The sequence below is a fragment of the Anaerobranca gottschalkii DSM 13577 genome (assembly GCF_900111575.1).
Taxonomy (GTDB): domain Bacteria; phylum Bacillota; class Proteinivoracia; order Proteinivoracales; family Proteinivoracaceae; genus Anaerobranca; species Anaerobranca gottschalkii.
Genome location: NZ_FOIF01000002.1, coordinates 1 through 57,671, shown reverse-complemented (window position 1 = coordinate 57,671; position 57,671 = coordinate 1). Strand labels below are relative to the sequence as shown.

The 57,671-nt window shown below is 33.4% G+C and carries 63 protein-coding genes, 1 tRNA gene, 2 rRNA genes and 1 other annotated feature (1 of these 67 running past the window's edge); of the genes, 3 read left to right on the top strand and 63 right to left on the bottom strand.

The genetic code is table 11. The features are described 5' to 3' along the window. The 60 genes from minE to BMX60_RS00875 form a co-directional block, all read right to left on the bottom strand. Positions 1-191, bottom strand: the 5' portion of a protein-coding gene (gene minE, locus BMX60_RS01165) for a cell division topological specificity factor MinE (RefSeq protein ID WP_091348144.1). The gene continues 58 nt to the left of window position 1, outside the view; 191 of the gene's 249 nt are visible here — the first part of the coding sequence; it begins with the start codon at positions 189-191; its stop codon lies off the left edge, out of view. Positions 192-202: 11 nt separating this feature from the next. Further along, positions 203-1,000: a septum site-determining protein MinD gene (gene minD, locus BMX60_RS01160; protein WP_091348141.1), complete on the bottom strand. Its 798-nt coding sequence runs from the start codon at positions 998-1,000 to the stop codon at positions 203-205. A gap of 2 nt (positions 1,001-1,002) precedes the next feature. Then, positions 1,003-1,620: a septum site-determining protein MinC gene (locus BMX60_RS01155; protein WP_091348139.1), complete on the bottom strand. Its 618-nt coding sequence runs from the start codon at positions 1,618-1,620 to the stop codon at positions 1,003-1,005. A gap of 115 nt (positions 1,621-1,735) precedes the next feature. Further along, on the bottom strand, positions 1,736-3,598 hold the full coding sequence (locus BMX60_RS01150; RefSeq protein WP_091348137.1) for a peptidoglycan D,D-transpeptidase FtsI family protein: 1,863 nt from the start codon (positions 3,596-3,598) through the stop codon (positions 1,736-1,738). A 16-nt stretch (positions 3,599-3,614) separates the two neighbouring features. Next, positions 3,615-4,106, bottom strand: a complete 492-nt coding sequence (gene mreD / locus BMX60_RS01145) for a rod shape-determining protein MreD (RefSeq protein ID WP_091348134.1) — start codon at positions 4,104-4,106, stop codon at positions 3,615-3,617. Between the two features lies 1 nt (position 4,107). Next, positions 4,108-4,965 (bottom strand): rod shape-determining protein MreC, encoded by an 858-nt coding sequence (gene mreC / locus BMX60_RS01140; RefSeq protein WP_091348131.1) that lies wholly within the window; start codon positions 4,963-4,965, stop codon positions 4,108-4,110. Positions 4,966-4,989: 24 nt separating this feature from the next. Continuing rightward, the gene (locus BMX60_RS01135; protein ID WP_091348128.1) at positions 4,990-6,030 is read right to left on the bottom strand and encodes a rod shape-determining protein; all 1,041 of its coding nucleotides are present in this window, start codon (positions 6,028-6,030) and stop codon (positions 4,990-4,992) included. A gap of 100 nt (positions 6,031-6,130) precedes the next feature. Then, positions 6,131-6,811 carry a RadC family protein gene (gene radC, locus BMX60_RS01130; protein WP_091348126.1) on the bottom strand — a complete coding sequence of 227 codons (681 nt, stop codon included), beginning with the start codon at positions 6,809-6,811 and terminating at the stop codon, positions 6,131-6,133. 9 nt (positions 6,812-6,820) lie between these two features. Further along, on the bottom strand, positions 6,821-7,393 hold the full coding sequence (locus tag BMX60_RS01125) for a Maf family protein (protein WP_091348124.1): 573 nt from the start codon (positions 7,391-7,393) through the stop codon (positions 6,821-6,823). 10 nt (positions 7,394-7,403) lie between these two features. Next, a complete protein-coding gene (locus BMX60_RS01120) occupies positions 7,404-7,649 on the bottom strand; it encodes a DUF4321 domain-containing protein (RefSeq protein ID WP_091348122.1) in 246 nt (81 codons plus the stop codon). Positions 7,650-7,714: 65 nt separating this feature from the next. Next, complete coding sequence (locus BMX60_RS01115) at positions 7,715-8,248, bottom strand: Gx transporter family protein (protein ID WP_091348119.1); 534 nt, start codon at positions 8,246-8,248, stop codon at positions 7,715-7,717. 11 nt (positions 8,249-8,259) lie between these two features. Next, positions 8,260-8,637, bottom strand: coding sequence for a NusG domain II-containing protein (locus tag BMX60_RS01110; protein WP_091348118.1), 378 nt, complete (start codon positions 8,635-8,637; stop codon positions 8,260-8,262). A gap of 13 nt (positions 8,638-8,650) precedes the next feature. After that, positions 8,651-9,673 carry an FAD:protein FMN transferase gene (locus BMX60_RS01105; protein WP_091348115.1) on the bottom strand — a complete coding sequence of 341 codons (1,023 nt, stop codon included), beginning with the start codon at positions 9,671-9,673 and terminating at the stop codon, positions 8,651-8,653. A 40-nt stretch (positions 9,674-9,713) separates the two neighbouring features. Next, positions 9,714-10,631 (bottom strand): MOSC domain-containing protein, encoded by a 918-nt coding sequence (locus BMX60_RS01100; RefSeq protein WP_091348113.1) that lies wholly within the window; start codon positions 10,629-10,631, stop codon positions 9,714-9,716. Between the two features lie 75 nt (positions 10,632-10,706). Continuing rightward, entirely contained in the window at positions 10,707-12,767 is a 2,061-nt protein-coding gene (locus BMX60_RS01095) for a complex I subunit 5 family protein (RefSeq protein WP_091348110.1), read from the bottom strand. 2 nt (positions 12,768-12,769) lie between these two features. Then, positions 12,770-14,257, bottom strand: a complete 1,488-nt coding sequence (locus BMX60_RS01090) for a complex I subunit 5 family protein (protein WP_091348109.1) — start codon at positions 14,255-14,257, stop codon at positions 12,770-12,772. A 16-nt stretch (positions 14,258-14,273) separates the two neighbouring features. Continuing rightward, complete coding sequence (locus BMX60_RS01085; protein WP_091348106.1) at positions 14,274-15,755, bottom strand: complex I subunit 5 family protein; 1,482 nt, start codon at positions 15,753-15,755, stop codon at positions 14,274-14,276. Continuing rightward, the gene (locus tag BMX60_RS01080; protein ID WP_341422604.1) at positions 15,752-16,123 is read right to left on the bottom strand and encodes a cation:proton antiporter subunit C; all 372 of its coding nucleotides are present in this window, start codon (positions 16,121-16,123) and stop codon (positions 15,752-15,754) included. The genes BMX60_RS01085 and BMX60_RS01080 overlap by 4 nt, the downstream gene beginning before the upstream one ends. Continuing rightward, the gene (locus BMX60_RS01075) at positions 16,120-16,551 is read right to left on the bottom strand and encodes an MnhB domain-containing protein (protein ID WP_091348105.1); all 432 of its coding nucleotides are present in this window, start codon (positions 16,549-16,551) and stop codon (positions 16,120-16,122) included. The genes BMX60_RS01080 and BMX60_RS01075 overlap by 4 nt, the downstream gene beginning before the upstream one ends. Next, positions 16,544-16,852, bottom strand: a complete 309-nt coding sequence (mbhE, locus tag BMX60_RS01070) for a hydrogen gas-evolving membrane-bound hydrogenase subunit E (protein ID WP_091348103.1) — start codon at positions 16,850-16,852, stop codon at positions 16,544-16,546. Before mbhE ends, BMX60_RS01075 begins: the two co-directional genes overlap by 8 nt. Continuing rightward, positions 16,849-17,091 carry a hydrogenase subunit MbhD domain-containing protein gene (locus tag BMX60_RS01065; RefSeq protein ID WP_091348100.1) on the bottom strand — a complete coding sequence of 81 codons (243 nt, stop codon included), beginning with the start codon at positions 17,089-17,091 and terminating at the stop codon, positions 16,849-16,851. The genes mbhE and BMX60_RS01065 overlap by 4 nt, the downstream gene beginning before the upstream one ends. Before the next feature lie 2 nt (positions 17,092-17,093). Beyond that, positions 17,094-17,399: a monovalent cation/H(+) antiporter subunit G gene (gene mnhG / locus BMX60_RS01060; RefSeq protein ID WP_177159646.1), complete on the bottom strand. Its 306-nt coding sequence runs from the start codon at positions 17,397-17,399 to the stop codon at positions 17,094-17,096. A 21-nt stretch (positions 17,400-17,420) separates the two neighbouring features. After that, a complete protein-coding gene (locus tag BMX60_RS01055) occupies positions 17,421-17,684 on the bottom strand; it encodes an MrpF/PhaF family protein (RefSeq protein WP_091348096.1) in 264 nt (87 codons plus the stop codon). After that, positions 17,677-18,183 (bottom strand): Na+/H+ antiporter subunit E, encoded by a 507-nt coding sequence (locus tag BMX60_RS01050; protein ID WP_177159633.1) that lies wholly within the window; start codon positions 18,181-18,183, stop codon positions 17,677-17,679. The genes BMX60_RS01055 and BMX60_RS01050 overlap by 8 nt, the downstream gene beginning before the upstream one ends. 130 nt (positions 18,184-18,313) lie before the next feature. Next, complete coding sequence (locus BMX60_RS01045) at positions 18,314-19,108, bottom strand: RnfABCDGE type electron transport complex subunit B (RefSeq protein ID WP_091348090.1); 795 nt, start codon at positions 19,106-19,108, stop codon at positions 18,314-18,316. A gap of 23 nt (positions 19,109-19,131) precedes the next feature. Beyond that, complete coding sequence (locus tag BMX60_RS01040) at positions 19,132-19,707, bottom strand: electron transport complex protein RnfA (RefSeq protein ID WP_091348087.1); 576 nt, start codon at positions 19,705-19,707, stop codon at positions 19,132-19,134. 15 nt (positions 19,708-19,722) lie between these two features. Then, a complete protein-coding gene (gene rsxE, locus BMX60_RS01035) occupies positions 19,723-20,277 on the bottom strand; it encodes an electron transport complex subunit RsxE (RefSeq protein ID WP_091348084.1) in 555 nt (184 codons plus the stop codon). A gap of 10 nt (positions 20,278-20,287) precedes the next feature. Further along, positions 20,288-21,679, bottom strand: a complete 1,392-nt coding sequence (locus tag BMX60_RS01030; protein ID WP_091348082.1) for an FMN-binding protein — start codon at positions 21,677-21,679, stop codon at positions 20,288-20,290. After that, positions 21,679-22,656, bottom strand: coding sequence for an RnfABCDGE type electron transport complex subunit D (locus BMX60_RS01025; protein ID WP_091348079.1), 978 nt, complete (start codon positions 22,654-22,656; stop codon positions 21,679-21,681). Before BMX60_RS01025 ends, BMX60_RS01030 begins: the two co-directional genes overlap by 1 nt. Before the next feature lie 18 nt (positions 22,657-22,674). Then, positions 22,675-23,964, bottom strand: coding sequence for an electron transport complex subunit RsxC (gene rsxC / locus BMX60_RS01020; RefSeq protein ID WP_091348077.1), 1,290 nt, complete (start codon positions 23,962-23,964; stop codon positions 22,675-22,677). A gap of 273 nt (positions 23,965-24,237) precedes the next feature. Then, positions 24,238-25,653, bottom strand: a complete 1,416-nt coding sequence (gene aspA, locus BMX60_RS01015) for an aspartate ammonia-lyase (RefSeq protein ID WP_091348074.1) — start codon at positions 25,651-25,653, stop codon at positions 24,238-24,240. 105 nt (positions 25,654-25,758) lie between these two features. Continuing rightward, positions 25,759-26,379: a redox-sensing transcriptional repressor Rex gene (locus BMX60_RS01010; protein WP_091348071.1), complete on the bottom strand. Its 621-nt coding sequence runs from the start codon at positions 26,377-26,379 to the stop codon at positions 25,759-25,761. A 205-nt stretch (positions 26,380-26,584) separates the two neighbouring features. Next, a complete protein-coding gene (fdhF, locus tag BMX60_RS01005) occupies positions 26,585-29,269 on the bottom strand; it encodes a formate dehydrogenase subunit alpha (RefSeq protein ID WP_091348358.1) in 2,685 nt (894 codons plus the stop codon). A gap of 26 nt (positions 29,270-29,295) precedes the next feature. Continuing rightward, on the bottom strand, positions 29,296-31,086 hold the full coding sequence (gene nuoF / locus BMX60_RS01000) for an NADH-quinone oxidoreductase subunit NuoF (protein ID WP_091348069.1): 1,791 nt from the start codon (positions 31,084-31,086) through the stop codon (positions 29,296-29,298). 13 nt (positions 31,087-31,099) lie between these two features. Further along, complete coding sequence (locus tag BMX60_RS00995; protein WP_242945678.1) at positions 31,100-31,474, bottom strand: (2Fe-2S) ferredoxin domain-containing protein; 375 nt, start codon at positions 31,472-31,474, stop codon at positions 31,100-31,102. Beyond that, positions 31,471-32,034, bottom strand: a complete 564-nt coding sequence (locus BMX60_RS00990) for an ATP-binding protein (protein ID WP_091348066.1) — start codon at positions 32,032-32,034, stop codon at positions 31,471-31,473. Before BMX60_RS00990 ends, BMX60_RS00995 begins: the two co-directional genes overlap by 4 nt. Before the next feature lies 1 nt (position 32,035). After that, positions 32,036-32,533, bottom strand: coding sequence for an NADH-quinone oxidoreductase subunit NuoE (gene nuoE / locus BMX60_RS00985; protein WP_091348063.1), 498 nt, complete (start codon positions 32,531-32,533; stop codon positions 32,036-32,038). A gap of 25 nt (positions 32,534-32,558) precedes the next feature. Then, the gene (locus BMX60_RS00980) at positions 32,559-33,293 is read right to left on the bottom strand and encodes a PHP domain-containing protein (RefSeq protein WP_091348060.1); all 735 of its coding nucleotides are present in this window, start codon (positions 33,291-33,293) and stop codon (positions 32,559-32,561) included. Beyond that, positions 33,280-33,624: a hypothetical protein gene (locus BMX60_RS00975; RefSeq protein WP_207648371.1), complete on the bottom strand. Its 345-nt coding sequence runs from the start codon at positions 33,622-33,624 to the stop codon at positions 33,280-33,282. The genes BMX60_RS00980 and BMX60_RS00975 overlap by 14 nt, the downstream gene beginning before the upstream one ends. After that, positions 33,614-34,855: a [Fe-Fe] hydrogenase large subunit C-terminal domain-containing protein gene (locus BMX60_RS00970; protein WP_091348054.1), complete on the bottom strand. Its 1,242-nt coding sequence runs from the start codon at positions 34,853-34,855 to the stop codon at positions 33,614-33,616. Before BMX60_RS00970 ends, BMX60_RS00975 begins: the two co-directional genes overlap by 11 nt. A 1-nt stretch (position 34,856) precedes the next feature. Continuing rightward, positions 34,857-35,285 carry an ATP-binding protein gene (locus BMX60_RS00965; RefSeq protein ID WP_091348051.1) on the bottom strand — a complete coding sequence of 143 codons (429 nt, stop codon included), beginning with the start codon at positions 35,283-35,285 and terminating at the stop codon, positions 34,857-34,859. A gap of 4 nt (positions 35,286-35,289) precedes the next feature. After that, entirely contained in the window at positions 35,290-35,655 is a 366-nt protein-coding gene (locus BMX60_RS00960) for a DRTGG domain-containing protein (protein ID WP_091348048.1), read from the bottom strand. A gap of 145 nt (positions 35,656-35,800) precedes the next feature. Continuing rightward, on the bottom strand, positions 35,801-36,472 hold the full coding sequence (locus tag BMX60_RS00955; RefSeq protein ID WP_091348045.1) for an SPOR domain-containing protein: 672 nt from the start codon (positions 36,470-36,472) through the stop codon (positions 35,801-35,803). A 5-nt stretch (positions 36,473-36,477) separates the two neighbouring features. Continuing rightward, positions 36,478-37,206: a polysaccharide deacetylase family protein gene (locus BMX60_RS00950; RefSeq protein ID WP_091348042.1), complete on the bottom strand. Its 729-nt coding sequence runs from the start codon at positions 37,204-37,206 to the stop codon at positions 36,478-36,480. A 414-nt stretch (positions 37,207-37,620) separates the two neighbouring features. Continuing rightward, a complete protein-coding gene (locus tag BMX60_RS00945) occupies positions 37,621-38,490 on the bottom strand; it encodes an energy-coupling factor ABC transporter ATP-binding protein (RefSeq protein WP_177159632.1) in 870 nt (289 codons plus the stop codon). Between the two features lie 14 nt (positions 38,491-38,504). Then, a complete protein-coding gene (locus tag BMX60_RS00940; protein ID WP_091348036.1) occupies positions 38,505-39,203 on the bottom strand; it encodes a CbiQ family ECF transporter T component in 699 nt (232 codons plus the stop codon). Further along, positions 39,204-39,887, bottom strand: a complete 684-nt coding sequence (locus BMX60_RS00935; RefSeq protein ID WP_091348033.1) for an energy-coupling factor ABC transporter permease — start codon at positions 39,885-39,887, stop codon at positions 39,204-39,206. Between the two features lie 194 nt (positions 39,888-40,081). Next, on the bottom strand, positions 40,082-40,555 hold the full coding sequence (locus tag BMX60_RS00930; protein WP_091348030.1) for a PRC-barrel domain-containing protein: 474 nt from the start codon (positions 40,553-40,555) through the stop codon (positions 40,082-40,084). A gap of 75 nt (positions 40,556-40,630) precedes the next feature. After that, positions 40,631-41,911 carry an MFS transporter gene (locus BMX60_RS00925; protein ID WP_091348027.1) on the bottom strand — a complete coding sequence of 427 codons (1,281 nt, stop codon included), beginning with the start codon at positions 41,909-41,911 and terminating at the stop codon, positions 40,631-40,633. Between the two features lie 106 nt (positions 41,912-42,017). Beyond that, entirely contained in the window at positions 42,018-43,673 is a 1,656-nt protein-coding gene (locus BMX60_RS00920; RefSeq protein ID WP_091348026.1) for a tetratricopeptide repeat protein, read from the bottom strand. A 420-nt stretch (positions 43,674-44,093) separates the two neighbouring features. Further along, positions 44,094-45,371 carry a bifunctional folylpolyglutamate synthase/dihydrofolate synthase gene (locus BMX60_RS00915; protein ID WP_091348023.1) on the bottom strand — a complete coding sequence of 426 codons (1,278 nt, stop codon included), beginning with the start codon at positions 45,369-45,371 and terminating at the stop codon, positions 44,094-44,096. Between the two features lie 2 nt (positions 45,372-45,373). Beyond that, the gene (locus tag BMX60_RS00910; RefSeq protein ID WP_091348022.1) at positions 45,374-48,007 is read right to left on the bottom strand and encodes a valine--tRNA ligase; all 2,634 of its coding nucleotides are present in this window, start codon (positions 48,005-48,007) and stop codon (positions 45,374-45,376) included. A gap of 41 nt (positions 48,008-48,048) precedes the next feature. Then, positions 48,049-48,264 (bottom strand) — a binding site (T-box leader). Between the two features lie 77 nt (positions 48,265-48,341). Further along, the gene (locus tag BMX60_RS00905) at positions 48,342-49,490 is read right to left on the bottom strand and encodes an NAD(P)/FAD-dependent oxidoreductase (protein ID WP_091348019.1); all 1,149 of its coding nucleotides are present in this window, start codon (positions 49,488-49,490) and stop codon (positions 48,342-48,344) included. Further along, on the bottom strand, positions 49,480-49,755 hold the full coding sequence (locus tag BMX60_RS00900) for a (2Fe-2S)-binding protein (RefSeq protein ID WP_091348018.1): 276 nt from the start codon (positions 49,753-49,755) through the stop codon (positions 49,480-49,482). Before BMX60_RS00900 ends, BMX60_RS00905 begins: the two co-directional genes overlap by 11 nt. 6 nt (positions 49,756-49,761) lie before the next feature. Further along, a complete protein-coding gene (locus BMX60_RS00895) occupies positions 49,762-50,244 on the bottom strand; it encodes a 4Fe-4S dicluster domain-containing protein (RefSeq protein WP_091348015.1) in 483 nt (160 codons plus the stop codon). Position 50,245: 1 nt separating this feature from the next. Continuing rightward, on the bottom strand, positions 50,246-51,307 hold the full coding sequence (locus tag BMX60_RS00890) for an NAD(P)/FAD-dependent oxidoreductase (RefSeq protein ID WP_207648370.1): 1,062 nt from the start codon (positions 51,305-51,307) through the stop codon (positions 50,246-50,248). Continuing rightward, positions 51,304-51,606, bottom strand: a complete 303-nt coding sequence (locus BMX60_RS12170) for a (2Fe-2S)-binding protein (RefSeq protein WP_207648369.1) — start codon at positions 51,604-51,606, stop codon at positions 51,304-51,306. Before BMX60_RS12170 ends, BMX60_RS00890 begins: the two co-directional genes overlap by 4 nt. A 154-nt stretch (positions 51,607-51,760) precedes the next feature. After that, positions 51,761-52,690, bottom strand: a complete 930-nt coding sequence (hprK, locus tag BMX60_RS00885) for an HPr(Ser) kinase/phosphatase (RefSeq protein ID WP_091348014.1) — start codon at positions 52,688-52,690, stop codon at positions 51,761-51,763. Between the two features lie 18 nt (positions 52,691-52,708). Beyond that, entirely contained in the window at positions 52,709-53,392 is a 684-nt protein-coding gene (locus BMX60_RS00880) for a hypothetical protein (RefSeq protein ID WP_143055884.1), read from the bottom strand. Positions 53,393-53,418: 26 nt separating this feature from the next. Then, positions 53,419-54,327 (bottom strand): malate dehydrogenase, encoded by a 909-nt coding sequence (locus tag BMX60_RS00875; RefSeq protein ID WP_177159631.1) that lies wholly within the window; start codon positions 54,325-54,327, stop codon positions 53,419-53,421. Between the two features lie 107 nt (positions 54,328-54,434). On the opposite strand from BMX60_RS00875, the gene BMX60_RS00870 reads away from it, so the two are divergent. The 3 genes from BMX60_RS00870 to BMX60_RS00860 all read left to right on the top strand — a co-directional run bounded on the left by BMX60_RS00870 (position 54,435) and on the right by BMX60_RS00860 (position 57,188). Then, the gene (locus BMX60_RS00870) at positions 54,435-55,436 is read left to right on the top strand and encodes an ABC transporter substrate-binding protein (RefSeq protein ID WP_091348007.1); all 1,002 of its coding nucleotides are present in this window, start codon (positions 54,435-54,437) and stop codon (positions 55,434-55,436) included. A 173-nt stretch (positions 55,437-55,609) separates the two neighbouring features. After that, positions 55,610-56,374, top strand: a complete 765-nt coding sequence (locus BMX60_RS00865; RefSeq protein WP_091348006.1) for an ABC transporter ATP-binding protein — start codon at positions 55,610-55,612, stop codon at positions 56,372-56,374. Further along, positions 56,355-57,188: an ABC transporter permease gene (locus BMX60_RS00860; RefSeq protein ID WP_091348003.1), complete on the top strand. Its 834-nt coding sequence runs from the start codon at positions 56,355-56,357 to the stop codon at positions 57,186-57,188. The genes BMX60_RS00865 and BMX60_RS00860 overlap by 20 nt, the downstream gene beginning before the upstream one ends. Before the next feature lie 40 nt (positions 57,189-57,228). Here the strand turns inward: BMX60_RS00860 and BMX60_RS00855 are convergent. From BMX60_RS00855 to BMX60_RS00845, 3 genes are all read right to left on the bottom strand, one after another. Then, positions 57,229-57,305: transfer RNA gene (locus BMX60_RS00855), tRNA-Asn, on the bottom strand. Between the two features lie 3 nt (positions 57,306-57,308). Continuing rightward, positions 57,309-57,423, bottom strand: a 5S ribosomal RNA gene (gene rrf, locus BMX60_RS00850). Positions 57,424-57,456: 33 nt separating this feature from the next. Further along, positions 57,457-57,671 (bottom strand): 23S ribosomal RNA (locus tag BMX60_RS00845); the annotation flags it as partial.

Below are 57,671 nucleotides of genomic sequence, written 5' to 3'. Positions count from 1 at the left end.
TTTAGGTTAATTTCACAACTTTCCATATCAACATCTAAATACTTACTTATTACTTGTAGCATTTCTTCTTTAATCTTACTAATTATTTCTGGGTTAATCCTTGACCTATCATGAATCAAAACAAACTTTAACCTATCCTTTGCTATTTCCTTTGACTGGCTATTAATAGATTCCCTGTTAAAAAAAACCATGATATACCCCCTTATTTAAACATCCCTATTTTTTTGAACATCTTTTTTATTAACCCATCATCTTCAAAGGGCATTAAAGGTACCTTAACACCATTTATTCTTTGGGCAATATTTTTAAATGCCGTAGCTGCCCTAGATGTATGATCTAGTACAACTGGAACTCCCCTATTAGTAGAAGAAATTATTTTATCTTCTTCAGGAACAAAACCTAGTAATTCAATGGCTAAAACCTCGACAACATCAACAATATCAAGCATATCCCCTTTTTTAACCATATTAGGTCTTACACGATTAACTATTAACAATGGTTTATCAAACCCTTGGCTTTCCAATAAACCAACAACCCTATCAGCATCCCTTACAGAAGACAGTTCAGGATTAGTTACAATTATTGCCTGTTCTGCTGCAGCTATAGCATTAATAAAACCTTGTTCAATTCCTGCTGGGCAGTCTATTAATACATAATCAAATTCTTCTTTTAACTGGCTGCATATATCTACCATTTGTTGGGGTGATAGGGCAGATTTGTCCCTAGTTTGTGAAGCAGGAAGTAAATATAAGTTATCATTAAACTTTTTATCTTTAATTAAAGCTTTTTTTAAGTCTGCTTTCCCTTCAGCTACTTCTACTATGTCATACACTATCCTGTTTTCTAAACCTAAAATCATATCTAAATTTCTCAAACCAATATCTGCATCGATCAAAACAACCCTTTTATTTAGCATAGCTAAAGCTGCACCAATATTAGCTGTTGTAGTAGTTTTACCTACTCCACCTTTACCTGAAGTAATTACAATAGTTTTTCCCATGACTATTCTCCTCTCCTTTGCCATTCACTAATATTTACAATTTTGATTTCACCATCTTTTATAAAAGCTATTTTACCATCCCTTTGGAAAAGGGATGGATTTCCTACAGATCCGATTTTTTCACCAATTCTTATTTGTGTATTGATCATTTTATTAGCTATTATAAAACAATTTTGATTATCGGGAAAGCCACAATGGGCTTTTCCTCTAAGGGTACCTGTAATAGTAATATTACCAGTAGCTATTATTTCTCCACCACTGTTAACATCACCAATAATCACCACATCACCGTCATAAGTAATACTTTGACCTGATCTAATTGTCTTGAGGTGATAATTGGTTAAGTTCCTTGACCACAGCATATTAGGGTCAAGTTTTTGCTGGGATACAACTGAAATATTAATACTATATTTGATTTCTAATTCCTTTAATTGGTTAATTATATGATGATTACTACCTTCATCGATCCCTATGATTTGAAAATTACCACTTTTAAAGAAAGCTTTATTTTCCTCAATATAGTTTTGGAATTCAGATAAAAATAACTCTAAATTCTCGGCTTTTACATAAATCTCTATACATTTTCTAGTCCCTCTCACATGGAATGTTTTATTCTTCATCTATTTTATCACCTTCTGAAAAAAGTTTACATGAAATTATTCGGCATAAATAATCTAATTCCTGCAAGACAGGAAAAAAGTCCCTAAAAAAAGGGACTTTTTTAAGAATTTTATATTACTCTTTAATTAACCCAAAATATTTATCCATTATCTTCCTGGCTGTTGGGCCTACAATACCATGCATGTCTGCATGTTCAATAAAGACAACCACTGCTATTTCTGGTTTATCTAAAGGAGCAAAGCCAACCCACCAAGAATGGTCTCCTTTACTTTGAACATGGGATGTTCCTGTTTTAGCTGCTACTTCAATAGGAAAGCCACTAAATGCCGAGGCACTGGTACCTGTTCTTGGACCATACTTAGTTACAGCATTCATTATTTCATGCATTATTTCATAAGTTTTATCTGAAACTAAATCCTTAGGAACAGTCCTATAGATTTCAGGTTCGAACTTTTTTATAATGTTGCCTTGTTGATCTTCTATTTGTTTAACTAACCTTGGTTTATAGTGATATCCTTTATTAGCTACTATAGACACTAGGTTAGCCATGTGTAATGGGGAAACATTGATGTGGGCCTGGGCACCTAAAGGAAATCTGCTAGGGTCGAGATTTCCAGGACCTCCTCCCCCTCTATCCCTTTCATCAAATAGTCTCCCTATTTGATTAGCAATAGAATCGTTTACATCTGTTAGACCAGTTTCTAAAGTAAGTCCAAAGGCGTCGGTGTATGTTCTAATTAACCTTTCCCTTTCCCGAATATTTCCAGGTAACTGATCCAGCATCCAAACAAAATAAGTGTTTAATGATACTTGAAAAGACTCTTTTAAATTGACCATACCATGAACACTGTTGCGATGATTTGAAACTACCGTTTCTGGCGAATCTTTAGGTGAATACCTACCTGTATCATTATATCTCTGATTTGGGGTAATAATACCTTCTTCTAATGCAATTATACTACTGAGGATTTTAGCAGTAGAGCCAATACCAAAAGATGCCCTAAAAGGTGGAAATTCAAAATATCTTGTACTTTGATGGGCAGATACAGGGAACTTTTTATTATAGTTATTATCTAGTTCCTGAAAATAATCCCTCAATTTAGTACTGTGTAAATCATTTATATCAACTTCTGGATAACTGGCAACTGCTAAAATATCCCCTGTACGGACATCAACTACTAAAGCTGCCCCATGTCTTGCTGGGTTTTGTCCCCTTGATAACTGCCTCCTCTTATTTTCTTCAATGGCTTCTGTTAGTACCTTTTGAACATATCTTTGAAGATCTGCATCAATAGTTAAAACTACATTGTTACCAGGTGTCGCTGGTTCTATATAAATTGGCTCATTTCCAATAGGAACATTATTGACATTAACAGTCCATAACTCATAGCCATCTCTACCCCTTAAAAATTCATCCCATCTGGCCTCTAATGAATTTTCCCTAGGCGCTCCCCCTTCTAACATTCCTAACATGAGTTGTGGGAAAAAAGTACTTTCTTCATAATAACGGATAGGCCTTTGAATTATTTCCATATGGGGGTATAACCACCTATTTTCTTCTAATTCAAACATTATTTTGGGATCTAAATCCCTTTCTATAACGACAGGATCTTGATATCTTCTATTCCTTGCAAGGATGTCATAATTTTTTTCAACCTGTTCCTCATCCCAAATATCTTTTGAAAGAAAATATTCTACTAAATTATTATAAGTCTCTTCCCAATTTTTTTTAGGATCAGTTCTAAGGGCTAATTCATATCTATAGCGATTTCTAGCAATAATCTCCCCATTTCGATCTAGTATCATCCCCCTAGGAGCAGGAATAGGAACTAAACGGCTCATATTCCTTTGCGCCATTGCCAAATGATTTTCCCATAGAAAGACCTGAAGCAATACTAAACGGAGAACTAAGATGGCAACAATGAGTACCGAAAGATACATAATACTATTAATTCTAGTTTCATTTGGTTTTGCCATATTACTCCTCCTCCCTTTAGCCCCAAAAATTATTGTTTTCTATAAACTTATTTAAGGGTTTATATAATAAAATAACCATAATTAAGTTATAAATTAGATAAGGTGCCATATTACTTAAGTACCAAAACAAATTATTTTGAGAAATATTGAGCATTGAAAAAAAAGTATAAATTGTTATCTCATGGACAAAAAAGGCTAATATACTCAATGCTATTACATGATAAATACTATCTTTAAACTGGGGTTTAACAAAATTAATCAATACAAAACATACAAATAGTTTCGCTCCTATTGACACCCCTAACACAGGATAAAATATAACATCTTGTAAAAGTCCTGCCCAAGCAGCTAATAAATAAGTGGAAAATTTAGGTTTCTTTAAAGATAAAAGTACCAGAAAAATTAAAGCTAAATCTGGTACTGCTCCATCTAAAGATATTACTGGAAAAAAGCTACTTTGGGCAGTAACCATTATAAGTATTAAAATAACTGAAATGATACCGCCCATTTTACTCCTCTCCTTCTAATAACTCCTCATCAATTTCAATTCTATCATATTTAGTTATGATAAAAACTTCTTCTAATCTTTCAAAATCAACACTAGGTTTTATTAAAGCAGTTGTTTGATCATTAATGTTATATATTTTAATAACTTCTCCAACTACTATGCCATTAGGATAGTTCCCTGTCAAGCCTGAAGTCATAATAGTGTCACCAACTTGTATATCCACATTATACGCCAACCTTGAGATTTCCAAAAGCTGAGGATTTTCTTGACTAACCCTTACCAATCCTATATCCCTTGTCCTTTGAACAAAGGAAGTTACGGCATTATCAGGACTAATTATTAATTTAACTTTTGAAGTTGTAGGTCCTACTTCAATAATCCGCCCTACTAAACCTTTATTCGTAACCACAGGCATACCAACTTCTACATTGTGTTTTTCCCCTTTAGAAATAGTTATAGATGAATACCAAGTATTAGGACTTCGACCTATAACCATAGCTGGAAGTAATGTCATATCTGTACTTTCTTTAAATTCAAGGAGTTGAGTTAATCTTCTGTTAGCTAAGCGGGCTTCATTGAGTTGATGCTCAATCCCTTGATAATAGGCCAATTCTTCTTTTAATCTCTTGTTTTCAAGATAGACATTACGAACATCTACCACTGACTTGTATGTGTCCCTCAAAAAATTTGTGGATATAGTAAAAGCTTTTTGGAAGGGAAGAACTAGCTGATGGACGGCTCTTTCAATAATAGAAACTTTTTGTCTATCATTAGTTGTCCAACTCATCAGTAAACTTAAAACTATAAAAATTATCACTAGGTTAAAGATTTTTTTAAAATGTGTTTGAATATTTAGCATTGTCCTCCCCCTTTCCCAAAAAGCTTACTTCCCAGACTTATTTGCTAAGGCAATTCGATTGAGTAGATCTAAATTATCTAATACTTTTCCTGCCCCTAATACTACACTATCTAAAGCATTTTCCGCTACCACCACAGGCATTCCTGTCTCTTCAGCGATTAATCTATCTAATCCCCTTAATAGAGCTCCTCCCCCTGTCATCATTATACCTCTATCCATAATATCTGCTGCCAATTCAGGTGGAGTTTTCTCTAAAGTTATTTTTATAGCTTCAATAATAGCATTAATAGGTTCTTTCATTGCATGATTAATTTCTTTTGTAGTTATTGCCTGTACTTTAGGTAAACCTGTTACCAAATCCCTACCTTTAATTTCCATTACAGTATTATCATCATCTAAATATGCAGAACCAATAGAAATTTTAATTTCTTCAGCGGTTCTGTCCCCAATCATTAAGTTATAATTTCTCTTTATATAGTGGATAATAGCTTCATCTAGCTCGTCTCCACCTATTCTAATTGATCTATGGGTTACTATTCCCCCTAGAGATATGATAGCTACATCTGTAGTTCCACCACCAATATCCACAACCATACTGCCTGTAGGTTCTTCTACCGGTAGACCGGCACCAATAGCAGCAGCCATAGGTTCCTCTACAATATGGGCTTCCCTTGCCCCTGCAGACAAAGTAGCTTCCCTTACTGCCCTCTCCTCTACAGCAGTGACACCAGAAGGTACACAAACAACAACCCTTGGTTTTCTTTTAAAAATATTTCTTTTATATGCTTGACTGATAAAATATCTTAACATTTCCTGGGTCACATCGAAATCTGCAATTACCCCATCTTTCATTGGCCTAATTGCTACGATATTACCCGGTGTCCTTCCTATCATTTTCTTAGCTGCTGAACCAACTGCTAAAACTTTTTCTTTATCTCGACCTTTTTGGATAGCAACCACCGAAGGTTCTCTAAGTACTATACCTTTACCCTTAACAAATACATTAGTATTAGCTGTTCCTAAATCTATTCCAATATCACTAGAAAAATAATCTGCAATTTTCATCCCGTTTTTTTCTCCTTTCAATCTCTAGTCTATCTATATATTTTACTACTATTTATCAAAATTTAAAGAGGAATTTTTTGTATTTACCACTCATCACCCCTTAATCATCAAAATACCCTTCTTCTTTTAAACTAATATAATCTTCTTGTCCTACTATAATATGATCTAAAACTTTTATTCCCATCAATTTCCCTGCATCTATAAGGCGTTTCGTAAGATTGATATCTTCCAAGCTTGGGGTGGGATCACCACTTGGATGATTGTGGACAAGAATTATCCTTGCAGCACTGTTTTTAATAGCCTTATTAAATACTTCCCTAGGATAAATACTAGCTATATTCAAACCACCTTTAGATACTTCTTCATAAGAAATAATAACATTTTTGGTATTTAATAAAACTATATAAAAATGTTCTTGTTTTAAATATTGTAATTTATTGATCATTATCTCTACAATATCTTTAGGGCATGAAATTTGTTTCTTACTACTTATACTTTTCCCTTGAATTCTGGCCGCTATTTCAAAAACTGCTTTTATTTCAGTGGCCTTGGCTAAACCAATTCCAGGTATTTTCCTAATGTCTGCTATATCCATTTGAGCTAGGCCTTTTAAGCCATATTCCCTAATTATATCCTGGGCTAATTGTAAAACAGTTTTATCTTTTGTCCCAGTTCTAAGTAAAATGGCTAGTAATTCGGAATCTGATAAATTTTCCGTTCCGAATCTTACAAGTTTTTCCCTAGGTTTTTCTGTTATAGGTAAGTCCCTAAATTTTTTCATATTTACCTCCTAGTTAACTTTCAACTTGTATAAACCTAATTTCCTCAATGAATTTGCAGTCTTTGCAAGGGGAAGTCCAACTACGTTAAAATAACAACCTTCAATTTTTTCAACAAAAATACCACCTTGAGTTTGGATACCATACCCTCCTGCTTTATCAAAGGGATCTTTGGTCTTTACGTACCAGTTAATTTCTTCCTCTGTTAACTTTTTGAAATAAACCTTTGTTAACTCTGAAAAGGAATCTAAAATTTGCCCCCTTTGACAAATTACTACTCCAGTTACTACATTGTGATATCTGCCAGATAGTTTTCTTAACATTTCTATAGCTTGGTTTTCATCTTGGGGCTTACCTAAAAATTCTCCTTCAATTTCTACCACTGTATCCGCTGCAAGGACGGGATTAGGATATTTTCTCGAAACTTCTAATCCCTTCAATGTTGCTAAGCTTACAGCTAATTCAGAAGAAGTAGTTGCTAAAACTCCTTCTTCATTAATATTACTAGCTTTAACTGTAAACTCTACACCTATTAAATTCAATAGTTCTTGTCTTCTTGGAGATTTAGAAGCCAAAATTAACATTATATATCACCTATTGGACAAATTTCTTATAAAAAATAATTGATAAAAATATTCCTATTACACTAGCTAAATTTAAACTAACAAGAAAACCAAAATTGATAGTTAAAACAGCTAAATCTAAAGTTGTTGGATATAATCCTACATTTTTTGAAATTTTAAAGATTTCCAAGTCAAAGATATTACCTATTACATTACCTAATAAAGCTCCAATGACAATAAAAATTATCAGTATCCATGGATCTAAAGTTTTCTTCATTATATCCACCTACCTTAGGTATATTATTAGTATTCCACTTATTTTTTAAAATTCCTGCCCCGTACTTAGTTGATTTGGATATTTTTGTTTAAAACCCTCAAAATAAAATTAGTACAAAGTCCTACAAAAATCCCTGTAGGAATAGCAAATAGCAAAAGATAAGGTAAATAAGAAAAAACAAAAAAACTATCTAAAAATAAACTAGCTGCTAATAATTGTCCAATATTATGGAAAATCGCGCCTACTATACTTATCCCCATATTACTGATATATTTCTTCAAAAATTTAACCATCAATCCCATAATTATTGTACTTAAAACAGCTCCAGATAAACTGAGGATAAAAGTTATGCCAAAATTCCCTGTAATTAAAGCTGCTAAAAAAGTCCTAAGCACAGCTACGTAAAAACCCTCAATAAATCCAAAAAGATTTAAAGTAACTAGAGTAAAAATATTTGCTAATCCAAGTTTTGCACCAGGGACAGGACTTGGCAATAAAGGTAAAAGTCGTTCCACAGCATGAACTACTGTTGCCATGGAAATTAAAATACCTATATATACCATTTTATAAACTAATTTTAAAATATTAGATCTACGCATTACTCCCCACCCTAACGTATATTAATATCGGTGTCTTTATTACCTCCTTCAATCCGAAAAACCACCCTATTAGGTAAACAAGCATTGCTTTGACCAGACCTATTCATTATACCAAATAAAATACAAATTTTATCAGGACAATCTGAAGTCAACACCCTTGCCCCAACTTCAAAAAATTGAACTTTCGTTTCACCTACTGGCCCTTTGTATATAACTACTTTATCTCTACCAGGAGAGTATAAAGGTTCTCTTCCCACTTCTACTCCATTTACTTCAATAATTATCATTGCATTTTCTGTAGAAGAATCTCTATTAAGATAGTAAATTGTCCCTATTGTTAATGCTAAGACTGCTACCACAACAATTATAATAAAGTCCCACTTTTTCATTACACCTTACTCCTTAATTAATTTTTGTCATCTCCTTTATTATAGGGGTCATGTAGATTTCTCCATCGGAAGAAATTATTAAGACCTCTACATTTAATTTTTTAGCTATTTCTAACCCTTCATCGGCTGGAAACATAAAAAGGGCAGTTGATAATATATCAGCTAATGTGGCATTAGAAGCGTAAACTGTTACACTTTGTGCATAGGTTGCAGAAACCCCTGTGTCGGGATCAATAATATGGTGAACCCTTTGTCCATCTTTTGTAAAGTAGTACCGTTCATAATCACCAGAGGTAACGATAGCACCATCTTTGATTTCCACAACGGCAATATTACCTTGACCCCTTGGATTTGTTACTCCTATCCTCCACGGAGTGCCATCATATTTAGTACCTAAAAAGCGAATATCTCCTCCGCCATTGACATACCCGTATTTTATTCCATGTTCTTTTAAGGTTTCCACTGCCCTATCAACTATATAACCTTTAGCTATTCCTCCTAGATCTATTTCCATTCCCTTTATAGGTAAATAAACCTTCATATTTTCCTTATCTAACTGAATAGCCTGATAGTTTACTAGTTCCATAGCCTGGGCAATTTTTTCAGAAGGGGGTAGCTCCCTATGTTTTCTTCCTTCTTTCCAATCATATAATTTAAGTAATGGAGCAATAGTTATATCAAACTTCCCCTCCGTTAATTCTCCAAATTCAATCCCTTTCTCTAGAAGATAAAAGGTTTCAGGACTTACTTTAACTGGTCCTATACCAGCATTTTTATTTATAGCAGTTATTTCACTGGTAGGGATTGTAGCACTTAATATATTTTCCAGCCTTTGTATTTCAGCATAAGCCTTTTCTATTGCATCCTTTCCCTGGTTTTCATCCTCTACCTGAACAACTATATCTAAAATAGTGTCCATAGTGAAAAAACTTCTTCGAATGGTTTGATACTCAGTAAGATTTTCCCTTTTTCCAAAGTTACACCCTGTTATAACAGTTGAAATTATTATAAGTAGTATTATTAAATTTTTTCTCATATTAAACACCTTCTTAAATCAATTTAAAAATCTAAGCTAGTTATTTTCTACCACAATCTTTACTCTTTCCAGTGAGAGTTTCTAAACCATGGATTAAAAACTCAGAAATTACTTCTAAACTTTCTGTAACTGCCTTTTCACTTCCCGGCAAGTTAATTATTAGTGATTTTTTAGCAACTCCTGCTATTCCCCGGGTTAAATAAGCTCTACTGGTAATTTTCCCACTTTTATACCTTATAGCTTCCATTATACCTGGAATGGGTTTTTCAATTAAAGGTTGTGTTGCTTCTGGTGTTATATCCCTTGGGGAAATACCTGTTCCTCCAGTTGTAATGATTAAATTTATTTCAACTTCTATCCAGTCTCTTAAAATACTTTGAATATCTTTGTAATCATCAGGTACAATAGCGGACTCTATTGTCGTTATTCCTAAACCTGCTAGTAAAGTTTGAATTTTAGGTCCGGCAGTATCAACCCTTTCACCCTTAGAGCCTTTGTCACTTATTGTAAGAACAGCTGCAGTATAATTTTCGAGTATTTCTATTTTATCACCAGCTTTAATTTCTCCACCCTTTAAAACATAAGCGAAAATTCCTTCTCTAGGCATTACGCAATCCCCTGCTTGATGATAGATAGCACATCTGGTATGACATTCTTTACCGATTTGACTTACAGATAGCAAAGCTTCTTCTCCAATTTTTAAAAGGGTACCTATCGGCAAGGAATTTAACTCTATTCCACTAGTAGTTATATTTTCTGCAAAACTTCCATAATCGACATCTAACCCTAAGTCTTTCATTTTATTAATGCTTTCTTCAGCTAATAGACTTACTTGTCTATGCCATTTTCCTCCATGGGCATCTCCTTCTATACCAAATCCTTCTATTAGTTTAGCTTTATTTATCGGCGTCTTTTTCATACCTTTTTTTTCACTTATTGAAACAGAAACTACTTGCATGGGGATATCCTCCTTTAAAGATAGTTTTGGATAAAATTTTGAGATGGCAAAAGCCATCCCTTAAATTATATCATATTATAATAGTCCTTTGCTAAAAAATACAAGAATTACTAAGAGAATTGTAAATAAACAAACTACTATAATACTATCAAAGTTAAGATTTTTTAAATTCCACTCAGGATTAACAGATAATTTCTCCCAAAAAGTCCGTTGATTATTAACGCATTTTTTATCTGGAGCATCTTCAGAGATAGATGTCGAAATAGTTCCAGCTTTAGAATAGGCTTTATCTATTGAGTTTTCAATCTCACCTATATGCTTAAATACATCCATAGATGCTTGTCCTGTTCCATGGTACATTTTATTCACAGTTTGATCTAATACTACTGAAGGCCCTAGACAAATAAACATAAAACCTTTTGCTATTGGCATATAGAACATCTTTTCAACACTTAACCACTGAGGAAATTGTAGATTATATAGATTAAACTTTTCAAAGGTGAAATAAATAACACCAGCTATAAAAAAGGTAATCCCTATTGCCAACAAATCATGGCTGTTAAAGACATTAAGCTTTTCTACATAAGCAACAGAATAAGGTTGATATGAAAATACACTTACTCCTTTTAGTACAATACCTTTTAATGGTACATGGGGAAAAATCCCAATAAACAACATTAATGTGGCGAAAACCGTTAATACTGATTTCATCACTAGTGGTGTATCCGGTAGTTCTTTAAATTTCTTTGGCATCTCTCCCAAAAACAGACCCCGGAACAATTTAATAAAATAACATATTGTGAGAGCACTGGTTAAGGTAAAAATCTTTTCTGCCCACCATAAACTTATTAAACCATTATATTCATAGGCTTCTACTATAGCATGGTGAAGAATAGACTTGCTAGGATATCCATTAAAACCAGGAACCCCAGCTATACCAAAGGCTGATACCAAGAATACTATCATTAAAAAGGGATATTTACTGGCTAACCCCCTAACCCTTGTTATATCTAAGTCATGGGTATAAATATATATTGCTCCTACTGTTAAAAATAATGCCCCTTTAAACAAAGCGTGGTTGATAGTGTGATAAATAACCCCAGACATAGCCATGGCACCATAACTGCCAAGGTAAGCGGCACAACCTATCCCCATAATTATATAGCCTATTTGGCTAACACTTGAATATGCCAAGATATTTTTAGCACCTTGTTGAAATAAGGCTAAAAAAGCACCTATAAACATAGTAATTATTCCAGCCCAAATCAACCAATATCCATATTGTCCAATTGTTTCACTATAAAAGGTAGATATTTCAGATGTATAACTAAAGGTTGATGCAAATACCCTAATTAATCCGTAAGCACCAGTTTTTATCATAATACCTGATAATAGGGCACTAGCTGGTGATGGGGCAATAGGATGGGCTTGAGGCAGCCAAATGTGAAGGGGTGCCATCCCAGCTTTTAAACCAAATCCCAATGTATACAATAAAAGAATTGTAAATAATTTTCCACTATCCCCTTCAAATAAAGGTAACAAGCTATTGAAAGCCATACTTCCTGTATGGTTATACTGGAATATTATCGCTAATAACAAAGCCAACCCGCCTATTACCCCTAAGAAAAGATATAAGTGACCAGCTTTCATCGCTTTTTCGCTTTCTTCATGAATTACTAGTACATAGGAACAAAAAGCCATTAACTCAAAAAATAGAAACAAAGTAAAGAAATCACCAGCTGCAACTACCCCTAAAGAGCCAGTATATGTCAATAACAAAAATACAAAAAAACGGGTTTGACGGTGTTCAAATGCCATATAATTAGTTGCATAAATGGTAGCTAACATCCAAACAAGGGTAAAAAGGTTAAGAAATACTAAACTAAAGTAATCAATTTTAAAAGTTAAACCAATTACTAAAAAATCATTTAAAATTAATCGGATTGCACCATTTTTCAAAGCTGGTATTAACATTAAAGATAATAACCAAATTACCACTGTTATAGAAACAGCCATTAGATCTCTCATTATAGAATTTTTCCTAAAGATAAAAGTTAAAAAAGCCCCAAGTATTGGTAAAATCACGATTAGAAACGGTATGAGTTCAGCCCCCATACCCTTTGAGAATAGTTCCATTTCTATCCCCTTCCTAATAATAGTTTTGCTGCTAATTCAGAAAGTTCTAAAGCTAAATTTTTAGGAAACAGACCAAAAATCAAACAAAAAGCTGCTAATATTACTATCGGAAACAGCATAGCAGGGGCAGCTTCTTTAAAAAGGGGCACCTTAATTTTAGCACCATCAATTTCTTTACCGAAAAATGCAGCTATAATTATAGGTAGGTAATATACCCCGTTCATCAAGCTACTAATTATTAATAATAATACATAAAAAGAATACCCTGCATCTAAAGCACCGATAGAAAGTAATAATTTACTTACATAGCCATTAAAAGGCGGTATTCCTATCATTGCTAAAGCAGCTATAGTAAAACAAATCATCGTAATTGGCATTTCATAACCTATACCCTTTAAATCAGCAATTTTCTTTTTCCCAGTTTTAAAAATTATAATTCCTGCCGCTAAAAATAGTGTGGCTTTCATCATAGCATGGGAAAGAATGTGGAAAATATCGCCGATTAAAGCATTTTCAGTCAGTAAAGACATGCCTAGAAGTATATAGCCCATCTGCCCAATACTTGAATAGGCTAACCTTCTTTTTAAATCTGTTTGAGCAATGGCTACTGCTGAACCTAAAAATATTGTTAGACCGGCTAGGACTAGTAGAATTTTATGCCAATTTGCTTCCATCAATAAATTAGGACCAAATATTTGGTAAATAACCCTTAATAAACCATAGGCCCCTGTCTTTAACATAATTCCCGAAAGTAAAGCACTAGCTGGAGACGGTGCTACTGGATGGGCATCTGGCAGCCAAACATGTAGGGGAAAAATTCCCATTTTCATACCAAACCCTATTAAATATGACAAAAATGCAGTAAAGGCTAATCCATTAGCAACCTCAAACATCACAGTATCATTGAAACTTACAGTTCCTAACACCTCAAAAGTTATAACAATACCGAAAAATAACGATAAGCCTCCCACTAATGTTAACATTAAATATTTATAGCCTGCCCTCATCGCTGCAGGGGATTCCTCATGAACTACTAGGACATATGATGCTAAAGACATTAGTTCAAAAAACAAGAATAGACTAAATAAATCACCGGTTAGGACTACCCCTAAACATCCACCGAGACTTAAAAGTAAAAAGGGATAGAATCTATTACAGCTATGTTCCTTGCACATATATTCTTTAGAATAGATTACACATAGGAGCCAAACAAAAGATGAAATTAGCGCTAAAACATAGCCTAAAAAGTCAACCCTAAAGGATATTCCAAAGGGCGGGAAAATCCTAGGATATTCTAAATAGATAACTTGTCCACTATTAATTGCAGGATACATCGCTAACACTAGTAAAAAGGTCAAGGTAGAAATTACTACAGCAAACAAATCCCTTAGTTTAGGAGACTTTTGCTCTATTATAAATAAGGGTATTGTTGATAATATTGGTAATAAAACCGCCCAAACAGGTAAAAAGTTAATGATTTGATCCCTCATATTAAGCCCCCCGTATTTAATTTACTGATAATAAAATCTCTGCTGCCCTTTGAACAAGGTTAAATAAATTGCCTGGTATTAGTCCAAATATAATACATGCAGCTCCTAGAACAAGCATAGGCACTAACATCCTTTTTGGTAAACCATCATTACCTAAAGAAACATCCCCTTTTTGCCCAAAGAAAGCCTTTAATACAATAGGTAAGTAATAAACTGCATTTAATAAGCTACTGATAATTATCACTAAAGCGTAAAAGGGTTTATGGGCATCTAGTGCTCCAATTACCAGGTAATATTTACTAATAAAACCATTGAAACCAGGAATACCTACCATAGATAATGCCCCTATACTAAATAACATCATCGTTATCGGCATTTTAAAACCCATACCCTCTAATTGACTAATTTTCCTTACCCCAGTTTTATAGATAATTGCCCCTGCTGATAAAAACAATAGTGATTTCATCATTGCATGGTTAGCGATATGAAGAATCCCTCCAGATACACTATTTAAGTTTAACAATGCAATTCCTAAAAATATATAACCAATTTGTGCTACTGAGGAAAAAGCTAACATCCTTTTTATATCTTCTTGGGCTATAGCAAATAATGAGCCAGCAAAAATTGCTAAAGTAGCCATTGCTAAAATTATCTCCGGAATAGGAATTTGGGTAAAGATTCCGATACCGTAAACTTTGTAGATTATTCGCAATAAAACTATTGCATAGATTTTAACTACAACCCCCGATAAAATAGCACTAGAGGGTGATGGAGCTGATGAATGGGCATCAGGTAACCAGACATGTAAGGGAAATAAAGCTGATTTTATTCCAAAACCAACAATAAACAGGGCCAAAGATACTATAATATTTAATGGATATAAATTGATTGCATAAGTCAATTCCCCTGCTATAAAGTTTAAGTTAAAATGGCCAGTTACCATATATAAAAGGGCGATACCTAACAAAATTAGCCCAGAGCCTAAGGTGCTCAATATTAAATATTTAAAAGCTGCTTCAACACACATTTTGTGGGGTTTTACTACTATTATACCACATGCTGTAATAGTTGTTATTTCAGTGAAGACAAAAATATTAAATATATCATTAGATAATGCTAAAGCAATCATTGCTCCCACTAATAGTATAAATAGAGTGTAAAACCACGGACAATTATCATTTCCAATTTCATGGCATATATCAGCATCGGCATAGATTACAATTAAAAAAGAGATTATGTTTATTACAAGTACCATAAATAATGATAAATAATCAATTGTTATAGCAATCCCCCATGGAGGTTGCCACCCCCCTAAGTAATATTCAAAGGGGCCATGATCATTTATATATTTAAAAAGTAAAAATGTACCTATAGTATTAAATAAAAGGGTTAGTCTAATCATCGGACTGATTATTCCAGGTTTAAACTTACTGATTAAAGGTATTAAAAAGGCAGATAACAAGCATAATACAATCATTATAATAGGTATGTGTATCATTCTTCTTGACTCCTTATCCTCATAATCTCATCGGCATCTAAAGTACCATAATATTTATAGAGTTTAACAATTAAACTTAATGAAAAAGCTGTTAAACTTACTCCTACCACTAAACCAGTCAAAATTAGTGCCGATGGCAAAGGGTTAATATAGCCTACTGCCTTTTCATTTAAAATTGGCGCATTTTTTCCATCAACATAACCTATTGCAACAAAAAACAGGAAAATTGATGTTTCCATAATATTCATTCCAATAACTTTTTTGATAAGATTTGAATGGGTAAGCATAGTATGAAATCCAATAAGGAATAACAATATCGAAACAAAATAGTAATAATTGGTAATTAAAGCCCTAATAAATTCCATCATATTTTCTTCTCCTCTAACAGGTGATAGAAAAGTGTTACAATTGTACTTGCAACTTTAATACCGATGGCTAAAGTTACTACAGGAATAATGCCTCCACTAAATAGTTTACCAAAGCTACCTAAAGAAGAGAATAAATTATTAGATAAAAAATTGCCTCCTTTAACAATTCCTAGTAAACCAATTAAGATAAAAATTAAACCACCGGTACTTTCTAAAATTTTTGCATTATTTCTCGGGAAACGTTCAATCCCTTTTTTAACACCATAAGCTAAAGAATATAAGATTAAACTACTACCTAAAATTGTCCCTCCAGCAAACCCGCCACCAGGGGATAGGTGACCATTGAGAATGATAAATATTCCGTAAACTTGAATAAAGGGTATAATTATTTTAACAACGGTCTGTAAAACAACACTATTTTTATTCATTTTCTTCACTTCCTTTGTTTTGCCCAGCTTTTATGTGGGCACCTAAAACTGTAAGGACGGCGGCAATTCCGGTAAAAAGGACAGTTGTTTCACCTATAGTATCATAAGCCCTATAATCAGTTATTATTGCCGATACGATATTTTTGACATTAGTATCTTCAACAACTTCTTCAGTAAACCTTTGGCTTACTATGTTATTTGACGGATTTGAAGGAGAACCAAATTCCGGCATTTCAGCCACCATCATCAATAAAATTATACCTATAACTAAAAGGGAGATAGTAGAAATTATAACTCTCATTTTTCTTCTCTCCTCCTAGTTTTACTGATAACAACCATCATCAACAAGGTGGTAACACCTGCTCCCATCGCAGCTTCTGTAAGGGCGATATCCGGAGCATTTAATTGTTGCCAAATAATAGCCATTATTAAGCTGTAGGCAGCAAAAATTATAACTGCACCAAGCAAATCCTTAATTCTAGATACAGCTATAGCACAAACTACAAGAAAAGTTAATAACAAAAAGTGTAATACCTCCATAACTAATCCCCCTTCCCTTGGGTTTTTTCGAGAAAGTCTTTTTTGTATTGAGCCCTGGCAATTATATGGGCAGCGGTAGGATTAGTTATCCAGACAAATACTATGATAATTAAAAGTTTAGCAGCAACAAATGGTTTATCGAGATTATATAAAGCTAGAGCTAACAATGCTAAACCTGCCCCTAAAGTATCACCTTTAGTTGTGGCATGCATCCTAGTATAAGTATCGGGCAATCGCAATAACCCGATGGTGCCAACGGAAAAGAAAAAAACACTGAAAAATAATAATACAGCAATAATTATCGACATAAAGGACAATTTTGGCACCCCCTAATCTATATTTTCAGTATCAATATACTTTGATACACCTATTGTCATGATAAAACTAATTAAAGCATAAACAACAGCTACATCTAAATAAAAGGTCTCATTAAAAACAAAGGAAATAAGGGAAAGAACAATTAAAGCCTTTGTTCCTATAATATTTATGGATACAACTCTGTCTATTGTCCTTGGTCCTATAATCGCCCGATACAAGCAAAGAAAAACTAAAATCATCAAAGCGATGGCTGTCCCTATAAATAAATTATCCATCCTTTTCACCATCCAGATAAAGCATTTTTGATTTTACTGCCCAGTTTTGAACATCTACAGCGTTTTGTTCAGTTAGATAATGAACGACAAAAATATCTTCATCCACATCAATGGTTAATGTTCCAGGGGTTAAAGTAATAGAATTTGCTAGCAAAGTCCTTGCTAATGGTGATTTTAATTTTGTTTTAAAAGTTACAATTCCGGGACTTATTGGCATTTTGGGAGAAAGGACGATCTTTGCAACTTGAATATTAGCAATAATCATGTCCTTAATAAGAATTATTGTAATATGGATTAGAGTTATAATTTGTATTATAAAATTTTTTTTACCGTAAAAATGAAAATCCTTTAAAAAATCCCTATTAAATATCTCTACTAAATAAGCTACCACTATCCCTACTAATAAATGTTGTATTTCCACAGTCTCAGCTACTATAATCCAAAAAGCAAACAAAATTAAAAATAAAATCAATGGAGTTTTACCTTTTAATCTAGTCAAAAAAACTCCTCCTTTATATCTGGAATGTAACTCCATTATACAACTGAATAATAGTAAATGTCAGTTTCAAAATTTTCCAAAATCCATTCAGTTTAAAGCGCCTGTATAGGATTAACAGGCGCTTTTAAAACTATTGTACTTTCTTAATAGCGTTAGTTGGGCACTCCCCTATACACTTCTCACAGGCAGTACATTTGAAATTATCGATAACTGCAAGGTTGTTTTCTACAGTTATGCATTGTTCTGGGCAAACCTTTGCACATTTCCTACAACCAATACAGCCCACTTTACACACTTTCATAGTACTAGCACCTTTGTCTATTGAGTTACATAACACATGAACCTGACTTCCTTGGGGAACCATACGGATTACATCCTTTGGACAAGCAATAACACATTTTTGACAACTAGTACAAATTTCTTCGTCAATAACAGGGATACCATTTTCTCCCATTGTTATTGCATCAAAGGGGCACTCCCTTACACAAGTAGCTAAACCTAAACAACCGTACTTACATGCTTTTGAACCACCATCAATTAGCATTGCAGATACACAGTCTTTAACTCCATCATAAATAAATTTCTCTTTAGCTACTTCACTAGTACCATTACAAATTACTCTTGCGACCATTTTGGTATCTTGAGTAGAACTTTTAGCTTCTATTCCCATAATCTCTGCAATTTTATCTGCAGTTTTCTGTCTCCCTACAGGACAGCCAGTAATAGGGGCTTTACCTCCTACAACAGCTTCAGCAAAACCTCCACATCCAGGGTAACCACAAGCACCACAGTTAGCTCCAGGTAAAATTTCATTTATTGCATCTACCCTAGGATCTACTTCTACAGCAAATATTACTGAGGCAATGGCTAGCATAGTACCAAAAACAACACCTATACCACCAATTACCAGAATCGGTATTATCATTTAAATACACCCCCTATTTTCCACTAAAATACGAATCCTGAGAAAGTTAGTGCTAAAATTGCTGCAGCAACAAGGGCAGCTGGAACTCCTTCAAAAAACTTATTTCCTCCAGAAAGTTCTAATCTTTCTCTGACACTAGCTAATAAAACTAATGCTAAAGTAAAACCTAATGCTGCACCGATGGCATGAAAAATAGTTTCAATTAAAGTATAACCTTTAGAGATATTTAGAATAGCTAAACCTAATACAGCACAGTTAGTAGTAATTAGAGGCAAGAAAATCCCCAATGCTTTGTAAAGGGTCGGACTAGTTTTCTTGATTGCTAATTCAACAAACTGTACTAAAGAAGCTATTACTAAAATAAAGGCTAGAGTTTGAAGGTACTCAATCTTTAAAGGTTTTAAAAGGGTATTTTGAATAAACCAAGTTATTATTGAAGATAAAGTCATAACAAAAGTTACTGCCATACCCATACCAACAGAAGTTTCAACTTTTTTCGATACACCTAGGAAAGGGCAGATACCAAGGAACTGCCTTAATACAAAATTGTTTACAAAAATGGCAGTGAAAAGTATTGTTAAGAGATTAGATATATTCATTAATTATCCCCCTTTCTAGCTTCTCTTAAGTTTTGTTAAAGTAATGAAGTTAATTAAACCTAATAATAAACCTAAAGTTAGAAAAGCACCTGGAGGCATACCAAAAATACCGATAGATCCGCTTAATATTTCTCTGATACCTCCAAGAACTGTTAAACTCAATGTAAAACCTAATCCCATTCCAACGGCATCTAATAAAGATGGTAAAACTGATTCTTTAGAGGCAAAGGCTTCAGCTCTACCTAAAATTAAACAGTTAACAACAATAAGGGGGATAAAAATCCCTAAATTTTCATATAAAGGATATGCAAAAGCTTCCATAAACATATCTACTATGGTAACAAAAGTAGCAATTATTACTATAAAACTGGGAATCCTTACTGCACTTGGGATTAATTTTTTTACTAAAGAAACTATTATATTTGAACAAATCAATACAAAGGTTGTTGCCATACCCATACCAAAACCATTTATGGCACTGGTGGTTACAGCAAGGGTAGGGCATAGACCTAGTAAAAGTCTAAAAACAGGATTTTCTTTATATAAACCTTTAGTTAGTTCTCCTAACATGTTGCACCTCCTACTGTAGCCCACTGGTTAGGGCATTTTTAACGGCATTCAAGATTCCCTTAGAAGTACCGGTTGCTCCAGTCTTTACATCTACATCTAAAGTATCGGACCCCTCTAATCTTTCCTTCATAGCTTTCCTTGCTATATCAGCATATTCTTTTGTCTCATCTGCTGTAGAAATATAGTTGATTTCAACAATAACACCATTTTTAATAGTTACTTCAACCTTTACCGGTCCAAAGAATCCTTCAGCTTCACCTCGGTAAGTTCCATTAGGAATTTCTTTTAAGTCTATTACCGGTTCACCCCTTAAGGCATTTTTAACTGCTTCTAGGATACCTTCTGAAGTTTTGGTAGCACCGGTTTTTACATCTACTTGTTCGAGGTCAGTAGCTTCTAGCAATCTTTCTGTCATTTTTTCTACAGCTATAGCTACATAATCAGCTGTATCTTCTGATGCTTCAACTGTCAAGCTAACTATTTTACCATTATTTACAACTACTTCTACTTTAACTTCACCAAATAACCCTTGACCAACTCCAACATATTTACCATTAGCAACTTCACTTAAGATAATTGGATCTTCAGGTTCTTCTTGATCACCACCGAAGAATTGTGCTAAAGCATTTCTTACAGCAGCTTTAATACCATTACATGTAGCAGTAGCTCCAGATACAGTATCAACTTCTAATGTTTGTTGTTCAATAATATTTTTAGGGGTTTTTTCAAAAGCTGGATCAGAAATTCCCGGTGTTTCGTTATGGGATAAAATCTTGATATCTACCAGTTTCCCATCCTTTATTGTAACTTCTACTTCAATATCTCCACCGAAACCTCTACCTGCACCTTTATAAGTACCATCAGGTACCAATGCAAAGTCAATTTCTGCAATTAATCCTAATAATCTTCCTAAAATAGTAACAGCTTCATTAACACCTGCTAATGCCCCTAAACTAGAAGAAGTAGCACCTGAAACCACATCAAAATTAATACCACTTTCTAGTCCTTGACCGATAAACTCTGCAAGTTTATTAGGAGCAAAAGGTCTGTCACCAAGTCCAGGTGTTTCACTATGACTTAACACTTCTACACCTGTTACTACCACATCGGTTGTTAAACCAACAATCATTACTATAGGGGAAGAACCATAACCCTTTGACTCCACCCTAATAACATAACCAACATGTTCTCCATTTTTATACCCTTTAAAATATTTTATTCCATTTTCATCAATTTCTTCAAAATCATCGGCATCGATAACCCTTCCCAATGCTTGGGCTAACCTTTGTCTTGCTCCTTCTTCAATAATAGGTGAAGTAATATTATTTACTACAGCTAGTAATCCTGTAGCTATTGCGGCAATTAAGGTAAGGGTTATTATTAGACGAAAAATGTTGTTCATTATTTCTTCACCTCCCCAAAAGTTTGAGGTATTGTATATTTATCCAATAAAGGAGTTAAAGCATTCATAAATAAGATGGCAAAGGTTGCACCTTCAGGTAGTTGTCCATGGTATCTAATTAATATTAAGATAAGACCACAACCAATTCCATAATACAACCTACCTTTTTTAGTAGTTGGAGAAGTAACATAACAAGTTGCCATATAGATTGCAGCTAAAAGGGCTGTACCAGAAAACCATTGGAATAAAACCTCATTAACTGCTAATTGGATAAAATTAGGAGTAAATCCTTGGGAAATAGCTACATAGAAAATAGAATAAACTCCCATTGCTCCTAAAAAGCCACCTGGAATTCTCCAATCAATATGACCTTTAGCTAGTAAATAAAAACCACCAATTAGTATAGCTAAAGCCGATGTTTCACCTAAACTCCCAGGAATATTCCCGATAAACATATCAAATAAACTATAATCGGGGGCGCCAGGAGCTAAGGCTGTTGCAGCAGTTACTGCATCCACTCCAGGAGTAATCCATTTAGCTGCCATTACTTCTGAGAAAGAAGCTACTAAGAAAGCTCTACCAACTAAAGCAGGATTAAAGGGGTTTTTACCTAAACCACCAAAGACATGTTTTCCTATTAAAATTGCTACTGCTGAACCTAAAGCAGCAAGCCATAAATATTCAAGTTCTCTCCCGATAACTGGTGGTAAACTTAAACCAAGTAAAATACCAGTAATAGCAGCGGAACCATCGCCGAAGAATTTTCTAATACTTATTTTTTTATGCAATACAATAGCTTCAAAAAATAATGCAGTAAAAGTACTTACAAATAATATATAAACAGCGGCCATCCCGTAAAAAATTATAGAAGCTAACATTACAGGGATAAGGGCAACTACTACATCCCACATAATATAGTTAATATCTCTAGGACTTCTAATATGGGGAGATGGACCAACTACAAATTTATCCTTCATCTGTCGATTCCCTCCTCGTTATTTACTCCCTTTTTTGGAGTTTACTTGCCATTTACCTTGTCTGATTAGATGGATCAAAGGTATCCTTGATGGACATACATAAGAACAGCATCCACATTCTATACAGTTAAACAAATGTAATTTTTGGGCTTCTTCTAACATACCTTTTCTAGCATAAGTTGCTAAATAATTGGGCATTAAATACATTGGACATGCATCAACACAACGGGCACATTTAATACAAGTTTTTTCTTCAACTAATTCAACTTCTGATTCAGTCAATACTAATATTCCAGAAGTACCTTTAGTCACAACTTCATCTAAATCTGCAACTGCCCTACCCATCATAGGACCACCAGCTATGATTTTTGCAGCATCTTCTGTTAGACCACCACATTGGTCAATAACTTCCCTAAAGGTAGTTCCAATTTTTACTATAATATTTTTAGGTTCTTTAACACCTTTACCAGTAACAGTTATACCCCTTTCATAAAGAGGTTTACCTTCCCTTATTGCATCAGCTACAGCTGCCGCTGTATACACATTATTAACTAGTGCACCAATATCTACTGGAAGTCCTCCTATTGGAACTTCTTTATTAAGAACCGCTTTTATAAGCTGTTTTTCTCCCCCTTGTGGATATTTAACTTCAAGGGGCACTAGTTCAATATTATTATAGTTTTTAATAGCCTCTGATATAGCTTGAATAGCCTGGGGTTTATTGACCTCGATACCGATGTAGCCTTTTTCAGCCCCTGTAGCCTTAAGTAAAGCCCTTAAACCATAAACTACTTTTTCAGCTTGTTCAGTCATAATTCTATCATCGATTGTTAAATAAGGCTCACACTCAGCACCGTTTAAAATAATAGCTTCAAACTTTTTCCCTTCAGGTGGAGTAAGTTTTACATGGGTTGGAAATGCGGCACCACCCATACCGACTATTCCCGCTTCTCTAACTATCCCTTTAATTTCATCGGCAGTTAAAGAATCGATATCTCTCTTTTCGCCAAAAACAAACTCTTCCCTATCTTCTCCTTCAATGACAACATACTTGTCAGTGATTTCCACCACTTTCCCTGAAATACTTGAATGAATTGGTGCAGAAACAAACTTTTCTGTATCTCCTATCTTTTGACCTATCACCACATCTTGTCCCTTTTCTACTAAAGGCTGACATGGTGCTCCAATGTGTTGTTGTAGTAAAATCTTCACTCTTTTGGGTGTATCCATTCTTTCAATAGCTTTATCCTTTGATAGCTCTTTGTTGTATAAAGGATGGATCCCACCCGGAAAACTTTTCCTTTTCAAGTATATCACCCCTTTATTAAATCTTTTTAAAGTCTTTATTAAGAAGACTTTATTTATTAAAAATTTGTATCTATTAAATACAAATTTTTTCAATCAAATCAGTGAATGAATTAACTTACACAACTAATAACACAAAAAAGGGACGGAATTAACCGCCTATAATATTTTACTAAATATATCTACTAAGTAGAAAAAGCTTTTCTTTTATAATAATACTTTCTACTTTGAAATTCAACCATATTCTTTTAAATTAGCCTTTATTAGAAAATATTACTATCTATCCAATAGTTCTTTCCCTGCTATTCCTGGTTTTGTCATTTCGTAGGGGTTAAGAATTATTTCTAACTCTTCTTCAGTTAATATACCCCTTTCTAAGACTATTTCCCTTACAGAACGGCCGGTAACTAAAGCTTCTTTAGCCACTTGGGAAGCTGTTTCATATCCGACATGGGGATTGATAGCTGTAACAATACCTATACTTTTTTGTACCAACTCTTGACATCTATCTATATTAGCAGTAATACCTTTTATACATTTTTCTGTAAATACTATTACAACATTCCTTAAAATCTCTAGAGATTGTAATAAATTAAAAGTCAATACTGGTTCCATAACATTTAGTTCTAATTGCCCAGCTTCTGAAGCTAAGGTTATGGTATGATCATTACCAATAATTTGGAATGCCACTTGATTTACAACTTCTGCCATTACAGGGTTAACTTTTCCTGGCATTATTGATGAACCCGGTTGAACCGGTGGTAGATTTATTTCATTAAATCCACATTTAGGACCTGAAGCTAAAAGCCTTAAGTCATTAGCTATTTTAGATAGGTTTACTGCACAAATTTTTAAAGCAGAGGAAACATTAACATAGGCATCGGTATTTTGAGTTGCATCTACTAAATTTTCTGCTCCAACCAAGTCAAAACCAGTGTTTTCCTTTAATTTTTCTACTACTAACTCTATATATTGGGGATCTGCATTTAAGCCTGTTCCAACGGCAGTTGCCCCCATATTAATTTCCTTCAATTCATCTAAAGTATTCTTTATCCTTTTTACATCTCTAGAAATTAGTCGGGCATAAGCTCCAAACTCTTGTCCAAGTCTTATAGGCACTGCATCTTGCAAATGGGTTCTGCCCATTTTTAGAATACCATTAAACTCTTCTTCTTTTGATTTTAAAGCATTTACTAAATCAGTTAAAGCTTGAATTACACCGTCTGCTAGTGACAAAGCAGATAACCTAATAGCGGTAGGAAAAACATCATTGGTTGACTGAGCCATATTTACATGGGTATTAGGTGAAACAATCAAGTAATCTCCTTTTTTTCCTCCTAATAGCTCAATAGCCCGATTTGCTATTACTTCATTAGCATTCATATTAAAGGATGTTCCTGCTCCCCCTTGAATTACATCCACTACAAATTGATCATGGAGCTTCCCAGCTAAAATTTCATCGGCAGCAGCTACAATAGCATCTGCTATTTTTTTATTTAAACGTCCAACTTCAAAATTAGCTTGAGCTGCAGCCTTTTTAATGTGGGCTAAGGCAATGATTAAGCTTTTGTGGGGCTTATAACCTGTTATTGGAAAGTTTTCCAAAGCCCTCTGGGTTTGTATCCCATAATACACATCTTCCCTTATTTCCCTTTCCCCTAGTAAATCTTTCTCAATTCTGTAGGATGCCACCTTTTTTGCCTCCTTAAAATATTTTATCCTTTACTATATTCTCCCTATTATTTAAAAATCCTGCCTATCATAATATAGTCTAAATTATTTATATAATAACTACAATTATAAATAATATGCCAAAGATTGAAGTTCTGTAGTAACATCGGCATTTTGTACTTTAACTCCTGGTGGAGCTTGAATTAAAGCAGGAGCAAAGTTTAATATAACTTTGATTCCACTATCGATTAATTGATCAGCTACCCCTTGAGCTGCTTGAGCGGGAACAGTAATTATTGCCATTTTTATATTTAGCTCTTTAACAACTTTGGGTAAATCTTCCATCGGATAAACAACTAAGTTACCAATTTTTTGACCTACCTTTGCTGGATGTCCATCAAAAAGGGCTACAATTTTGGTACTAGTATTTTGATACCTGTTATATTGACAAAGGGCAGCACCTAAATTACCAACTCCCACCAAAGCTATGTTAATTTGCTTATCAAGACCTAAAATAGATATTAATTTTTCAGCAAGGTCAGTAACCCTATAACCCATTCCTTTTACTCCAAAATCACCAAAAATAGATAAGTCCTTCCTAATTTGAGCAGGATTTAAATTTAAATCTTCACCCATTTGTTGAGAAGATACTGTATCGATATCCCTCTCCATTAGTTGCTGCAAATACCGTAAATAAATAGGTAATCTTTTTATTACCACATCTGGTATTTTATGAAATTTTGTCATCTAACTTCCCCCTTAAATCATTATTAAATTTATTAATTATTTAGATTATAGAAGAATCTTATTGATTAAATACTACCATATTTCCCTCGATATTGTAAATATTTTACCATGAAATAAATAATGATTGTGAAAAAAATATCATTTGTTTTTTGTATTGCAATATAAATACTTTATAACAAACAAAAGAGGCCCGTAGGCCTCTTTTTTAGAGTTTTTCAATTCGCACAGCACAGGATTTAAATTCAGGAGTTTTTGAGACAGGATCTAATGCTGGGTTTGTTAAAACATTTACCGCTGATTCAGCGAAGTGGAAGGTCATAAATACTACTCCAGGCCCTACCTTTTCAGTAAGCTGAACTTTAGTAGTTATTTCTCCCCTTCTAGATATAACCTTAACAGTTTCTCCATCTTCTATTCCTAGTTCTTTTGCTGTAATTGGGTTAATTTCTAATAATTCTTCATCTCTAAAAGCTTTTAATCCTTTTGCCCTTCTTGTCATTGAACCAGAATGGTAGTGGTATAAGTTACGTCCAGTAGTAAGGATTAATGGGTATTCTTCATCAGGTAATTCTTGGGAGTCTCTGTGTTCTACTGGAATGAATTTACCTTTACCTATTGGGAATGTATCTCTATGAAGGGTTGGAGTACCTGGATGATCTAATGTTGGACATGGCCAATGTAAACCAACTTTATCGATTCTTTCATAATTGATTCCACCATAAGCTGGGGTTACTTTAGAAATTTCAGCCATAATATCTTCTGGTTTTTGGTAGTTCCAGTTAGCTCCTAAAGAGTTGGCAATTTTAGTAATAATCATCCAATCTGGTTTAGATTCTCCCCTTGGGTTAATGGCTTGACGAACCCTTTGAACCCTTCTTTCAGTATTAGTAAAGGTTCCATCTTTTTCAGCAAAGGTAGCTGCTGGAAGTACTACATCTGCTAATTTAGCTGTTTCTGTTAAGAATATATCTTGTACAACTAAGAAGTCTAAGTTATTTAGTGCTTCTATTACATGATTGGAGTCTGGGTCTGTTAATACTGGGTTTTCTCCCATAATGTACATGGCTCTAATGGTTTTTTCCATTGCTCCATGGAGCATTCCAGAGATAGTTAACCCAGGTTTATCTGACAATGTAACTCCCCAAGCCTGTTCAAATTTAGCTTTAAAATCAGGGTTAGTAACAGCTTGATATCCAGGGTATACATTAGGTAATGCACCCATATCACAAGCACCTTGAACGTTGTTTTGTCCCCTTAATGGGTTAACCCCTGCATTTTCTCTACCTACATTACCAGTAGCTAAAGCTAAGTTAGAGATAGCAAATACAGTATCAACACCAGTGGTGTGTTGGGTTATACCCATACAGTATAGGATACCTGCACCATCTGCTTCTCCGTAAATTCTTGCAGCTTTTTCAATATCTTCTGGTTTAACACCACAAATTTTTGCTACTCTTTCTGGAGTATAATCTTTCACTGCTTCTTTTACTGCTTCGAAGTTTTCAGTTCTTCTTTCAATAAAGTCTTTATCCACTAAACCATCTCTGATGATTACGTGTAATAATCCGTTTAAAATAGCAAGGTTAGTACCTGGTCTGATTTGAAGGAATACATCGGCATATTTTGTCAGTTCTATCCTTCTTGGATCAATCACAACCAGTTTAGCACCTTTTTTCACTGCTTTTTTAATTCTCAAAGCTGTGATAGGATGGGTCTCAGTAGTATTTGAACCGATTACTAATAATCCTTTGGTATTTTCAATTTCTGCAATGGTATTTGTCATTGCACCGCTACCTAATGAAGTGGCTAGACCAGCCACAGTTGGGGCGTGTCAGAGGCGGGCACAGTGGTCAATATTGTTAGTACCTAAAACGGCTCTAAATAATTTTTGGAATGCGAAATTATCTTCATTGGTTACCCTAGCAGAAGCTAGACCTGCAAAAGCGTCAGATCCGTAATTTTCTTTAATTTCTTTAAACTTAGTGCTAATTAACTCTATTGCTTCTTCCCAAGTAGCTTCTTGGAATTTACCATCTTTCTTAATTAAAGGTGTTTTTAAACGATCTGGACTGTTGACAAAATCCCAACCAAAACGGCCTTTTACACAAAGGTGTCCACCATTAACTGGGCTATCAAAATGGGAGCTAACACCGACGATTTCATCATTTTTTACTTCTAAGTAGAAGTTACAACCAACACCACAATAAGAACATGTTGTTAGTACTTTTTTAGTTTCCCAAGCCCTAGCCTTACCTTTAGAAATTTTAGAAGTTAAGGCACCGGTTGGACAAACTGACATACATTGACCACAGAATACGCAGTTACCTACCTCTAGTTCTTTATTAAAAGGTGCTGAAATTGTAGTATCAAATCCACGATTTGCAAAATCTATAACATTGTTTCCTTGAACTTCATCACAGATTTTTACACAAGCACCACATAGGATACACTTTTCATAATCCCTTTGGATGAAGGGGTTGTTGTCATCTACATGTCTTTCACTTACTGCCCCTTCAAATCTGGAGTCTTCAACACCATAATCATAGCAGTAATCCATTAACTTACAATTACCGGCAGCTTCGCAAGTCATACAATCCTTCGGATGGTTAGCAAGAAGTAATTCTAAAATATGTTGACGGGCCTTTACTACTTTATCGGTTTTTGTATTTATCACCATACCTTCTTGTACTGGATAAACACAGGAAGCAGGTAAGTTCTTATGACCTTCGATTTCCACAACACAGATTCTACAAGAACCGGTATTACTTATTGCAGGGTGGTGACAAAGGGTTGGAATTTCAATCCCTGCAAATTTAGCAGCTTCCAATACAGTACTGTTTTTAGGAACAGATACTTTCTTACCATCTATTATGATTGATACATGTTCCATTTCATCACTTCCTTTCATCCACTGTATTATCCTTTATAAATGGCATTAAATTTACATTTTTCTACACAAGCACCACATTTGATACAAACTTCTGGATCAATTTCATGAAGTTTTTTAACTTCACCTTTGATAGCATTTACAGGGCAAACTCTACCACAGGCTGTACATCCTATACATTTTTCTGCTTCAATTTTATAAGTCGTTAAAGCTGCACATAACCCTGCTGGACAACGTTTTTGGTTAATATGGGCTTCATATTCATCTCTAAAGTACTTTATTGTACTTAAAATTGGGTTTGGAGCAGTTTGACCTAAACCACAAAGGGAAGTTAATTTTACTGTTTCACCAATTTCTTCTAATAATTCAATATCTCCTTCTTTTCCATTACCTTCGGTAATTCTTTCAAGGATTTCTAACATCCTCTTAGTACCTTCTCTACAAGGTGTACATTTACCACAGGATTCAGCTTGGGTGAAATTTAAGAAGAATTTAGCTAAATCCACCATACAAGTTGTATCATCCATTACTACAAGACCACCAGATCCCATCATAGCACCGGCATCAAGTAGTGAATCATAGTCAATTGGTAGATCTAATAACTCTTCTGGAATACAACCACCAGATGGTCCTCCGATTTGAACAGCTTTGAATTTCCTGTTATTAGTAATTCCGCCACCGATATCATATATAATTTCTCTGATAGTAATTCCCATAGGTACTTCAGCAAGACCTGTGTTATTGATTTTACCTGTTAAAGCAAATACTTTTGTTCCTTTACTTTTTTCTGTACCGATAGAGGCAAACCACTCAGCACCTTTTTCATAGATTACAGGAACATTAGCAAAGGTTTCCACGTTGTTGATATTAGAAGGCTTATCCCACAAACCTTTAACTGCAGGGAATGGAGGCCTTGGTCTTGGCATACCCCTTTTACCTTCAATAGAGGCCATTAAAGCTGTTTCTTCACCACAAACGAAGGCACCGGCTCCTTCTTTAATGTGTAAAGTGAAATTAAACCCTGTTCCTAAAATATCTTCACCTAATAATCCGTACTCTTCTGCCTGTTGGATAGCTATTTTCAATCTTTTAATAGCTAATGGGTACTCTGCCCTTACGTAAACATAACCTTCATCGGCACCAATGGCATATCCGGCGATAATCATACCTTCAATCAAGCTATGGGGGTCACCTTCAAGGATACTTCTATCCATAAAAGCACCTGGGTCACCTTCGTCGGCATTACAGATTACATATTTTTTATCACTTTGACTTTTGCTGGCAAATTCCCATTTTAATCCTGTAGGGAATCCACCGCCACCTCTACCCCTTAAACCTGATTTTTTCATTTCATCAATAACTTCTTGGGGTGTCATTTGGGTTAAAACTTTACCTAAGGCTTCATATCCACCTTTACCGATATATTCTTTAATATCTTCAGGGTTGATATAACCACAGTTTCTTAAAGCAATCCTTTGCTGCTTTTTATAGAAATCAATTTCTTTATAACTTGGAATCTTATGTTCCCCTTGTGGTGGTGTGTAAAGTAGTTCTTTAACTATTCTTCCTTTTAATAAATGTTCTTCTACAATTTTAGCAGTATCTTCTGGTGTTACTCTACAGTAAAAAGTTCCTTCAGGATATATAATTACAATTGGTCCCATTTCACAGAACCCATGACAACCAGTTTTAATTACTTTAAACTCATCTTGTATGTTATGTTTTTCCATATTTTCCGTTAGTGATTCCACAACTTTAAGGCAACCTGACGATACACAACCTGTACCAGAACAAACCAGTATGTGTCCACGTTGTATCATTTAAAAACCCCCTTTACTGTTTTTCAATTTTACCTATTACTGCATCTTTTAAGATATTACCATTGGCCAGGTGTTCAACAACGATTTTTTTAGCTAAATCTTTAGTAACCCTTCCATAGGTAATTCGGTCTTGTCCAGGAATTACAACATCAACTAAGGGTTCATGTTGACACATTCCTATACAGCCAGTTTGTGTTATATTTACTTTTAAATTTCTTTTATTAATTTCTTCTAAAATTGTTAACATTACATCCCTAGCTCCAGCAGCTATACCACATGTACCCATCCCAACTATTACGGTAGGGTGATCACTTTCCCGAGCTGTTGATAGCTTAGATTGCTCTTCCCTAAGTTTACGAAGATCTTCTAAACTTTTAATTTTACTCACTGCAATTCCTCCTTTATATGATGGTAGATATTTTCTTGAAGGTATTCCTTTAACCAACTAACTACCCAAGGGTCAGAAAAATTCCCATCTTCTCCGATATTTTCTTTTATTTCTTTTGAGTCAATCATAAAGGTATTAGGATTTATATCTGAATTGAGAGAGAAGATTATTTCACAATAGGGATTTAAAATTATTAAAGCTAAATAGGTGTCTTCTAGTTTTCCAACCGGTGGTCTGTCCCAATGACTTATTTTAAAACTAAAGTTTAAAGTAGTACCTTGTCCTTTTATTGATCTGATTTCAAAAGAACCACCAGATTGTTCACATAGCATTTTTGTTAGGGATAGACCTAACCCGACACTTCTAGTTTTTCTCGTAGTATAAAAGGGATCTGTACATTTTTTAACTATTTCTTCATCCATTCCATGACCATCATCTTTAATCATTACTGTCAATAAATCATTGGCATATTCTATTGCTATATAAATTTCGATTTTATTAGCATTTGCTCCTAATGAATTCTGTGCTAGATCTAAAATAATTTGAGATAAATCTTCCATTTTACTCTCTGTACTTGTCTAAGATTGCAGGAATATCATCTGGGGTTAACCTACCATGGGTATCGTCATTGATCATGATTACTGGGGCTAAGCCACAGGCACCAATACAAGCAACACCTTCTAATGTAAATAATAAGTCTTCTGTAGTACCATTTTTTTCTACATTCAGTTCTTTTTGAATCCTTTCAAATATCTTTTGTCCACCTCTAACGTGACAAGCTGTACCTAAACAAACCCTAATGATATTTTTACCCCTTGGTTTTAAGTGGAATTGAGCATAAAAAGTTGCTACACCGTATACTTGACTTAAAGGTATACCTAATCCATCTGCAATAGCAGCCATAACTTCTTCAGGTAAATAACCAAAAATATCTTGTGCTTTTTGTAAAACAGGGATAAGGGCACCTTTTTTCCCTTTGTACCCATCAATTAACTCTTCTAATTTAATCCATTTTTCATCTTTTTGATTTCCACCACAACAACAGTTAATTTGTTGCATAATCTCAACTCCTTTCTCATTTCCTTTACTGAAAATAACTTCTACCTTCTCTGTTTTGTAAAGCCAGTAGAAGTTCTTCTAAAGAAAAGCCTTTTACTACCAAATTAATTGGTTCAAATACTAGATCTTCCAGATTGTGTGCATCACATCCTTTAAATAGATTTTTGTTTGTCAAAGAATATTTATCTTTAAAAACTGTGATATCACAGTTTTTAGAAACCTCTAATATCGAGAAAAGGGGTTCTTCTGGGATAAAACCTAGTGTTTTTAAAAGACCGTTTTTATCCCTGTCTATATGGGCTGGAATACATACCCCTTGTAATTTCTCCACTATCTTAGCCAATTCTGTTATACTTAATGAACACCTTTGTAACAGTAATCTTTCTTCATAACCTAAAATATCTTCTTTTTCATTTACTATCACTTGATATCCAAAAAGTTCATAATCATTGGGTATAGGTAGAAGACTTTGATAAACTATTAAACCTAATTCTTCCGCTTTTTCTAGTTCATTAAAATAACAAAGTACATGGACCTCTTCTTTAGTCTCTACTTCTATTCCTGGCAAAAAATACATATTATTAGCTCGACATACATCTTGAAAAGCTTTTAAATTTTTAGTACTATTATGGTCTGTTATTCCAATAAAATCTAGACCTAGTTCCTTAGCCTTTTGTACTATCAATTGTGGTCCCATTTCTAAAGAAGCACAAGGGGAAAGTACAGAATGAATATGCAATTGTCCTTTAAGGTTTAACATTTTTACCCCTTATTCCTAGGCTGTAGAGTTTCCCTACAACTTCAAAGGCTGTTTCATTAGTGGTAAAGAGGTTAAGACCTTTTTCAACAGCTGCCCTTTGAGCCCCCTCTTCTACTTCTCCCACTACAATCACCCCTGAAAGCTCTGCTAACAGGGCAACAGCCACTATATTTATATGTCCTTGATGGGTTATCCATATAGAACCCTTTTCACTATTTCCAATTACTAAACTTAAAAGGTCGGTACAAAGACCAGTCTCTACTTCCAATTGGAGATCCTTTATATTAACTGGTTGTAAATTTAGTTTTTCCATTACCTCTTTAAGAATCACTACTATCCCCCCTTTTATTTAGCAAACATGATAGTCCACTTATTTTACCTTGGATAAAATCTTCAACATGGGCATGGCAAGTAGGTGCTCCACAAATACCACAATCAAAACCAGGTAAGGATTTTAATAGATTTTGTATTTTATTAGCCTTTGCAATAGCAGAAGAAATATCTTCATCATACTTCATTATCTGCCTTGGCTTCATTGACATTTGCCAATTAAAATATTCTGGTGGAAATTCCTTTAGTTTTTCTATGGATAAATCTCCCCCTATAGATTCAGCTAGTTTTCTCACCCTTACCCTAGCGATAAAGGGGTTTTCCACCAACATAGGCCCACCTACACATCCTCCAATACAGGCCCAACATTCTATATATTCTACATCTGTAAGTTTTCCAATTTCTATTTCATTTAATACTTTATTTACTTGTTCAATACCATCTATTACCACATTATCAGAACATTTTATTGCTAGACTTTCTCCCCCTGCTCTGGCCCAACCATATCCTAAACCTGTAGCTTTTAATTCTAATGCTTTAGTTTTGTCACTGGAAATGTATTTTAATATATTGCCATATAAATCCACTATAGACAACACTTCATTAACATTAGATTTTTCCCGTGCTACTGGTTGTTTCACTGCAGTAACTTTGGCAGGGCACGGAGATATATAAAATACTCCAATTTCTTCTTTTTTATATCCTTTTTTTAATCCTTCTTCTAATGCCAATCCCCCTGCGATTTCCAAGGGAGCTTCTACCGGGATTAGATGAGGAATTAAATCAGGGTGTAGTGCTTGGACTAATCTAATTACAGCTGGACAGGAAGCTGAAATAAAAGGTGGTCCACTGTGATTTTTTAAAACATTTCTGATTGCCAATGATACATAATCACAAGCTATAGCCACATCGAAAACTGAATCAAAACCCATAGCAATAAATGCTCCTAAAATTTTTTGTGGCTGTATATTGTGAGAAAATTGACCAAAAATAGCTGGGTCTGGTAAGGCAATATTGTATTTATATTTTTCTAAATCCTTTAAACTATCGACTTTTCCTGTTTTAGCATGTTGTGGGCAAATCCTAATACATTCTCCACAATCAATACATCTTACATCTATAATTTCAGCTTTTCCCTTAACCCTAATAGCTTCAGTGGGGCAAACCTTTACGCATCGGGTACATCCATTGCATAATGTATCCCGTAACCTAACAGAGTGAAAGTACTCCACTTTAATCCCTCCTCAAATAAACTACAGCGGTTAAGGTAGTTCCTAATCCTACTTGGGATTTAATATGTAATTCATCAGAGCAGCGCTTAATATTAGGAAGTCCTAAACCCGCTCCAAAACCCATTTCCCTTACTTCATCACTGGCAGTAGAATATCCTTCCTCCATGGCTAATTCTATATTTTCAATACCAGGACCTTGGTCCGTAGTTTTAATTTCAACTTTATCGGGGTAAATAATACAAGAAATTTCTCCTCCATTACTATGAATAACAAGGTTCATTTCAGCTTCATAACTAATTATAGAGATTCTACGTAAGATATCTGGAGCAACCCCTATAACTTGTAACGCCTTTTTTATTGCACTGGATCCTTCACCAGCCCGATTAAAATCCATGGGATAAACCTTAGCTGATACCACATGATTCTCCATGGAATCACTCCTTATTAGATTTTGTCAATTCAACGGGCAAAATTCCATTTTTGTATAATATTCCACAACTTTCAAACATGGTTTTGTTAGTCCTAATAAGGGGAATTTGACACTCCTTAGCTAGTTCAATTGTACCTTCATCAACTTTTTTTCCTCTAACTACTACAATTCCACCTAAATCTAACATTTCAGCGGTTCTGACAACTTGAATATTAACTAAACCTGTTAATAGTAGAATACCACTTTTAGCATAAGCTAAAACATCACTCAATAAATCAGCACCATATGCTTGAGAAATTTCTTTATTTAATAATTCTTCTCCAAATATAACTTCTCCTTCTAATAAAGAAATAATTTGCGATAATTTCATTATATTACCCCACTTTATTTTAATGTGATTTCTTTCACTTTTTAACTAAAGTATAACATTGATTATATTCAATATCAATACCTTTGAGAGTTTATTAAATTTTCACATAAATAACCCTCTTGCTGAGGGTAGTTTAGCAAGAGGGTTATTTATATTGACGTAAATATTTTACTAGTGATTGTAAATATTCTTTTTCGGCAGAGTCATTAGGGTTCCTTTGCCAAGCTTTATATAATTCTAATAACTCTACCATTTTTTGTACTTCTTCTTTATCTCCTTGATAACTTAAATCTAAATCTTCTAAAGGAACAACTAAATTGTTAATAAAGTATTGTTGAGTATTATCTAAAATAGTATTAAAACTAGTAAAAATTGCTTCTATATCTTTCTTTTCACTAGCTGTGGATACTTCTAGGGAAAATACCGGTAGGGTAATATTGACAAGATAGTTTTCAAACCCCAAGTCTTTTTGTAACTGTACTTCTGACAAAGCCCAATTCTTATCCAAATAGATACCTGTTATTAATCTATAATTCCCTTCTTCAACGATAACCGGGTGAAAACCAGCAGCCTTTAATTTAGCAAATTGGTTTTGGGCTCCTTCAGAAACAGTAAAAACACCGTTTTGAATAATATAGACTTCAGCAACTTCCCGGATTACTTCAAATTTATTATTAGTATCAACTGGTTCTGAATTATTACCACCAAATTTTAAAACTAATTCTTCAAAGTATCTTCCCATCCCGTATGTAAGTAAAATAGTAACAACTATAAGGATAAAAATCTTTCCAAAAGGTCTTTTCTTTTTCCTTCTCACTATATTCACCTCTTTCTAATTTGTTCTCCAAAGGCATTAATATAATAGTTATCATGATAAAGGAGTTCTTTTAGTGAAACTATTTGATACTCATCTATCAATTGACTTTCTAAAAGAATTCTAATGGCCGAAAATGTATATTTACAACTAGTATTGAATACTACTATTGAACCACCCTTAACATTATAATTTATTCTTTGGACTATATCATTAACACCTATCTCTTTAACATCATTTGAATCCACATCCCACAAAACATATTTTATTCCTAAACTTTTACAAGCTGCAGATACTGTTGAATTGTACTCAAAAGTTCGTAAAATTTCTAGCTCCTCTCCCCCTATCCTTTGAAATGTCTCTGTTATATCTTTTAATTCTTCAACGATCTGATTTATAGTTAGAGTTTCAATATTCTTATCAGTAAAAGCTAATAAACCAATTTGGTGTCCTTCTAATAGAATCTTTTCAACAAGAGTATCATCTAAAATCATATTTTCTGTTACGAAAATAGTGCTCTTAATATTATATTGTTTTAACAATTTTAGTAATTCACTTATATCTCCTTCATGGGTAACATTAAAGGTAAAGGCTAATTTATTTTCTTCAGTATTTACCCGCATTATTGGGACATACATATCCCCCCCAACTAATGTAAGGATTATTTTTTCCCCAAGAGTATAGGTTAAACCTAAAATCATCAGCATTACTACAAATATAAGGAAATACTTTTTCATTAAGACTCCTCCATTGAAACATTTCCAATACTTATCTAATATTTATTTTGTAAATTAAAAAATATACATAATAAAAGAAAAAAGATTTACCCTAATTAAAAGGATAAATCTCAGACTGAAGACAAACTATAGACAAAGTCATCATCAGCTGTGGTAATTAAACAAAGATACGATTAAGTTGAGGAGATAGATTTAAGAGCTGATTAGATAAAAGGAAGAAGGGGGGAGGAACAGGACGTTCCGAAAGCTCTATTGAGCCATGGATGGCGAATTAGAGCGGTACCCTTCTTCCTTTTAGATAGAAGCCTTAAATCTCGACGCAAAACTTTGTTAGAATGTTTAATTACCACAGCCTTTAAAAAATGACTTTGTCTACAAACTGAGATTTATCCTAAATAAAAGGATAAATCTAGTTTAAGCATAGTCTATTTTATTTTTGTTTTTTATATAAGAAGGTTTAGTTTCATAGGCTGTATAAATTTTTTCAGCTCCATCTTCAACATTATCTGGATAATTAATAGGTAATCCCATGTCAATTAATCTAGTAAACAATTGGTAAAGCTGAGGTTGAACTAAGTTAGCTTTATCTAACAGTTGAAAGTTTTGGAATACTTCTACCCCTTTGCTTTTGGCAAGTATTTCTCCTTTACTAAAAACATAGGTAACATCAGTAATATCAGGTACCAACTCCATATCATGGGTAGTAGTTACAATTGTGGTACCATGGGCAAAACAAAAGTGGTTTATCATATCTACAATACTTAATTTGGAACGGGGATCTAACCCAGTAAAAGGCTCATCTAAAAGTAATACTTCTGGATTAGTTACTAAAGCTCCCGCTAAAATTACTTTTTTCTTTTCCCCACCACTTAAATAATGGGGTACTTTTTTTGCTAAACCTGTTAACTTTAATTCTGTTAAGATCCAATCAACTCTATCTTTGATTTCATTTTCTGGGATACTATTATTACGTAAAGTTAAAGCAATATCATCATAAACCGTAGGTGCGATAATTTGTTCATCTGTATTTTGCAATACCACTCCAATCCTATTACGGATGGTATGAAACTTTTTATATGGTTTTATACCTAACACCAAAAGTTCTCCTTCAACATTTTCCATTAACCCCAAAATCCCTTTATATAAAGTGGTTTTACCAGAACCATTACAACCTAATATTGTTGTCCTTTCCCCTTTAGTTACTATAAATTCCCCCTTTAATTCTACTTTAGTTTTATCTGGATAAATAAAAACTGTGTCCTTTGCTTTAATGATTGATTTCAAATATACTCCCTCCCTTATACCAAAAAATACAAAGCAATAGAAAAAATGCTTAAAAAAACAGGGTATAAATTCCATATTGTCTTTTTTTCTTTTTCTAGTTTAATATTGCCAATTTGATAACCTCTAATATAAAAAACTTCTTTCATCCTTTCAGCGGCATCTAAAGCCTTTATAAATGTTATAGCAATAGCACCACCGGCATTTTTTAAATTTTTAAAGACAGAAAACCTTCCTGTACCACCCTTTAATTTTATTGTTAATAACAAATTACTTATTAGTTTATGAAAAATAAAAAAGGATCGGTAAGTGAAAAATAAGGAATCTGTAATAAACTTTGGCAAAAATTTGCTTAATATAGAAAATAAATTATAAATTGGTGTAGTCGCTACTAATAATAACATTGATGTAGCAATAGCAACTGTCTTAATTATTACCCAAAAGGCAGTTTGAAAATTGTGTCCTAATCCTAAAACAAATAATCCCGAAAAAAATATGGGATAAAAAAGAAAAGGTATAATCTTAAAAAGAGGAACCCTGTTTATTAACATGATAATCAACAATAATAGTAATATTAAATAAGGGAAATAGGGGGATTTAGTTATAATTAATAATGTTATATTAATAATTGTAAAAAGGACTTTATAGCTAGTATTGGCTGTATGGATAGGACTTTTTCCTGTTGTAGCTAAATAATCTATAACTTCTAATCCCATTTAAAAACCACCCTTTAATAAGTAATCTGGTCTGATTTTTCTAAAGTAATTTACAATAACCAATATAATTAAAGCTTCAATAATAGATCCAAATAATACAATACCTAATACTAACATAGCAAACCTACTATAAGTCAGATCTTCACCTGTTGTAACATGTTCCCCATGATCATGATCACAAGAATGGTAAACTATAGCAGGCTCTATACCTCCAATCCTTACTATAGTTACCATTAAACTGGCAGAAATAATTAATGCTATCAAAACAGTGGTGAAAAGTGCATATTGCCATTTGATCCCTTTCGTTAATAGGAAAGAGAATAAATAATAGCCTACAAAAACCTCTGAACCCATAATCAGGGTATTTAAACCAACTACTGTTATTCCTCCATGACCAAAGGTAGCTAAAATTATATTAACCAATAATATTGAAATAAATCCAAGTTTAGGACCTATAATCAAAGCTGTAAGGATAGATAAATTAAGATGAAAGGGAATCCCCAAAGGAATTGACATAACAATTAACATCAATGCAGCCATAATACCTAATTTAGCAATATTGTTAAATAACTCTTCCTTTTTAGTAGTAACTAATATATATCCTATAACAAGTAAAGTTATTAAATATCCCAATAAAGCTAATTGCCATTGAAGTAAATCATCAGTTATATGTAAATGACTCATCAAATCACTCCTTTTTCTATTTACTAATATTTATTCAATTATACTTGTTTTAAAACAAAAATGAGGATAAATACATTATAAAATTTAAATATTACTTTTACAATATTTACGAATATTATAACCTAATTTAACGACTTTACTATAAGGTTTATAGATTTTGAAAAAAATAGCAAGATTATTATAATCTTGCACAATTAACGATTAAAGACAATAATTGCATCTTTTCCAATTGTTCTTATTTTAGACATCTCAACTTCTCCCTTTTCTTCACCAAAAAGGTTAGTTTTATTGTCTTTTATTGTTAATGTAGTTATTTCTCCACTGGGAAAAGAAAAAGTAATTTCACCTAACTTCCCTAATATAGAACCATTTTCTAGCATGATATTTCTACCAACTAAATTTGTAAATCGATAACTTTCTAATTCTTTAGGTATATCTTTATCAAATTCTAAATTTTCTACCGTTACAGCATCTGAGCCTATGCTACTTATTTTATCTAGTGTTAAAGAACTTTGACTTTTTTTAAAGAGACCAACCTTTTCATTTAACTCTAATATAACGACTTTCTTTTCAGTGGGGTTAATTATTAAATCTGAGACCTTGCCGATTTGATTCCCCTCATTTAAGTTAATAACAGGTAACCCTATAACATCTTTACTTTTTAACACATTATGACCTCCTCTCCAATTCCCTTAATTACATAATAACACTAAAATTAGAAAATTAAAACTGTTATAATAGATTTAATTACTAAAATTATTACTATAAACTGTTTTTTGTTCTTTTTTTGTTAAAAGTTTATATCTCAGAAAAAATGTAAATGAACCTAACATTCTAAAAGTACCTGCTGTAATTAAAGCTAAATAAATACTACTAAAGGTTTCATAAACGAAAGCACCTACCATTGGTGAAGCGATAGCTGATAAACTTATCATGGTATTATACAATGCAATATAAAGGGTTCTGTTTTCATTGGGTACTACCTCTAATAATAGGTTAAATAAGACCAGACTTATGCCAGCAACAGCTGTACCCATAAAAAAGTTAACTATTAATAGGACATAAAGATTCCAAGATATAGCAAAGAGAAATGGAGACATGGCAATAGCAAATGTTGCTAAAATTACAGTATAGTTATTTCCTTTTTTATTTACAAGTTTACTCCATAAAGGATATGTAACAAAACCTGCTAATCCATTACCTACTGATAAATAACTAATCCATGTACCATCTGCCCCTAAATAATCTATCTGATAAATAGTAAATAAAGGCCATCCCATTTGCCAACCAAAATGAAACAGTAGTGAACAAAGACTAAATAAAATAAATGGCTTGTATGTTAAAACTTGTTTCCCCTTATTGATAAAGGTTTCAGAATTCTTATCAGTAGATACATAATTTTCTTGAAAGGTCGGTTCTTTCATTTTTAAATGGTAATAAACTTCTAAAAGGGCAAAACAAAAGGCAATAATAAAAAACAATTGATATATTTTAATCTCAGAACTCCCTTTGTATATCCTTAATATTTGCCCAGCTAAAAGGGTAATAATCATTCCACAAATAGAAGTAATTTTATTTCTAGTAGCAAAGGCTTGAGCCCTTCTTTCTGCTGGGATAGCAGTGGCAATAAAGGACTGCCAGGCAACTCCTGATATACTTCCCGGGAAATTCATAATACCATAAATTACAATTAGAGCACTAACCCTATAAGGAGTAGGTAATTGAGGGGTTAATGCTAAAAGTAGAAAGAAAAATCTAGTTATAAAGATAAACAATCCAGTAATTTTCTTTTTTTCTTTAAATATATCTACTAAAATTCCCCCTGGAATCATAGAGAATACAGATATCAATGCTGGAAAAGAACTTAACATAGCTATTTCATAAGTCTCTGCTCCTAAATTTTTCGCTAAGATACCTATAAAGGGAGTTACTAAATTTAGTGCTAATACAGAATAAATACCATTTAATGTATTGCACCTTATATTATGCTTTATATCCTGTTCAGTAAGAGAATAATTTCCCATGATAGATTAATCAACTCCTCTAATATTCTCAATATTAATTATAACATAAATTTCGTAATACGAAATAGTTGTTTTAAAAAAAAATTTAACCTAATATAGAATTAGGTTAAATTTCATATAATATTTTTTTAATTTTTAACATTTTTTCCTTTATACTTCTTTCTTTAAGGTTAATATTTTGGATAATTTCCTGATCTCCTTTTATGCAACCAACCTCAGATACTACCAATGCTACTAAAGCCTTTACCCAAGTATCAATATTTCTTATTATCGGTTTCTCTTTTAAAATATAATCATTCCAAATAGCTTGAACTGAATAAATAAACACTAATTCATTTTTTACTTCTATTTGTTTTATAGCTTTTTGTAATACTAATCTTTGAGGTTCTGTCCATTCCCTTTGATTTTCATAAATATCCTTTCTCCAAAACTCACAAGAAGAGAAACTGTAAGTTAAATTAAGTATTTTTTGAAAAGCGTAATTTCTTAGATGATAGTTTTGTTGAATGTCATAACAAAAATCAACTACTGCAGCTAAGTATTTACCATCTTTTAAACTTAGCATTAAGTTAATCAAAGGTTCTTTTAAACAATTATCACCTTTATTTAAAACCCAAATCATAGAATCCAATAATGAATAATCTTCCCGATATTGATTTACTTCTTCCTTTAAATCAGAAGAAGAAAGTATCTTTACTATTTCAAGAAGGGAGTTATAAGGAACTTTTATTTGATAAGAAAGTCTACTAAATTCTTTTTCTTTTGCAATAATCTTATCAATTAAGTTAGTATAATAAGATGTAAAAGGATTACCAGGTTCAATTTCCTTTAATCTAATCCATTTTCCTTTAGATAGTTTAAATTTTTTCCTATTAAAATCAGCTATAGCTCCGTAATATAATGCTTTAAAATTATAAGGTTCTTCTTGGAGGATTAAATGTAAATAGGAAGCTGCTATTGAGTCTTTTCCTAAATTTCCATAAGTTACCGCTAATTTAATTAGTTCTTCAGTATTTAAATTTTCTATATCTATAGTTGCTAATTGTTTTACCATGGCTCTGAGATTTACTTCATCATTTGCTTCTTTATAAAAAGCAATTATATTACATAAAGAATAAATGTTAGTAGGATCAATAGATAAAGCTAATTTAGATTCAGCAATTGCCTTTTGTAAACTACCTTGATAATAATATGTTAATGCTAAATTATTGATAGGTGCTGTTACTTTAGAATTTATTTTCTTTGCTTCTTCAAATAACTTCTCCCCTTTATCATATTCCCCTCTTTCTACTAACTCGATACCCTTTGAACATAGCTCTTCTATTTTTTGTAAATCTCTTTTATCTATGAAATCCAAGGTAAAATCAGCGCTTTTAAAGGCACCTAATATATCCCTTGCTTGTTGGGAATGTTCACCTTCAGGACACAATTGTAAATATTTTTCAAGACACATTTTAGATTTTTGGTACTTTTGCAGTTGACCATAGTTAATCCCCATATAAAACCAACACTCAGCAAACTCAGGGTTCATTTTTAAAGTTTGACGAAATATTTTATTTGATTCATGAAATTCCCCTATTTCCCCTAATAATGAAGCTACATTGAAATAGTTAATACTATTATCTGGCTCTATAACCATTGCCCTTTTATAATATTCTAAGGCTTTATCTATGTCATTTTTTAAATAATATTTATTCGCTTTAGCAAAATAAAGATCTGCTCCTTTTGAAATAGAAATAACATTAGATGTTTTCTTAGACATTTTGCCACCACCTTTAAAGCTTCCTTTAAGCTTACAATTAAGTATATTGTACAAAAAAAAGTAGATTATAACAAGAAATAATTATATCATCCTTTGTTTTTTATAGGCAAGGGTTTTCTAAAAAAAACAGACAAAGTCATCATAGAACTTTGTCTCAGACTGAAGACAAACTATAGACAAAGTCATCATCAGCTGTGGTAATTAAACAAAGATACGATTAAGTCGAGGAGATAGATTTAAGAGCTGATTAGATAAAAGGAAGAAGGGGTGAGGAACAAGACGTTCCGAAAGCTCTATTGAGCCATGGACGGCGAATTAGAGCGGTACCCTTCTTCCTTTTAGATAGAAGCCTTAAATCTCGACGGAGACTTTGTTAGAATGTTTAATTACCACAGCCTTTAAAAAGACTTTATCTCTGTTTTAATCTAACTCTTTTCTAAATAAGTAATTTCTTATTGGCCCTACTGTGTTAAAGGAACCACATACACAGATTATTTTATTAGTAACTTTAAAAGCCTCATTAAACGCTACTAATAAATCATTATTTTTACCTATTATCTCTAAATCAAATTTTTTTACTATTTTTTCTAACTCAGTTGCATCCATTCCCCTATCACCAATAGGTTTAGTAAGGTATAATTTAACCTTTAATGACTTTAAGTGTCTTAACATTGAAGATATATCTTTATCTTTGAAAATACCTAAAACCATAGTTATATGATCCTTTGGAAAGTAATTTAGCAGATTGTCTTTTAAAGCTTCCATACTATTAGGGTTATGGGCAACATCTAAAATAATCTTTTTACCTTCTAATGTTATTATTTCAAACCTACCTGGCCACTTGGTATTCCTTAATCCTTCTTTTACTGAATTGGTATAGATAGGAATATTTAATTCCCTTAGGATTTGAATGGCCTTTAATACTATTTTAAGATTATTTATTTGGTGTTTACCTAGTAAAGATAAAATAAACTTTTCCCCTTCAAACAGAAAAACTTGTCCTTCTACTGTATCATCCAGCAGTTGAATTTCAACTTCTTCAGCTAAGTTTATCTGTGCATTTTTTCCCTTTGCTATAGCTGCTATGACATTTTTAGCTTTCTCATCCATAATACCAAGGCATAAAGGAATACCTTCTTTAATTATTCCTGCCTTTTCAAAGGCTATTTGTTCCACAGTATCCCCTAAAATTTCAGTATGATCTAAATCAATATTTGTAATAATGGAAAGGATTGGAATAACTACATTAGTTGCATCAAACCTTCCCCCTAAACCTACTTCTAATACTACATAATCCACTTTCTGCTCTTTAAAATACAGAAAAGCTAAAGCTGTAACTACTTCAAATTCCGTAGGATACCCTAATGGATGGTTGTGGAAATGTTTAAGGGTTTCTTTAAACAGAGGATAGTATTTGTTTAAGTCCTCATCACTTATTTCCTGACCATTGATAGTAATTCTCTCATTAAATTTGTATAAGGCAGGGGAAATATAGACCCCCACCTTATAACCTTGTTTTTGTAATATTGATGCTAACATGTGGCAAGTTGAACCTTTACCGTTGGTTCCACCAACATGAATAAACTTAAGATTACTTTGTGGATTTCCTAACATCTCACATAAAAGCTGCATCCTCTTACAGCCTTCACTATTCATCCCAAATTTTCCTAAGGATTGAATTAAGTTTAACATTTTCATACTTATTCTTTTAACTCCTGCAATCTTTCAATTATTTTACTTCTTTTCCTCATATATTCTTCCATTTTTGCCTTTTCTTTTTCAATAACAGCTTGGGGAGCTTTTTGGACAAAACCAGGATTCTCTAATTTTTTCTGAATTCTTTCTACTTCAAAGTCTAGATTTTTGATTTCTTTGTTTAAACGCTGAATTTCCTGCTCTAAATCTATTAACCCTGATAATGGTAAGAATATTTCTCCCGCTGATACCACCTGAGTAACAGCTTTTTGAATTTTTTCTTCTTGTCTTTCCTTAACAATAAGGGTCTTAAGGCCAGCTAAAGGCTTAATATAGATTTCACCATCTACTATTTCCTTATAAACCCCTTTATCCTTTGTTACAATTATAGCTTCTACATCTTTCTTAGAAGCAACATTCATTTCACTCTTAACATTCCTGATTGCTTTAATGATTTCCATAATATAAGAGAATTGCCTTTCTATTTCAGGGTTAATTAATCTCTCATCAACTTCCGGCCATTGTTCTGTTATTAAATAGCCTTTTTTTGTAGGTAAAAAGCTGTATATTTCTTCTGAAATAAAGGGCATGAAAGGATGTAATAATTTCATAGTTTCCGTTAAAACATAGACCAAAACAGATTGGGCTGTTTTTTTATCTTTAATATTATTTCCATATAGTCTAGGTTTTGTTATTTCTATATACCAATCACAAAACTCATTCCATAGAAAATCATAAACTTCTTTAGCTCCATTACCTAACTCAAATCTTTCTAATTCTTTATTTACATTTTGAATAGTTGTATTTAATCTACTTAAAATCCACTTATCAGCTAAAACCAAATTTGATTGGATATCCAAATCTTCTACATTAAAATCCTGTAAATTCATCAAAACAAACCTAGCTGCATTCCAAATTTTATTTGCAAAGTTTCTACTATTTTCTACTTTATCTTCACTAAAGCGAATATCATTTCCTGGGGCTATCCCGGTAATCAATGTAAACCTTAGGGTATCTGTACCATATTTATCGATTATATCTAATGGATCAACACCATTTCCTAAAGACTTACTCATTTTTCGCCCTTGGGCATCCCTTACTAAACCATGGATATAGACATACTCAAAAGGTCTTTGTTTAGTAAATTCTAAGGAAGTAAATATCATTCGAGCAACCCAAAAATATATGATATCATAACCTGTAACTAAAACAGATGTAGGGAAATAACGTTGAAAATCAGGGGTGTTTTCCGGCCATCCTAAAGTTGAGAAAGGCCAAAGGGCTGAGCTAAACCATGTATCTAATACATCTTCATCTTGTTTTAAGTTTGATCCACCACATTTACCACAAAGGGTAAGAGTTTCTCGCTCAACAATTACCTCTCCACATTCACAATACCAAGCTGGTATCCTATGTCCCCACCAGATTTGTCTAGATATACACCAATCTCTGACATTTTCTACCCAATTTAAATATATTTTAGCAAACCTTTCAGGTATAAATTTTATTTCCCCAGATTTAACTTTTTCAATGGCAGGCTGAGCTAATGGTTTCATTTTAACAAACCACTGATCTGAATAATAGGGTTCTATAACAGTAGAGCAACGTTCACAATGTCCAACACTATGAAGATGGTCTTCTACCTTTATTAAATATCCTAAATCCTCTAATTCTTTTATCAATTCCTTACGGCATTGGAAACGATCCATACCTTGATAATGTAAAGCTTCTCCTGTCATTATTCCTCTTTCATCAATTACTACAATTGAAGGCAAATCATGTCTTTTAGCAATTTCATAATCATTGGGGTCATGGGCTGGTGTTACCTTTACAGCACCAGTACCAAATTCAGCATCTACATATTCATCGGCTACTATTGGTACTATTCTATTAGTAATTGGCAAAATTACATTTTTTCCAATTAAATCCCTATATCTCTCATCTTTAGGATTTACTGCCACAGCAGTATCACCCAACATGGTTTCCGGTCTAGTTGTTGCAACTACTAAGTATTGATCACTATTCTCAACGGGATATTTTATATGCCATAAATTACCTTGCTTTTCGATATGTTCAACTTCTATATCAGATAAAGCTGTTTGACAGCGGGGACACCAATTAATAATGTACTTACCTCTATAGATTAATCCCCTCTTATATAGCTCAACAAACACTGTTTTAACAGCTTCAGAACACCCTTCATCTAGAGTAAATCTCTCCCTTGACCAATCACAAGAGACTCCTAGTTTTTTTAGTTGGGAAGTAATCCTTTGATGATATTCTTCTTTCCATTTCCACACTAAATCTAAAAACTTTTCCCTACCCAAATCATGTCTTGTTTTATCTTGTTCCTTTTTTAGGTGTTCCTCTACCTTAATTTGTGTAGCTATCCCTGCATGATCTGTACCTGGTACCCATAAAGTATCATAACCTTGCATCCTTTTCCAACGAATTAGGATATCTTGTAATGTATTATCTAGGGCATGACCCATGTGTAGAGCACCAGTTACATTTGGTGGTGGAATTACGATAGTGAAACTTTCTTTAGTTTTGTCTCCAGATGGCTTAAAAAGCCCTTGTTCTGACCAAATATTATACCATTTTTCTTCAAAAGATTTAGGGTCATATACTTTTTCCATGAATATTCCTCCTTTAATCAAATAAATAAACCCTTCCATCCAGTTAGGACGAAAGGGTAAAATTCCGCGGTACCACCTAAATTCCGAATTAAATAAATTCGGCACTCGATATTATAACGGACATACCGGCTTACCCTACTATAATTCAGATAAGCAGCTTGTAGGCGACTTTCAGTATCCTTTCTAGGGGAAATTTCCACCAGCCTTTCCCTCTCTGGACTAGAGTAATACTTACTCCTCCTACTCATAGCTTTTAAAATATTTATTTTTTACCAGGTATTATACCTAAAATCACATTAAAAGTCAATCTATCCCTCTAGATTGTGTTAAATAATTATACTACAGATGGTTCTCTAATCAGTTTACCTTCTTTAAACCGTTTGAGATTTAATACTTTAATATCGATATCTAATGGTTGATCTGTAATCATTTTAGCTGTTAACTTCCCTACCGCTGGTGCTATCATAAAGCCATGACCACTAAATCCATTAGCTAAATAAAAATTTTCTACTTCTTCAGTATTCCCTAGGATTGGTTGGGCATCTGGAGTCATATTATATAATCCTGCCCATTGTCTTAACACTTTAATATTTTTCAAAACAGGGAGAACTGGAATTATTTTTTCAGCCATTTCCTCTAAAAAATTAGCAGTAGAAGATATATCAGTTCCCTTCAACTCATTAGGGTCACCAAAACCCATTATAAAACTGCCATGGGGGACTTGTTGACAGTAAAAACCATATTCTAAAGAGATTACCATGGGGTCTTGTATTTGCTTTACCGGTTGAGTTACAAGAATTTGATGCCTTTCAGAATATACAGGAAGTTCAATACCTACCATTTTAGCTATAAACTGGGCATAAGGGCCAGCAGCATTTATTAGGTAATTAGTTTTAATCTTTCCTTTTGTAGTAATCACAGATGTCACTCTTCCATTTATTACCTCAACATCAACTACTTCTGTATACTTATAAATTTGAACTCCCAACCTTTCGGCTCCAATGGCATATACTAAGTTAGCGAGAAAAGGATTTATATGACCATCCTTAGGACAATATGTAGCAGCTAATAAGCCATCTGTATTTAAATGGGGTACGATTTCTTTAGCTTCTTGAGGAGATAGTAACTGAACATCAATGCCTAAAGACCTTTGTAAAGCTATATTTTTTTTATATTGCTCCACTACCTTTTCACTATAGGCTAACATTAAATAACCTTTTTGTTTAAACTGGATATCAAATTCCGTTGGTATTTCTTCATGTAATCTTTCAAATTCTTTAATACTATCTTTAGCTAAAAGGCAATTCATTTCAAGGCCCCATTGATGTCTTACACCGGCTCCACAACGTCCTGTTGATCCTGCCGCCGGATATTCTTTTTCAATAATTACTATATCTTCTACTCCATACTTAGCTAAGTAATAACCTATCGAACAACCTATTATCCCTCCGCCTATAATCACCACATTAGCCTTATTTTTCATCTTTAAATCCTCCAAAAACTCCTAAAAATACCGGTTTACAAGGTGGCCGTAATTTATGTTGCTTAATTTCTTCTATTTCTTTTCCAGTCTCTTTACTCAACAAATTTTGTAGAATCCCTTGACAAGTCCTGCCTTGACAAGAACCCATACCACATCTAGTAATTCTTTTAATTTCTTCCGGTGTATCGATTCCCATTTTCAAAAGATTTCTGATCTCTCCTACAGTGACATCTTCACATCTACAAATAATGATATTTTCATCCATAAAATATCACTCCTCTACTTTAATAAAGCGTATAATATTTTCTTTTCCTTTCTCCACCTCTAAAGTTATCACTGCCGTTCGATCTAATTTACTATTATTTCTTATTTTTATAACTTTACATTTTGTAACAGGTTCTCCCCTTCTATCTAAACCTATAACCAGCTCTCCCTCTTTAGGTAAAGGTAAAAATTCATAAGGTATTGTCACTTTACCTTTATCCCCTTTTTGTTCTACAACAAAAATTGCTAATCCAGGACAAGCACCTACACAATTAGTACAACCATTACAAATATCATGGTTAACAACGGGTATTTTATTAATATCCTCCCCTATTTTCACTGCTCCTTTGGGACATGAGCTTTCACAAGGATTACACGGAATTTCTTGAAAACATTCAAATATCGCCACTGGACCTTGTTTTATTCGCTCTTCTGAAGGAAAAACTTTTTTAAGTTCTTCATCTGTTGGTATGCCAGTTTTTTTCAACATTTTAAATCCCCCCTAACTTCCTTAATCCCCTTCGTATTTTTTCTCCAACTTCCCCTTTCCTCAAAATTTCTAAACTATTTAAGGTTTTATCAATTTCTTGTTCTAACCCTAAACAACCTAAATTCCTAGATAAAGCTAACCCAGCCAATTTGCCTTCTACCATAGCAGAACTAGCTTCTTCCACTCCACAAACATCTCCGGCAACAAAAAGGTTTTCCACCGTTGTTTCTAAAAATTTATTCCGTTTTGGTACATATCCTCCTAACTCAGGTATCAATACCATTTCACAACCCCTATGCCAAAGAAGGTCATTGACAGGAGATAAACCTACTGAAAGACAAATGGTATCAACTTCAATTTTTCTATTAGAACCTTTAACTATATTCCAGTTTTTATCAAGCTCAGCTATTTCAGCTTCCTCTACTTTATCCAAACCATATGCAGCAACTATAGTATGACTTGTAAGTATTGGCACCCCTGCCCTTGCTATTTTTGAGGCATGAACTAAATAACCACCTATTTGAGGAGCAGCATCTAAAACCGCTACTACTTCTACTCCAGCCTGTAATAATTGATAAGAAACAATTAACCCTATATTACCTGCCCCAACCATCAATACTTTTTTACCAGGTAAAATCCCTTCACTGTTCATTAATGTTTGAACTGCTCCTGCACCGTAAACACCAGGTAAATCATTACCTATAAATGGTAAAAACTTTTCTTGAGCCCCTGTAGCTACTACTATTCCCTTTACTTTAACTTTTGTATAAAATTTATCTTCTGTAACTATTGTAGCAACTTGATCATTATATAAGCCCACTACTGTACTTTTTAATAATACTTCTACTTTTTCAAGGGAAAATTTACCCGGAATATCAATACCTCTATATCCTGCAAAATGTTCTTTAGAACCAAAAAATTTGTGGGTTTGTTTTAAAAGTTGTCCCCCTAACCTATGACCTTCATCTACCAATAGAACTGTAAATCCATTATCACTCAAAGTTTGAGCAGCATTAATCCCTGCAGGACCTCCACCAATTACCAAAACATCTAACTCTTTCATTTAAATTCACTCCCTAAAGTACTTTCTACCACCATATCTTGTTCAGCCTTTGTAACACAGATGGGGACATTTTCTATTCCATTTACAGTCATTAAACATGATGAACATTTACCAATAGCGCAAAAAAGCCCTCTAAACCTATTATGTTTCTTACTTTTATTTAAAGCTTTAACTCCAGCTGCATGTAAAGCTGCCATGATGGTCTCTCCTTCATATGCCTCTATAAGGGAACCATTGTAGAAAAAAGTAATTTTCCCCCTCCTTTGAAAATTTATTATGGGATGGTTTTCGATCCTCATAAAATCCCTCCTTCTATTAAAGTAACCGGGAAATTTTTCAATCATTAAAATTATATTGAATAGTTTATATTTTCTATGAATATTTTTTATTTCCTGCAAAAATTAAAAAAAATCTTCCTTTTCAGAAATGAAAGGAAGATTTTTTGTTTCTTTTTTATAGTTCTCCATTACCTTTTAGATGGGTTAATAATCTCTTATTAAATTCCTCTGGTGTATTGTTACCCATTTTGAGTGATCGGTGGTTCATTGCAGCAACTTCCATGATAATAGCTAAATTCCTACCAGGTGCTACAGGTATTTCAATAAGGGGAATATCTACACCTAAAATTTCATAATACTTGTTATCTAGACCTAGTCTTTCATAAGCTTTATCTTGTTGCCATGCTTCTAACCTAACAACAATATCAATTTCCTTATGTCCCCTTACGGAACCCATACCAAAAAGTTTAACTACATCAATTAAACCTACTCCTCTAATTTCCAATAAATGCTTTAAAATCTCTGGAGCTGTGCCAATAATTGAATCTTTTGCAACTTTCTTTAACTCAACGGCATCATCAGATACCAAACGATGTCCCCTTTTGACTAATTCTAGGGCTGTTTCACTCTTTCCTATACCACTTTCTCCTAGAATTAACACACCTACTCCATAGATATCAACTAATACTCCATGGATTGTTTTAGTAGGTGCAAGTAAGTTATCCAATAAATTTGTTAAAACACTTATAAACTGAGTAGTATCCCGATCAACACCTAAAATGGGAATTTTTTTTGACTTAGCCACCTCTAGTAAAGACTTTGGTGGTGGAAAACTTCTAGATAATATAACACAAGGTATAGGATCAACCAATAGCTTATTAGCTCTATAAACTTGAGTTTTTTCATCTAGGGAATCATAAAAAGATAATTCAGTTTTTCCTAATACCTGGATCCTTTCTGTAGGATAATAATCAAAATAACCAGCTAAAACAAGGCCAGGTCGACTAATATCTTTCACTCCTATAACCCGGTCTAAATATTCTTCTCCATGAAAAATTACTAAGTCTAACTCTTTTACTATATCAGCGACGGTGATTTTCCTCATTTATTACACCTCTTCTCCCTATTGTGGCGGTATAATGTCTGTTTCTACATTGTAATTAGTTATTATTATTTCAGTAACTAAAGAAAATTGCCCGGAAAGCTCAGTTACAAAAAGATCAATTTTACTTAAGGTCCCTTTCTTTTCATTTATATATAACGACATTTCCACCAAATACTCATTAGTGTCTTCTAAAGATTCTAGATGAAGGTTTTTAAGAAAATCTATTACCCCTTCTTCCTTAAGGGTACCAGATAAAATTATTTGCCTTTTTCTAGAAACCCTAACTTTGTTCTCTAAAAAACTAAAATCTCCATATTTAGTATAGTTTAAAAGGGTTAATGGCGTTGATAAAAAAGATTTTAGCTCTGGGACCCCAGCTTCTTTAATGTCAACCCATTGATTCTCTTGATTTTTAATATATATTTTATCTTGATTTTCATATAATTCCAAGCGGTACCCCGCTGTATTACCGAGATAATATGTTTGCCCCTCTGGATTAAACTGAACTCCTTTCAAATTTACTGTAGCAATTTTATCATTAAGAATAATTGTACTATTTAACAAAAACACTATATTTTCCTTACCTTTTAAGAAATCAATAGTTCCATCTATTAACTGTTCTGGCTGTTGAGATTTAACATTAGAAGTGCAACCACTGGTTAACAATATCAATAAAATTAGTAAAAAATTAGTTACCTTCATACTTAATACTCCCTTACTTTTTACCATTAAATCCCTAACTCCTTTATCATTGAATGTATGGCAAATACTGAATTGGCTAATTCCTGTTGTTGTTTAGGAGTTAAATTCAAATCAATAGTTCTAATAACCCCTGTTTTACCGATTACTGTAGGGAGACTGAAGGGAACTTCTTTACCTTCAAATTGTTGTACTAAAGAAACTGGTAGTATTTTATTGGTATCAAAAATTATAGCTTCTAATACCTGACATACCGCAATAGCAACAGCATAATAAGTTCCACCCTTTAAAGCTATGACCTGAGCTCCCCCGTATCTAGTATTATGTAAAATATCTTTCATTACCCCTTCATCTAATGTTTTATACTGAGATAATGGTAAACCATTGATAGTAATACTGTTTTCTAAGATTACCATAGAATCCCCATGTTCCCCAATAATCATCGCATCAATATTTTGGGGATGGATATTTAGTTCTTTACCAAGTAATGACCTAAAACGGAGTTGATCCAGTACATTACCTAAACCAATTACTCTCCTCTCATTTCCAAATACCCTTTGTACTACATAAGTCATAATATCCACAGGGTTTGAAACTACCAAAATCACCGCTTCTGGGGAGTAATATAATACCTTTTCAGCAATTTCCTTAATAATATCTATATTTTTTGCAGCCAATTGTAGCCTAGTTTCTCCTGGCTTCCGAGGAATTCCAGCAGTGATAATAACGAAATCTGAATGGGAAATCAACGAAAAATCTCCTGAAGAAATTTTTACATTAGCTACTTCGGCACTTCCGTGTAATAAGTCTAATTCTTCTCCTTTTGCCCTATCCTTATCTACATCAACTAAAACAATTTCCCTTGCTAACCCCTTTAACAATAAAGCATATGCAGTTGTTGAACCTACTCTCCCACACCCTATAATTGAGATTTTCAAAACAAAACACCTCCAATAAATAATAATACCCTCTAGTTAAGATATATGTCACAAAAAAAATTCAAGGCAATATAATGGACTAGAATAAAGTATAAGGAGGTAAGATTATGAAGAAATTTGTGTCCATTCTCATAATAATTATTATATCATCCCTATTATTTGTTGGTTGTAAACCTAAAGAAGAAACTTTACCAAAGGTAAGGGTTTCAGAAGTAATTCACTCGATTTTCTATGCCCCACAATATGTAGCTTTACATTTAGGATTTTTTGAAGAAGAAGGTTTAGATGTTGAGCTGGCAGTGGCCTGGGGAGCAGATAGAGGTGCTGCTGCTTTATTATCTAACAGTGCTGATATTGCTTTATTTGGCCCAGAGGCGGCTTTATACATCGCAAGGGAACAGTCAGATACAAAACTTATTGCCTTTGCCCAGTTGACTAAAAGGGATGGTTCTTTCTTTATCGCCAGAGAACCAATGCCTGACTTTAAATGGGAAGATGTAAAGGGGAAAGTAATAATTGGTGGAAGACCAGGTGGAGTTCCTCAAATGGTACAAGAGTATGTATTATACCACAATGGTGTAATTCCCCATGTTGATGTAGAAATTATTCAAAACATCGACTTAGCAGCTACAGCTGTAGCTTTCAGTAATGGTATTGGAGACTTTTTACAGGTATTTGAACCAGGTGCTTCTATGTTAGAAAAACAAGGTGTAGGCTATGTAGTAGCATCCTTTGGAGAAGCTGGTGGAGAAATTCCCTATACTGTTTATCACGCCACTGAAAAATATATAAATGAAAATCCTGAAATAATTCAAAAATTTACTAACGCCATTTATCGAGCTCAAATTTGGGTTGATAAGCATAGTGCTAGGGAAATAGCGGAAGCTATCCGTCCATCTTTTCAAGAAACTGATTTTGAATTATTAGTAAGTGCAGTAGAACGTTATAAAAATGGAGATACTTGGAGTAAAGATCCTTTATTAAGGCCAGAAGCATTAGATCGCTTACAAGAAATTGCCATTTTTAATGGTCAATTAACTGAAAAAATACCCTATGAAAAAGTTGTAAGAACTGATTTTGCCAATGAAGCTATTAAAAACATTAGATAAGTAAATTATATCATATATTTTAAAAAATTAAACTAAAGAACCTTCCATATTTTTTTAAAATAAACATTTTTCACAGTATCTATTATCTTTACAATAGATACTGTATTTCTTTTTATGCACCCTATTAAACTTTTATCATAGAATATTTATATAGAAAAAAAGGAGGGTTTAATATGAATAAAGAAAAACCCCTTATCCAACTTAGAGATCTTTCCGTAACTTTTATGACTAAGTCTGGTGGTACAGATGCTATAAAAAATATTAATTTAGAGATTAAGGAAGGAGAGTTTATTTCCATTGTGGGTCCATCTGGTTGTGGAAAATCTACCCTCCTATCCGTCATTGCTGGCCTTATTCTTCCTACAACGGGAACATTTATCAAAAATTTTCAAACTGCTGGTTACATGTTTCAACAAGACTTCCTCCTTCCTTGGAGAACAATTAAAGCCAATGCTTTGTTAGGTCTTGAGGTAAAGAATATAAAAACTAAGGAAAAAGTAGAACTTGCATTAGAATTATTAGAAGGGTTAGGTTTAAAAGATTTCTTAAATTATTACCCTAATCAATTATCAGGAGGTATGAGACAAAGGGTTGCCTTAGCCAGAACTTTAGTTTTAGAGCCAGATGTTTTACTCCTAGATGAGCCTTTCTCTGCTTTAGATTATCAAACTCGATTAAATACCCAACAAGAAATTAGTTTAACGTTAAGAAAAAGAAATAAAACGGTTATTTTAGTTACCCACGATATTTCCGAGGCAATATCTATGAGTGATAGGGTTGTTATTTTATCCAAAAGGCCAGGAACAATCTTGAAAGATATAGTTCTCCAACTAGAATCCGATGATAAAGATCCATTTAGCCGTAGGAAAGCACCTAGCTTTGGTAAGTATTTTAATCTCATCTGGGAGGTACTAAATCATGAAATTACTACAAATTAAAAAAATAATTATAAGGAAAGCTGAAAGTGAAGCTCATAGAGAGTATTTGTTTCAAATTAAATTAGAGGCTCTATTAGTATTATTTGCCCAATTAGTATTATTAGTCTCCTTCATTTTCTTATGGGAGTTGGCAGCACAAAGGGGATATATCAATACTTTTTTGACAAGTCATCCTTCTAAGGTATACCAAACTATCATGCAACTTTATCATAGTGGTCAGCTTTTTTATCACTTAAGGGTAACTGGAGTGGAAACAGGATTAAGCTTCATATTAGGAACAATCATTGGTACTTTTATTGCTATACTTTTATGGTGGTGGAAATTTTTAAGCAGAGTATTAGATCCATATTTAATTGTATTAAACAGTTTACCTAAAGTAGCCCTTGGTCCTTTATTTATTATTGTTTTTGGTCTTGGTTTTAAAAGTATTATTGCCATGGCTTTATCCATCACAGTTATCACAACAACAATTGTTGTTTATTCTGGATTTTTAAATGTCGATAATAATTACCTAAAACTTGTAAAAACCTTTGGAGCCAGTAAATTAACTTCATTTATAAAAGTTGTGTTACCTGCAAGTATCCCTACTATTGCTTCTGCCTTAAGGGTAAATTTAGGCTTATCATGGGTAGGTGTTATCGTTGGTGAATTTTTAACTGGAAGGGCTGGTCTAGGTTATTTAGCTATTTATGGAGGGCAAACATATCAAATGAATTTAGTTATAACAAGTGTGATATTGTTAGCAATCTGCTCAGCTTTATCTTATCAACTACTGGTTTTTGTTGAAAATAAAATAAGGAATAGATTTAGTTAAAAAATAAAACCGTTCTTGCGAACGGTTAATTTTTTTAAAATGGCTCCCCAGGTAGGACTCGAACCTACGACCTACCGGTTAACAGCCGGTTGCTCTGACCAACTGAGCTACTGAGGAATGACCTAGCGACGACCTACTCTCCCAGGGGGTAACCCCAAGTACCATCGGCGCTGAGGAGCTTAACTCTGGTGTTCGGAATGGGAACCGGTGTATCCTCCTCGCTATTGTCACTAGATTAACAAAACACACAAAACTTAAAAGTGAGCTTTTGGTCAAGTCCTCGACCGATTAGTACTAGTCCGCTTAAGACATTACTGCCCTTACACTCCTAGCCTATCTACCAGGTATTCTTCCTGGGGTCTTACTTCCTTAACGGAATGGGAAGTCTTATCTTGAGGTGGGTTTCGCGCTTAGATGCTTTCAGCGCTTATCCCGTCCAAACTTGGCTACCCAGCACTGCCATTGGCATGACAACTGGTACAC

What these genes read in the sequence shown, in the direction of transcription:
- BMX60_RS00865 (WP_091348006.1), top strand. Translation starts at nt 55,610, where the DNA reads ATGAATAAAGAAAAACCCCTTATCCAACTTAGAGATCTTTCCGTAACT.
- BMX60_RS00920 (WP_091348026.1), bottom strand. Translation starts at nt 43,673, where the DNA reads ATGTCTAAGAAAACATCTAATGTTATTTCTATTTCAAAAGGAGCAGAT.
- BMX60_RS00960 (WP_091348048.1), bottom strand. Translation starts at nt 35,655, where the DNA reads ATGAAATTATCGCAAATTATTTCTTTATTAGAAGGAGAAGTTATATTT.
- BMX60_RS01105 (WP_091348115.1), bottom strand. Translation starts at nt 9,673, where the DNA reads ATGAGAAAAAATTTAATAATACTACTTATAATAATTTCAACTGTTATA.
- BMX60_RS00900 (WP_091348018.1), bottom strand. Translation starts at nt 49,755, where the DNA reads ATGGATGAAAATATCATTATTTGTAGATGTGAAGATGTCACTGTAGGA.
- BMX60_RS00910 (WP_091348022.1), bottom strand. Translation starts at nt 48,007, where the DNA reads ATGGAAAAAGTATATGACCCTAAATCTTTTGAAGAAAAATGGTATAAT.
- BMX60_RS01045 (WP_091348090.1), bottom strand. Translation starts at nt 19,108, where the DNA reads ATGATAATACCGATTCTGGTAATTGGTGGTATAGGTGTTGTTTTTGGT.
- BMX60_RS01110 (WP_091348118.1), bottom strand. Translation starts at nt 8,637, where the DNA reads ATGAAAAAGTGGGACTTTATTATAATTGTTGTGGTAGCAGTCTTAGCA.
- nuoF (WP_091348069.1), bottom strand. Translation starts at nt 31,086, where the DNA reads ATGATACAACGTGGACACATACTGGTTTGTTCTGGTACAGGTTGTGTA.
- mnhG (WP_177159646.1), bottom strand. Translation starts at nt 17,399, where the DNA reads ATGTCGATAATTATTGCTGTATTATTATTTTTCAGTGTTTTTTTCTTT.
- BMX60_RS00925 (WP_091348027.1), bottom strand. Translation starts at nt 41,911, where the DNA reads ATGGGAAATTATTCTCTTACTGAACAGGATATAAAGCATAATATAAGG.
- BMX60_RS01080 (WP_341422604.1), bottom strand. Translation starts at nt 16,123, where the DNA reads ATGATGGAATTTATTAGGGCTTTAATTACCAATTATTACTATTTTGTT.
- BMX60_RS01075 (WP_091348105.1), bottom strand. Translation starts at nt 16,551, where the DNA reads ATGAATAAAAATAGTGTTGTTTTACAGACCGTTGTTAAAATAATTATA.
- BMX60_RS01090 (WP_091348109.1), bottom strand. Translation starts at nt 14,257, where the DNA reads ATGAGGGATCAAATCATTAACTTTTTACCTGTTTGGGCGGTTTTATTA.
- mreC (WP_091348131.1), bottom strand. Translation starts at nt 4,965, where the DNA reads ATGCTAAATATTCAAACACATTTTAAAAAAATCTTTAACCTAGTGATA.
- BMX60_RS00915 (WP_091348023.1), bottom strand. Translation starts at nt 45,371, where the DNA reads ATGAAAATGTTAAACTTAATTCAATCCTTAGGAAAATTTGGGATGAAT.
- radC (WP_091348126.1), bottom strand. Translation starts at nt 6,811, where the DNA reads ATGAAAAAATTTAGGGACTTACCTATAACAGAAAAACCTAGGGAAAAA.
- BMX60_RS01155 (WP_091348139.1), bottom strand. Translation starts at nt 1,620, where the DNA reads ATGAAGAATAAAACATTCCATGTGAGAGGGACTAGAAAATGTATAGAG.
- BMX60_RS01150 (WP_091348137.1), bottom strand. Translation starts at nt 3,598, where the DNA reads ATGGCAAAACCAAATGAAACTAGAATTAATAGTATTATGTATCTTTCG.
- nuoE (WP_091348063.1), bottom strand. Translation starts at nt 32,533, where the DNA reads ATGCAACAAATTAACTGTTGTTGTGGTGGAAATCAAAAAGATGAAAAA.
- BMX60_RS01135 (WP_091348128.1), bottom strand. Translation starts at nt 6,030, where the DNA reads ATGAAAATTGCAGATTATTTTTCTAGTGATATTGGAATAGATTTAGGA.
- BMX60_RS00880 (WP_143055884.1), bottom strand. Translation starts at nt 53,392, where the DNA reads ATGAAGGTAACTAATTTTTTACTAATTTTATTGATATTGTTAACCAGT.
- minD (WP_091348141.1), bottom strand. Translation starts at nt 1,000, where the DNA reads ATGGGAAAAACTATTGTAATTACTTCAGGTAAAGGTGGAGTAGGTAAA.
- hprK (WP_091348014.1), bottom strand. Translation starts at nt 52,690, where the DNA reads ATGAGGAAAATCACCGTCGCTGATATAGTAAAAGAGTTAGACTTAGTA.
- BMX60_RS00905 (WP_091348019.1), bottom strand. Translation starts at nt 49,490, where the DNA reads ATGAAAAATAAGGCTAATGTGGTGATTATAGGCGGAGGGATAATAGGT.
- BMX60_RS12170 (WP_207648369.1), bottom strand. Translation starts at nt 51,606, where the DNA reads ATGAGGATCGAAAACCATCCCATAATAAATTTTCAAAGGAGGGGGAAA.
- BMX60_RS01010 (WP_091348071.1), bottom strand. Translation starts at nt 26,379, where the DNA reads ATGACAAAATTTCATAAAATACCAGATGTGGTAATAAAAAGATTACCT.
- BMX60_RS00965 (WP_091348051.1), bottom strand. Translation starts at nt 35,285, where the DNA reads ATGGAGAATCATGTGGTATCAGCTAAGGTTTATCCCATGGATTTTAAT.
- BMX60_RS01025 (WP_091348079.1), bottom strand. Translation starts at nt 22,656, where the DNA reads ATGAAGGATAAATTTGTAGTTGGTCCATCTCCCCATATTAGAAGTCCT.
- BMX60_RS01095 (WP_091348110.1), bottom strand. Translation starts at nt 12,767, where the DNA reads ATGGAACTATTCTCAAAGGGTATGGGGGCTGAACTCATACCGTTTCTA.
- BMX60_RS01100 (WP_091348113.1), bottom strand. Translation starts at nt 10,631, where the DNA reads ATGCAAGTAGTTTCTGTTTCAATAAGTGAAAAAAAAGGTATGAAAAAG.
- BMX60_RS00940 (WP_091348036.1), bottom strand. Translation starts at nt 39,203, where the DNA reads ATGGGATTAGAAGTTATAGATTATTTAGCTACAACAGGAAAAAGTCCT.
- BMX60_RS00990 (WP_091348066.1), bottom strand. Translation starts at nt 32,034, where the DNA reads ATGGAAGATTTATCTCAAATTATTTTAGATCTAGCACAGAATTCATTA.
- BMX60_RS01065 (WP_091348100.1), bottom strand. Translation starts at nt 17,091, where the DNA reads ATGGAGGTATTACACTTTTTGTTATTAACTTTTCTTGTAGTTTGTGCT.
- BMX60_RS01030 (WP_091348082.1), bottom strand. Translation starts at nt 21,679, where the DNA reads ATGAACAACATTTTTCGTCTAATAATAACCCTTACCTTAATTGCCGCA.
- BMX60_RS00860 (WP_091348003.1), top strand. Translation starts at nt 56,355, where the DNA reads ATGAAATTACTACAAATTAAAAAAATAATTATAAGGAAAGCTGAAAGT.
- mbhE (WP_091348103.1), bottom strand. Translation starts at nt 16,852, where the DNA reads ATGAGAGTTATAATTTCTACTATCTCCCTTTTAGTTATAGGTATAATT.
- BMX60_RS01085 (WP_091348106.1), bottom strand. Translation starts at nt 15,755, where the DNA reads ATGATACACATACCTATTATAATGATTGTATTATGCTTGTTATCTGCC.
- BMX60_RS00950 (WP_091348042.1), bottom strand. Translation starts at nt 37,206, where the DNA reads ATGAAAAAGTATTTCCTTATATTTGTAGTAATGCTGATGATTTTAGGT.
- BMX60_RS01040 (WP_091348087.1), bottom strand. Translation starts at nt 19,707, where the DNA reads ATGAATATATCTAATCTCTTAACAATACTTTTCACTGCCATTTTTGTA.
- BMX60_RS00895 (WP_091348015.1), bottom strand. Translation starts at nt 50,244, where the DNA reads ATGTTGAAAAAAACTGGCATACCAACAGATGAAGAACTTAAAAAAGTT.
- BMX60_RS01120 (WP_091348122.1), bottom strand. Translation starts at nt 7,649, where the DNA reads ATGAAGAAAACTTTAGATCCATGGATACTGATAATTTTTATTGTCATT.
- BMX60_RS00980 (WP_091348060.1), bottom strand. Translation starts at nt 33,293, where the DNA reads ATGTTAAACCTTAAAGGACAATTGCATATTCATTCTGTACTTTCCCCT.
- BMX60_RS01055 (WP_091348096.1), bottom strand. Translation starts at nt 17,684, where the DNA reads ATGGATAATTTATTTATAGGGACAGCCATCGCTTTGATGATTTTAGTT.
- BMX60_RS00890 (WP_207648370.1), bottom strand. Translation starts at nt 51,307, where the DNA reads ATGAAAGAGTTAGATGTTTTGGTAATTGGTGGAGGTCCTGCAGGGATT.
- BMX60_RS01115 (WP_091348119.1), bottom strand. Translation starts at nt 8,248, where the DNA reads ATGCGTAGATCTAATATTTTAAAATTAGTTTATAAAATGGTATATATA.
- BMX60_RS00870 (WP_091348007.1), top strand. Translation starts at nt 54,435, where the DNA reads ATGAAGAAATTTGTGTCCATTCTCATAATAATTATTATATCATCCCTA.
- BMX60_RS00935 (WP_091348033.1), bottom strand. Translation starts at nt 39,887, where the DNA reads ATGAGTCATTTACATATAACTGATGATTTACTTCAATGGCAATTAGCT.
- rsxE (WP_091348084.1), bottom strand. Translation starts at nt 20,277, where the DNA reads ATGTTAGGAGAACTAACTAAAGGTTTATATAAAGAAAATCCTGTTTTT.
- mreD (WP_091348134.1), bottom strand. Translation starts at nt 4,106, where the DNA reads ATGGGCGGTATCATTTCAGTTATTTTAATACTTATAATGGTTACTGCC.
- BMX60_RS01125 (WP_091348124.1), bottom strand. Translation starts at nt 7,393, where the DNA reads ATGTTAATTTTGGCTTCTAAATCTCCAAGAAGACAAGAACTATTGAAT.